Annotated in this window: 52 protein-coding genes, 1 pseudogene and 1 riboswitch (2 of these 54 cut by a window edge); of the genes and pseudogenes, 33 read left to right on the forward strand and 20 right to left on the reverse strand. The window is 63.2% G+C overall.

Features of this window, described 5'->3' with window-relative positions; genetic code table 11:
• Positions 1-483 carry the final stretch of an acetyl-CoA C-acetyltransferase gene (locus NSQ78_RS00670; protein ID WP_005420942.1) on the forward strand. It extends 813 nt beyond the left edge of the window, so 483 of the gene's 1296 nt are visible here — the last part of the coding sequence; the start codon falls outside the window, past its left edge; its stop codon occupies positions 481-483.
• A gap of 108 nt (positions 484-591) precedes the next feature.
• Here the strand turns inward: NSQ78_RS00670 and NSQ78_RS00675 are convergent, their stop codons facing one another.
• The 3 genes from NSQ78_RS00675 to NSQ78_RS00685 all read right to left on the reverse strand — a co-directional run bounded on the left by NSQ78_RS00675 (position 592) and on the right by NSQ78_RS00685 (position 3785).
• On the reverse strand, positions 592-1887 hold the full coding sequence (locus NSQ78_RS00675; RefSeq protein WP_049470806.1) for a heme biosynthesis HemY N-terminal domain-containing protein: 1296 nt from the start codon (positions 1885-1887) through the stop codon (positions 592-594).
• 6 nt (positions 1888-1893) lie between these two features.
• The gene (locus NSQ78_RS00680; RefSeq protein WP_057493691.1) at positions 1894-2871 is read right to left on the reverse strand and encodes a uroporphyrinogen-III C-methyltransferase; all 978 of its coding nucleotides are present in this window, start codon (positions 2869-2871) and stop codon (positions 1894-1896) included.
• A 104-nt stretch (positions 2872-2975) separates the two neighbouring features.
• On the reverse strand, positions 2976-3785 hold the full coding sequence (locus NSQ78_RS00685; protein ID WP_057493690.1) for a uroporphyrinogen-III synthase: 810 nt from the start codon (positions 3783-3785) through the stop codon (positions 2976-2978).
• A 35-nt stretch (positions 3786-3820) separates the two neighbouring features.
• On the opposite strand from NSQ78_RS00685, the gene NSQ78_RS00690 reads away from it, so the two are divergent.
• The 5 genes from NSQ78_RS00690 to NSQ78_RS00710 all read left to right on the forward strand — a co-directional run bounded on the left by NSQ78_RS00690 (position 3821) and on the right by NSQ78_RS00710 (position 6906).
• Positions 3821-4288, forward strand: coding sequence for a YiiD C-terminal domain-containing protein (locus NSQ78_RS00690; RefSeq protein ID WP_049470815.1), 468 nt, complete (start codon positions 3821-3823; stop codon positions 4286-4288).
• A 32-nt stretch (positions 4289-4320) separates the two neighbouring features.
• A complete protein-coding gene (locus NSQ78_RS00695; RefSeq protein ID WP_049470818.1) occupies positions 4321-4746 on the forward strand; it encodes a hypothetical protein in 426 nt (141 codons plus the stop codon).
• 57 nt (positions 4747-4803) lie between these two features.
• Positions 4804-5241: a rhodanese-like domain-containing protein gene (locus tag NSQ78_RS00700; RefSeq protein ID WP_005420930.1), complete on the forward strand. Its 438-nt coding sequence runs from the start codon at positions 4804-4806 to the stop codon at positions 5239-5241.
• 100 nt (positions 5242-5341) lie between these two features.
• On the forward strand, positions 5342-5860 hold the full coding sequence (gene secB / locus NSQ78_RS00705) for a protein-export chaperone SecB (RefSeq protein ID WP_005407596.1): 519 nt from the start codon (positions 5342-5344) through the stop codon (positions 5858-5860).
• 20 nt (positions 5861-5880) lie between these two features.
• Positions 5881-6906, forward strand: coding sequence for an NAD(P)H-dependent glycerol-3-phosphate dehydrogenase (locus NSQ78_RS00710; RefSeq protein WP_021204061.1), 1026 nt, complete (start codon positions 5881-5883; stop codon positions 6904-6906).
• Positions 6907-7006: 100 nt separating this feature from the next.
• On the opposite strand, the gene NSQ78_RS00715 is transcribed toward NSQ78_RS00710, so the two are convergent.
• Entirely contained in the window at positions 7007-7483 is a 477-nt protein-coding gene (locus NSQ78_RS00715; RefSeq protein ID WP_223224801.1) for a nuclear transport factor 2 family protein, read from the reverse strand.
• Between the two features lie 114 nt (positions 7484-7597).
• On the opposite strand from NSQ78_RS00715, the gene NSQ78_RS00720 reads away from it, so the two are divergent.
• On the forward strand, positions 7598-8263 hold the full coding sequence (locus NSQ78_RS00720) for an Ivy family c-type lysozyme inhibitor (RefSeq protein WP_064237397.1): 666 nt from the start codon (positions 7598-7600) through the stop codon (positions 8261-8263).
• Positions 8264-8276: 13 nt separating this feature from the next.
• On the opposite strand, the gene NSQ78_RS00725 is transcribed toward NSQ78_RS00720, so the two are convergent.
• The 6 genes and pseudogenes from NSQ78_RS00725 to NSQ78_RS00750 form a co-directional block, all read right to left on the reverse strand.
• Entirely contained in the window at positions 8277-8651 is a 375-nt protein-coding gene (locus NSQ78_RS00725) for a hypothetical protein (RefSeq protein WP_064237398.1), read from the reverse strand.
• A 514-nt stretch (positions 8652-9165) separates the two neighbouring features.
• Entirely contained in the window at positions 9166-10548 is a 1383-nt protein-coding gene (locus NSQ78_RS00730; RefSeq protein ID WP_080473081.1) for a HipA domain-containing protein, read from the reverse strand.
• The gene (locus tag NSQ78_RS00735; RefSeq protein WP_064237399.1) at positions 10545-10808 is read right to left on the reverse strand and encodes a helix-turn-helix domain-containing protein; all 264 of its coding nucleotides are present in this window, start codon (positions 10806-10808) and stop codon (positions 10545-10547) included. Before NSQ78_RS00735 ends, NSQ78_RS00730 begins: the two co-directional genes overlap by 4 nt.
• 414 nt (positions 10809-11222) lie before the next feature.
• Positions 11223-11915, reverse strand: coding sequence for a hypothetical protein (locus tag NSQ78_RS00740; RefSeq protein WP_064237400.1), 693 nt, complete (start codon positions 11913-11915; stop codon positions 11223-11225).
• A gap of 158 nt (positions 11916-12073) precedes the next feature.
• Positions 12074-12346: a hypothetical protein gene (locus NSQ78_RS00745; protein ID WP_010487149.1), complete on the reverse strand. Its 273-nt coding sequence runs from the start codon at positions 12344-12346 to the stop codon at positions 12074-12076.
• 211 nt (positions 12347-12557) lie between these two features.
• A pseudogene (locus tag NSQ78_RS00750) lies at positions 12558-13473 on the reverse strand (DUF2268 domain-containing putative Zn-dependent protease).
• 1042 nt (positions 13474-14515) lie between these two features.
• On the opposite strand from NSQ78_RS00750, the gene NSQ78_RS00755 reads away from it, so the two are divergent.
• Together NSQ78_RS00755 and NSQ78_RS00760 are read left to right on the forward strand one after the other, a co-directional pair.
• Positions 14516-16906 (forward strand): hypothetical protein, encoded by a 2391-nt coding sequence (locus NSQ78_RS00755; RefSeq protein WP_130768356.1) that lies wholly within the window; start codon positions 14516-14518, stop codon positions 16904-16906.
• Entirely contained in the window at positions 16896-17951 is a 1056-nt protein-coding gene (locus tag NSQ78_RS00760) for a hypothetical protein (protein ID WP_158229108.1), read from the forward strand. Before NSQ78_RS00755 ends, NSQ78_RS00760 begins: the two co-directional genes overlap by 11 nt.
• Before the next feature lie 1487 nt (positions 17952-19438).
• Here NSQ78_RS00760 and NSQ78_RS00765 read toward each other — a convergent pair.
• Positions 19439-20053 (reverse strand): hypothetical protein, encoded by a 615-nt coding sequence (locus tag NSQ78_RS00765; protein ID WP_033836041.1) that lies wholly within the window; start codon positions 20051-20053, stop codon positions 19439-19441.
• A gap of 72 nt (positions 20054-20125) precedes the next feature.
• Here NSQ78_RS00765 and NSQ78_RS00770 point away from each other — a divergent pair, with 72 nt between their 5' ends.
• The 7 genes from NSQ78_RS00770 to NSQ78_RS00800 all read left to right on the forward strand — a co-directional run bounded on the left by NSQ78_RS00770 (position 20126) and on the right by NSQ78_RS00800 (position 29083).
• Entirely contained in the window at positions 20126-20407 is a 282-nt protein-coding gene (locus NSQ78_RS00770; protein WP_033836035.1) for a hypothetical protein, read from the forward strand.
• A 505-nt stretch (positions 20408-20912) separates the two neighbouring features.
• Positions 20913-21341, forward strand: coding sequence for a periplasmic heavy metal sensor (locus NSQ78_RS00775; protein WP_087948687.1), 429 nt, complete (start codon positions 20913-20915; stop codon positions 21339-21341).
• Positions 21342-21355: 14 nt separating this feature from the next.
• On the forward strand, positions 21356-21919 hold the full coding sequence (locus NSQ78_RS00780) for a sigma-70 family RNA polymerase sigma factor (protein ID WP_049429827.1): 564 nt from the start codon (positions 21356-21358) through the stop codon (positions 21917-21919).
• Between the two features lie 87 nt (positions 21920-22006).
• The gene (locus NSQ78_RS00785; protein WP_033836037.1) at positions 22007-23230 is read left to right on the forward strand and encodes a TolC family protein; all 1224 of its coding nucleotides are present in this window, start codon (positions 22007-22009) and stop codon (positions 23228-23230) included.
• Positions 23231-24406, forward strand: a complete 1176-nt coding sequence (locus tag NSQ78_RS00790) for an efflux RND transporter periplasmic adaptor subunit (RefSeq protein ID WP_014645517.1) — start codon at positions 23231-23233, stop codon at positions 24404-24406.
• The gene (locus NSQ78_RS00795) at positions 24406-27651 is read left to right on the forward strand and encodes a CusA/CzcA family heavy metal efflux RND transporter (RefSeq protein ID WP_014645518.1); all 3246 of its coding nucleotides are present in this window, start codon (positions 24406-24408) and stop codon (positions 27649-27651) included. Before NSQ78_RS00790 ends, NSQ78_RS00795 begins: the two co-directional genes overlap by 1 nt.
• 97 nt (positions 27652-27748) lie before the next feature.
• Positions 27749-29083 carry an MFS transporter gene (locus tag NSQ78_RS00800; RefSeq protein WP_033836038.1) on the forward strand — a complete coding sequence of 445 codons (1335 nt, stop codon included), beginning with the start codon at positions 27749-27751 and terminating at the stop codon, positions 29081-29083.
• A gap of 111 nt (positions 29084-29194) precedes the next feature.
• On the opposite strand, the gene NSQ78_RS00805 is transcribed toward NSQ78_RS00800, so the two are convergent.
• On the reverse strand, positions 29195-29518 hold the full coding sequence (locus NSQ78_RS00805) for a hypothetical protein (protein ID WP_008264507.1): 324 nt from the start codon (positions 29516-29518) through the stop codon (positions 29195-29197).
• Between the two features lie 379 nt (positions 29519-29897).
• Here NSQ78_RS00805 and NSQ78_RS00810 point away from each other — a divergent pair, with 379 nt between their 5' ends.
• From NSQ78_RS00810 to NSQ78_RS00850, 9 genes are all read left to right on the forward strand, one after another.
• Positions 29898-30548: a HupE/UreJ family protein gene (locus NSQ78_RS00810; RefSeq protein WP_223224807.1), complete on the forward strand. Its 651-nt coding sequence runs from the start codon at positions 29898-29900 to the stop codon at positions 30546-30548.
• Positions 30549-30567: 19 nt separating this feature from the next.
• The gene (locus NSQ78_RS00815; RefSeq protein ID WP_033835782.1) at positions 30568-31218 is read left to right on the forward strand and encodes a hypothetical protein; all 651 of its coding nucleotides are present in this window, start codon (positions 30568-30570) and stop codon (positions 31216-31218) included.
• Between the two features lie 130 nt (positions 31219-31348).
• Positions 31349-31714, forward strand: coding sequence for a hypothetical protein (locus NSQ78_RS00820; RefSeq protein WP_075075811.1), 366 nt, complete (start codon positions 31349-31351; stop codon positions 31712-31714).
• Between the two features lie 88 nt (positions 31715-31802).
• Complete coding sequence (locus NSQ78_RS00825) at positions 31803-33053, forward strand: TolC family protein (RefSeq protein WP_014645521.1); 1251 nt, start codon at positions 31803-31805, stop codon at positions 33051-33053.
• Positions 33050-34282 carry an efflux RND transporter periplasmic adaptor subunit gene (locus tag NSQ78_RS00830; RefSeq protein ID WP_014645522.1) on the forward strand — a complete coding sequence of 411 codons (1233 nt, stop codon included), beginning with the start codon at positions 33050-33052 and terminating at the stop codon, positions 34280-34282. The genes NSQ78_RS00825 and NSQ78_RS00830 overlap by 4 nt, the downstream gene beginning before the upstream one ends.
• Positions 34283-34291: 9 nt before the next feature.
• A complete protein-coding gene (locus NSQ78_RS00835) occupies positions 34292-37429 on the forward strand; it encodes a CusA/CzcA family heavy metal efflux RND transporter (RefSeq protein ID WP_014645523.1) in 3138 nt (1045 codons plus the stop codon).
• Between the two features lie 29 nt (positions 37430-37458).
• Positions 37459-38157, forward strand: coding sequence for a HupE/UreJ family protein (locus NSQ78_RS00840; protein ID WP_008264906.1), 699 nt, complete (start codon positions 37459-37461; stop codon positions 38155-38157).
• A gap of 16 nt (positions 38158-38173) precedes the next feature.
• Positions 38174-38815 (forward strand): hypothetical protein, encoded by a 642-nt coding sequence (locus NSQ78_RS00845; protein WP_033835097.1) that lies wholly within the window; start codon positions 38174-38176, stop codon positions 38813-38815.
• 39 nt (positions 38816-38854) lie between these two features.
• Positions 38855-39100: a hypothetical protein gene (locus NSQ78_RS00850; RefSeq protein WP_008267212.1), complete on the forward strand. Its 246-nt coding sequence runs from the start codon at positions 38855-38857 to the stop codon at positions 39098-39100.
• An 88-nt stretch (positions 39101-39188) separates the two neighbouring features.
• Here the strand turns inward: NSQ78_RS00850 and NSQ78_RS00855 are convergent, their stop codons facing one another.
• A complete protein-coding gene (locus NSQ78_RS00855) occupies positions 39189-40979 on the reverse strand; it encodes an ATP-binding protein (RefSeq protein ID WP_014645525.1) in 1791 nt (596 codons plus the stop codon).
• Positions 40980-41253: 274 nt separating this feature from the next.
• Between NSQ78_RS00855 and NSQ78_RS00860 the strand changes: the two genes are divergently transcribed.
• The 7 genes from NSQ78_RS00860 (at position 41254) to NSQ78_RS00890 (ending at position 45883) form a co-directional block, all read left to right on the forward strand.
• The gene (locus tag NSQ78_RS00860; protein WP_130768359.1) at positions 41254-41439 is read left to right on the forward strand and encodes a hypothetical protein; all 186 of its coding nucleotides are present in this window, start codon (positions 41254-41256) and stop codon (positions 41437-41439) included.
• Positions 41440-41893: 454 nt separating this feature from the next.
• On the forward strand, positions 41894-42469 hold the full coding sequence (locus tag NSQ78_RS00865; RefSeq protein WP_064237403.1) for an Ax21 family protein: 576 nt from the start codon (positions 41894-41896) through the stop codon (positions 42467-42469).
• Positions 42470-42592: 123 nt separating this feature from the next.
• Positions 42593-43360: a helix-turn-helix domain-containing protein gene (locus tag NSQ78_RS00870; RefSeq protein ID WP_064237404.1), complete on the forward strand. Its 768-nt coding sequence runs from the start codon at positions 42593-42595 to the stop codon at positions 43358-43360.
• A 68-nt stretch (positions 43361-43428) separates the two neighbouring features.
• Positions 43429-43797 carry a VOC family protein gene (locus tag NSQ78_RS00875; protein WP_064237405.1) on the forward strand — a complete coding sequence of 123 codons (369 nt, stop codon included), beginning with the start codon at positions 43429-43431 and terminating at the stop codon, positions 43795-43797.
• A gap of 59 nt (positions 43798-43856) precedes the next feature.
• Positions 43857-44219, forward strand: coding sequence for a hypothetical protein (locus NSQ78_RS00880; protein ID WP_064237406.1), 363 nt, complete (start codon positions 43857-43859; stop codon positions 44217-44219).
• A 91-nt stretch (positions 44220-44310) separates the two neighbouring features.
• Positions 44311-45285, forward strand: coding sequence for a Dyp-type peroxidase (locus NSQ78_RS00885; protein WP_049465993.1), 975 nt, complete (start codon positions 44311-44313; stop codon positions 45283-45285).
• Positions 45286-45466: 181 nt separating this feature from the next.
• A complete protein-coding gene (locus NSQ78_RS00890; protein WP_064237407.1) occupies positions 45467-45883 on the forward strand; it encodes a hypothetical protein in 417 nt (138 codons plus the stop codon).
• 59 nt (positions 45884-45942) lie between these two features.
• Here the strand turns inward: NSQ78_RS00890 and pnuC are convergent, their stop codons facing one another.
• The 5 genes from pnuC to NSQ78_RS00915 all read right to left on the reverse strand — a co-directional run bounded on the left by pnuC (position 45943) and on the right by NSQ78_RS00915 (position 51748).
• Positions 45943-46512: a nicotinamide riboside transporter PnuC gene (gene pnuC / locus NSQ78_RS00895; RefSeq protein ID WP_064239587.1), complete on the reverse strand. Its 570-nt coding sequence runs from the start codon at positions 46510-46512 to the stop codon at positions 45943-45945.
• An 8-nt stretch (positions 46513-46520) separates the two neighbouring features.
• A complete protein-coding gene (locus tag NSQ78_RS00900) occupies positions 46521-48710 on the reverse strand; it encodes a TonB-dependent siderophore receptor (protein ID WP_064237408.1) in 2190 nt (729 codons plus the stop codon).
• A gap of 70 nt (positions 48711-48780) precedes the next feature.
• A riboswitch (TPP riboswitch) is annotated at positions 48781-48876 on the reverse strand.
• A 109-nt stretch (positions 48877-48985) separates the two neighbouring features.
• Entirely contained in the window at positions 48986-50110 is a 1125-nt protein-coding gene (locus NSQ78_RS00905; protein WP_064237409.1) for a phosphotransferase, read from the reverse strand.
• Between the two features lie 125 nt (positions 50111-50235).
• Positions 50236-50643, reverse strand: a complete 408-nt coding sequence (locus tag NSQ78_RS00910) for a glycine zipper 2TM domain-containing protein (RefSeq protein ID WP_049416597.1) — start codon at positions 50641-50643, stop codon at positions 50236-50238.
• A gap of 466 nt (positions 50644-51109) precedes the next feature.
• Complete coding sequence (locus NSQ78_RS00915) at positions 51110-51748, reverse strand: response regulator transcription factor (protein WP_049439268.1); 639 nt, start codon at positions 51746-51748, stop codon at positions 51110-51112.
• A 75-nt stretch (positions 51749-51823) separates the two neighbouring features.
• On the opposite strand from NSQ78_RS00915, the gene NSQ78_RS00920 reads away from it, so the two are divergent.
• The gene (locus NSQ78_RS00920) at positions 51824-55423 is read left to right on the forward strand and encodes a transporter substrate-binding domain-containing protein (protein ID WP_064237410.1); all 3600 of its coding nucleotides are present in this window, start codon (positions 51824-51826) and stop codon (positions 55421-55423) included.
• On the opposite strand, the gene NSQ78_RS00925 is transcribed toward NSQ78_RS00920, so the two are convergent.
• Together NSQ78_RS00925 and NSQ78_RS00930 are read right to left on the reverse strand one after the other, a co-directional pair.
• Positions 55417-55815 carry a c-type cytochrome gene (locus tag NSQ78_RS00925; RefSeq protein WP_053461842.1) on the reverse strand — a complete coding sequence of 133 codons (399 nt, stop codon included), beginning with the start codon at positions 55813-55815 and terminating at the stop codon, positions 55417-55419. The genes NSQ78_RS00920 and NSQ78_RS00925 overlap by 7 nt on opposite strands.
• A 65-nt stretch (positions 55816-55880) precedes the next feature.
• Positions 55881-56470, reverse strand: partial view of an electron transfer flavoprotein-ubiquinone oxidoreductase gene (locus NSQ78_RS00930; protein WP_064237411.1) — the end only. 1087 nt of this gene lie beyond the right edge of the window; the window shows 590 of its 1677 coding nt (coding positions 1088-1677); the start codon falls outside the window, past its right edge; it ends in the stop codon at positions 55881-55883.

The following is a 56470-nucleotide window of genomic DNA, read 5'->3' on the forward strand; positions in this document are numbered from 1 at the left end:
GGTGCCGCTGCGGTACTGCTGGCCAGCGAAGAGTGGGCGCGCGCGCATGGCCATGAGCCGCAGGCCTACCTGCGTGACGCACACGTGGCGGCAGTGGACTTCGTGCATGGCGAAGGCCTGCTGATGGCACCGACCATCGCGGTGCCGGAAATGCTCAAGCGCAATGGCCTGACCCTCCAGGACTTCGACATCTACGAGATCCACGAAGCCTTCGCCGCGCAGGTGCTGTGCACCCTGCGTGCGTGGGAGAGCGAGGATTACTGCCGCAACCGCCTGGGGCTGGACGCACCGCTGGGCCGCATCGACCCGGACAAGATCAACCTGCTGGGTTCGTCGCTGGCCACCGGTCATCCGTTCGCCGCCACCGGTGCCCGCGTCATCGCCACCGCCGCCAAGCAGCTGGCCGAACGCGGCGGTGGCCGCGCGCTGGTGTCGATCTGCACCGCCGGCGGCATGGGCGTGGTGGCGATCGTCGAACGCTGAGCATCACGGTAGTGCCGGCCGCTAGCCGGCAGCGCTGGTACGAAAACGCCGCCCAATGGGCGGCGTTCTTTTTTGCATCGGTGGGTGCCGACCGTTGGTCGGCACGCTTCACGGCAACCGCGGATTACCGAACTCGTCGCGTTCTTCGTTGGCGTCATACACCGGCGGCTGCACCGCGATCGGCTGCTCTTCCACCGTGGCACGCAGTGGCGCCTCGCTGCCGCGCACCAGCGCCACGCTGTCCTCGCCGCGCTGCAGGCGCAGCGCATTGGCCAGGCACTGTGCGGCCAGCGCGTGTTCGCCACGCTGGGCGAACAGCTCACCTAGTGCTTCCCACGCCGGTGCACCGGCGCCCGCGGCGATGGCCTCGTGCAGGAACGCATCGGCGGCCTCCCACTGCTGCTGGGCCAGGGCCACGCGGCCCTGCGCCAGCCGCAGCGCGGCCGAGCCGTCATGCACGTTGCGCCAGCGAGCGAGGTTGGCCTGGCGGGTGGCCAGGCGCTCGGCCGGCAGGCGGCCATACAGCGCCACCAGTTCGTCATCCCAGCGCTGGTCCAGGGCCTGTTCCAGCGCCAGCAGCGCCGGCTCGTCCCAGTCCAGCGCCACGGCGCGGCTGGCATAGGCGCCCACCACGTCCGGGGTCGGGCGCAACGCCTTCGGCGTGGCTTCCCACTGCGCGGCCAGTGCGTTGACGTCGGCCGCTTCCAGCAGCGCCTGCGCAGCCAGCCGCGCTTCCAGTTCGCTGCTGGCCTCGGCCGGCAGCACCTTGCTCTGGCGCAGTGCACCCAGCTGGCCATACGCCTCGTGGGCGCGGCCGGCCTGTGCCAGTGCCTCGGTGCGCAGCCACAGGCCGCGTGGCGGCAGCGGCTGGATCGCCGCCACGTCCAGCGCGTTGATCGCATCCACCGGCAGGTCGCGCGCCAGCAGCTGCTCGGCGCGCAGCAGCGCCTGCAGGGTGGCGTCACTTTCGCCCAGGCGCTGGAGCAGTGCTTCGCCGGCGGGGCCGTCGGCGCGTGCCTGTGCGCTGCGCACCGCATTGGCCAGCGCCACCGCGCTCACCTCCGGGTCCTTGGCCGCACCGTCCAGCAGTTTTTCGGCACGCTGCCACTGGCCATGCTCATAGGCCTGCAGGCCGTCTATCAGGCGCACCCGGCCCTGCTTGCGGCGGTAGCGGCCCCAGGCGCGGAACGGTGCGGCGATCAGGCTCCACAGCAGCCACAGCACCAGGACCGTGATCACTGCCAGCAGCGCCACCTTCGGCAGGTTGCTGTGGTAGTCGTAGCCGCCGTAGCGCAGGGTCACCTCGCCAAAGCGGTTCAGGTCATCGGCGCCGAGCCATTGCGCGGCCACCACGCCGATGGCCACGGCCAGCAACAGCACGACCAGGGATTGCAGGGGTTTCATGCGGGCTTACCTCCGGTCGGTCTGGGTGCGCAGTTGTTGCAGGGTGCTGCCAAGGACAGCGTCGTTGGCCTGCAGCGGCAGTTCGCGCAAGGCCTTCAGTTCAGCACGTTGCGCGCGCAGGGCTGGTGAATCCGGCCAGCGCCGCTGTGCCCAGTGCTCCACGCGGTCCAGGGCGGTATTGCGGCCGGCCCGGTCGCCGCGCTCGATGGCGGCACGGGCCAACGTCAGTTCCAGCTGCAGCGCATCGTCGGCAGTGCGCTGCTCGGCGGCGGTCAGCGGGCCGTTCTGGCGGCTCGGGGTGATGTCCACGAACGGCGCCAGCGTGGCCTGCCACCAGGGCTTGGCTGCGTTGCTGCCGGTCGTGCCGGTGATCTGCGAGGGCAGGCCTTGCAGCGCCTGGGCCACAGCATCCAGGCGCTGCAGCGCCTGCACGCGCGGGCCGCTGCCGAGTGCATCCAGTGCCTCGCGCTCCTGCACCAGCGCCTGGCGCAGGTTCAGTCCCTCAGTGTCGGGCAGTTCGGCCAGTGCGGTGGCCGCCTGCGCATACAGGCGACGTGCGCCGTCTACGTCGTCGGCGTAGTTCAGGCGCTGTGCGGCCTGGGTCAGCAGCAGCTCGGCCTCGTCGCGCTGCACTGCCTGGCGGCCCTGGTTGGCGCTGTCGGCCAGCTTGGCCAGGTTCTCTTCCAGCAACGCGCTGCGCTGGGAGAGGCCCAGCATCTCGTCGCGCAGCACGCGGTTGGTGGTCGCTGCGTCCTGCAGGCGCTGGCTGGTCGCGCGCTGGTCACGACGCATCGCATCCAGCGTGGCCTCCAGGCCCTTCAGCTGGACGGCCGTGGTCTGTGCCTGCGCTTCCTGCTCATGCTGTTGCTGCTGCCAGACGTACCAGCCGGCATAGCCGCCCGCGCCGAGCACGACCACAGCGGCCAGCGGCAGCAGCCAGCGCACGGGTCGATGGGGTGGGGGAGCGGGCGGAGTGTCGTTCATCGGGCTTCCTTGTCGGCAGCGTCGCCGGTGGAAGTCCGGCAGGCCGCGTTGTGCACAGCATCACTGTTGCCGACGACAGCGGCAAGCGTGATCCACGTCCCTGTTCAGGTCGCTGCCGGGACGGTGAGCGTGGCGTGTGCAGCGGCCACCAGCTGCGCAGCGGTGGGGCCGGCGCTGCGCGAGATGTGCCGCAGGCCGAGCGACCGCGCCTGTTCGCCGAGGCGGTCGCTGGCAACCACCACGCGGACCTCTGCCCGCAGGCGCTGCTGCCACGTCGGCGGAAGCTGCTGCCACAAGTGCTGCAGCGCTTCGCCACTGCTCACGGCCAGCACCCACGGCTGGGCTGAATGCGCCAAGCGGGCCAGCGTGCGCCGAGGCAGGCGCAGCAGACGGCGCTGATAGACGTCGGCGCGTTCGATCGTGGCGCCCGCCGCCTGCAACTGCGCGGCGATCAGGCCGCGCCCGCCGGGCGCGGTCACCAGGCCGATGCGCAGGCCGCGGACGTCCGCCAGCACCGGCAGCGCAAGCAGGCCTTCGCTGTCCATCCGCTGCGGCGCATGCACCTCGGCCACGCCGTGCGCCTGCAGCGCGCGCGCGGTGCCTTCGCCCACGGTCAGCCAGGGGCTGCGCTGCGCTTCGGCCAGCGCCAGCAGCGATGCTGCGGCGGTGACGGCGGCAGGGCTGGTGAACACCACCCGGTCGCAGTTCAGCGCGCGTTGCAGCTGGCCCAGCACGGGCGTGCCGTGCAGGCGCTGCAGCCGCCACGGCGGCAGCGCCAGTACCTGTCCGCCCCGCCCGGCAACGGCGCGGCGCAGCGCCGCCTGCTGGCCCTGTGGGCGCAGCGAGATCAGGGTCCAGCGGGCGCCGGAACGGGTGGCGCCAGTGGGTATCGTATGGTCGACCATTGCCTGCATTATGCGGGCCCTTCGTTGTCGTGGTCGCTGCTCCGATGTCCGTTGATGCCCTGACTTCCTCGTTGGCCGCCCTGCAGGACGTGCTGGACTGCATGCCGGCGGTGCGCGCCATGCAGATCCGCCTCGACGGCTATGCTGACGGCGTGCTGCGCATCACCGCGCCGCTGGCCGCCAACGTCAACGACAAGGGCAACGCCTTCGGCGGCAGCCTGGCCTCGGTGCTGACCCTGTCCGGCTGGGCCCTGGTCAGCCTGCGCCTGCGCCTGGCCGGCCACGATGCCGAGGTCTACGTGGCCGACAGCAACCTGCGCTACCTGGCGCCGGTCTACGAGGACCTGCATGCCCACGCCGAAGCGGCCGAAGCCACCGGCTGGGATGCCTTCCTGAACACCTTCCGCCAGCGCCGCAAGGCCCGGATCAGCATCATTGCCACCCAGCCCGGTGCCGATGGCAAGCCTGCGGCCGAGTTCAGCGGTCGCTTTGTTGCCTTCGCCAGAGGGTAGGATGGCAGGCTGACGTCCTGGGGAAACCACCGATGCGCCGCCTCATCCAGTTCCTGATGTATTCCCTGCTGCTGGTCAGCGCCGTGGCTTCGGCCGACGACCTGAGCCGCAAGCAGCGCAAGCTGCTGGAAGAGACCCAGGTCGCCTACGGCGCCACCATCCGCTGGGGCAGCATGGACGATGCCATCGGCTACCTGGACCCGAAGCTGCGCAAGGAAAAGCCGCCGACCGAGTTCGAGCTCAACCGTTACGCGCAGCTGCGCGTGTCGTCCTACCGCGAGCGCAGCAGTGCCGCGCTGGATGGCGGCCTGGTCGAGCGCCGGGTCGAAATCGGGGTGATCAACCAGAACACCCAGGCCGAGCGCACGGTGGTGGTGGTCGAGCGCTGGCGCTGGGACCCGGAGGCCAAGCGCTGGTGGCAGACCGCCGGCCTGCCGGACCTGTGGAAGGGGCAGTGACGGGCCGCGTCCGGCTTGTGCGACAATCGGCGCCCGCTTAATCGACCCGTGACCTGAGTGAATTACGAAGAGTTGCTGGCCTTTGCAGGCCGAAACCCGATGCTGTCCGCGGCCCTGGTCGGCCTGACCGTGGCCATCATCGTCACCGAGATCCGCCGCCTGTTCCGGGGCTTCAAGGGCATCAAGCCCGCCGAACTGACCCAGCTGATGAACGCGGGCGGCACGGTGGTGGTCGACCTGTCGGCCAGCGGTGACTTCGAGAAGGGCCACATTGCCGGCAGCCGCAACGCCCAGGCCAGTGCCTTCGGCCCGGAGCACAAGCTGGTTGCCAACGCCAAGCAGTCGCCGGTGGTGCTGGTGTGCCGCAGCGGCAACGCTTCGGAAACCGCCGCCAAGGCGCTGAAGAAGGCCGGTTTCGAGAAGGTCTACGTGCTCGACGGCGGCATCCCCGCCTGGCAGCAGGCCGAGCTGCCGCTGGTCAAGGGCCGTAACTGATTGTCGCAGGTGGCGGATCCGGCCTTGTCTGGGCCGGATCCCGCCCCCATCGCAGTAGTTCGACCATCGTTTTCATTGCATTCATCTGGAGTTACTGGAAATGTCCGAAGAGATCACCAACGGCGCCGCTGCGCCGGTCGATGCCGCTACCGGCCCCGCTTTCACCGTCGAGAAGATCTACGTCAAGGACGTCTCCTTCGAGTCGCCGAACGCGCCGACCATCTTCAATGACCAGGTGCAGCCGGAGCTGCAGCTGAATCTGAACCAGCAGGTGCAGCGCCTGGGTGAGAACGCCTTCGAAGTCGTGCTGGCCGTGACCCTGACCTGCCAGGCCGGTGAGCGCACCGCCTACGTGGCCGAAGTGAAGCAGGCCGGCGTGTTCGGCCTGGTCGGCCTGGATCCGCAGTCGATCGACGTGCTGCTCGGCACCCAGTGCCCGAACATCCTGTTCCCGTACGTGCGCCAGCTGATCAGCGACCTGATCCAGGCCGGCGGCTTCCCGCCGTTCTTCCTGCAGCCGATCAACTTCGAAGGCCTGTACGCAGAAACCCTGCGCCAGCGCCAGGAGCAGGGCGACGCACCGTCGCTGGCTGACTCCGAGCCGGCCGGCAACGCCTGATTCCTGCCGCGACGTCACGGATGAGCACTCCCGCTGACAAGATCGCCGTGCTTGGCGCCGGTTCCTGGGGAACCGCGCTGGCCAGCCTGCTCGCGCGGCACGGTCACCCGACCGTGCTGTGGGGCCGCGATGCTGCCGTGGTCGACGCCATCGACCAGCGCCACGAGAATCCGCGTTACCTGCCGGGCATCCCGCTGCCGGACAGCCTGCGGGCTACCACCGACCTGGCGTCGGCGGTGGAGGGCGCGGCCTGGATCCTGGTGGTGACGCCGTCGCATGCCTTCGGTGAAACCGTGCGCGCGCTGGCGCCGCTGCGTCCGGCCGGTGCCGGCGTGGCCTGGGCCACCAAGGGCTTCGAACCCGGTTCGGGCCGCTTCCTGCATGAAGTGGCGCGCGAAGTGCTGGGTGAGGACGTGCCGCTGGCCGTCGTCACCGGGCCGTCGTTCGCCAAGGAAGTGACCCAGGGCCTGCCGACCGCGATCACCGTGCATGGCGACGTGCCCGAGTTCGCGCAGACGGTGGCCGAGGCGATGCATGGCCCGGCGTTCCGCGCCTACACCGGCGACGACATGGTCGGTGCCGAGCTGGGCGGCGCGATGAAGAACGTGCTGGCGGTGGCCACCGGCGTGGCCGATGGCATGCAGCTGGGCCTCAACGCCCGTGCCGGCCTGATCACCCGTGGTCTGAACGAGATGCTGCGCCTGGCCGCTGCGATCGGCGCCAAGCCGGAAACGCTGATGGGCCTGGCCGGCCTCGGCGATCTGGTGCTGACCTGCACCGGCGACCTGTCGCGCAACCGTCGCCTGGGCCTGGCCCTGGGCCGCGGCCAGACGCTGCAGGATGCCGTGCGCGAAATCGGCCAGGTGGTCGAGTCGGTGCAGACCGCCGACGAAGTGATGCGACAGGCGCGCCGCCATGGCATCGACCTGCCGATCTCCGACCGCGTGCGTGCCGTGCTGCACGGCGAGCAGACCCCGGAAGAAGGCCTGCGTGCATTGCTGGCGCGGGAACAGAAACCGGAATATCCGGACACGCTGTTCAAGTGAATCGAAAAACCCCGGCCACGTGCCGGGGTTTTTTATGTGCGTGCCCCATCCACGCATGGCGTGGATCTACTGCGGAACCCGCTTCGCCCGGCGGCAGCAATCACCGCGCCCGTGGCGGCGCGCTGGTGTTGTCCATGTCCGAGAAGATCAACCACGGCCCATCGCCCACGCGCTTCAGCGTCAGCGTGAATTTGCCGGTGTCCCCCACGTTGTTGCCGTAGCGGTAGGCACCAATGATGTAGCCCGTGTTCCCGTCCACCGCGTACGCCAACGCACGCAGCCGCAACGGACTGCCGCCCTGGCCGGCGTAGGCGCGTGCAATCGCGTCGCGCCCGCGCACCGGCGGCTGGTTGCTCTGCAGCACAAAGCCATCCTCGGCGAACAACCCGGCCAGCGCCTTGGCGTCGCCCGTGTGCCACGCCTGCTCGTAGTCGCGCAGTACGCGATCCAGCGAAGGGGGCAGGGCTGCGCTCGGGAGAGGCTGCGCAGGCTTCGCGTTTTCTGCATCGTGGGCAATTGCCGGCGATGCCAGCAGCAGGGCACTGCAGAAGATCATGGCGAGTCGTGTACGGCGCATGCGTCCGGCTCCAGGCGATGACGGGAAGCTACGAACGCATCCTTGCACGGTGCTGGTTAGAATCACGCGGCTGCCGATTTGGTGGATGCAGCGCAGATCAGACAAGGACAGGGAATGAAGATTCGAATCACAGGGATGACACTGACGGTCGCATTGCTGGCTGCCTGCGGGCAGGCACCCGCACCGGCCGCAGCACCGGCGGCACCGGCACCGACTGCCGAAGCACCTGCGGCCACGGCCACGGCGGCCGAGAAGGAACCGTCCACCGAAGACGGCGTGGACCCAGCGGTGTGGGACAACGAAGGCGAACCGGAAGACCCGAGCACCGGCGGCGAACTGACCTGCGCGGACAATCCGCTGGCGACCCACTTCTTCACCCTGGTCGGTGGCAACACCGTGGACGACTGCGGTCGCAAGGACCCGAAGGTGCTGGCGGCCTTCAATACCCTGATGAAGGGCACTGCGGCAGCCGAATCCGCTGACAAGGAGATTCCCTCGCTGCGCCAACGGCTGTTGAGCGGCCCCAGCGGGCCCGGCGAGCGGGTGGTGCTGCAGGGCGAGCCATGGTGGTTCTACACCGCCTGCCAGGCCCACGACTGCCCCGGCACCGCGTTGGCGATGCTGTATTCGCCAACGGAAGCGAGGATGGTCGGCCGTCTTACCGCGCGCTGCCGTGTGTGGTGGCTGGGCGAACCGACGGCGGAACAACATGCGCAGATCGAACTGCGCCAGCCACTGCAGGATGCCGCGTTGAAGGAAGACAGCGCGCTTTGCGAGTGAGGTGGCGCCCGCGTCATCCTTCGGGCTGCATGCGCGCGCTGGCCTGTGCGTTCATGGTCAGGCACGCCAGGATCAGCCCTTCCATCACCCGGTCGCCCACGTACTCGGCCTCCGCGCCGTTCTGACGCACGCGCTCGGCCGCCAGCAGCAGCTCCAACGTCACGCGTTGGCCGGCCAGTGCACAGTCCGCATCGGCCAGCGCCATGCAACGGCCCGGCATCTGGTGACGCTCTGGCCAAGGCTGGCCATCGGCGGCCGCGCCTTTGCCGATGTGGTGAAGCGTGGCGATGAAGGCGTTCGGATCGGCCGCAGGCGCGTGCTCTGGCAACTCACCGGCATTGGCGGGCGAGTGATGCGGATGCAGGCGCGGGAAGTCCGGTGATGTCATGGCAGTGCTCCGTGCAGGACAGACGGTAGCCGCCACACAAAGGTGGCGGGCGGAGACGTGGCTCGAAAACCGGGAGATCACGAACAAGACCGGCAGGCGCAAGGCCTCCACGCTCCGCCCGCCATAGCCGGCAGACGGAATGCCAGCCGGCGCCACGCGGGGTGACGCCGGCTGGCAAGCGCAAACAACGTTCGTGATCTAACGGGTTTTCGAGGCCCGGCCACCGATTTTCCGGTGGCCCGCCATCTGTACGCGGGTCGCGGCGCAGTGCCAATCAGAACAGTTGCATTCCACGCTGAAACAAAGACGCTTTCGGCATTCTTGCATGCGGTTAAGCCGTCGCAGACGCAGGCGCCGCAACGGCCGTAGCGGCTTGGGGAATATGCGACAGCCGTCGTGGTTGGCGCCCTCGGACGCCGCACCTGCAATGGGCAAAAGCGACACGATCGCGTCGGCCGGTAGGCAGCGGCGCCGGATGGCCAAGATCAGCAGCAGGAATGGCCGCAGATCCGCATCACGCGGGTGAGAGCTGCCTCACCATGTCGGCGATGATCACGTGGACCAGTGTTCTCAGGAAATGGACCTCGCCTTCCAGGGTTGGGCCGATGGTGAAACGGGTCAGCCATTGCTGGTTTTCCTGCAGCACCTCCGCATAAAGCGACTGGGCTTCGCTCGCGATGCGGTCGATCTGATGGCGCAGCTGCCGGGTGGCGGCTGGCCTTCCCAAACCCAGGGCTTCACCGGCAGAAACCAGATGCTCGAAACGAAGGTCGTGGAAGCGCGCGACACCGAGAATGGGCCACGATAGTTCCGAGCGTTCTGGCCAACGTGCGCCCTCGTCGGCATACGCGCGGGTCTCGTAAGATGCGGTGGACAGCAGGTCGTAGTGGGGGGCCAATTCGATACCGCTGCTGTCGACCAGGAAGCTCAGGTTCTTCAGGTGCGCATCGTTGTTGCCGGTGAGTACATTGAAGATCAGCCAGTCGAACAGGCGGACGCGCGTCTTGAGCTTGCTTCTGCATTGCTCGACGATGACCTTCAGGGTGTCGATGCTCCCGAGCGTGTACTTGAACTGACGGTCGAGGTTGAGCAGCTGGCAGGCGTCGATCGCGTGCCGACGGTGGATGGCGTCGGCGGTGATTTCGCGATCAAAGCGCTCGATGATGAAGACCGGCTCAGGTACGTAGCGGCGCTCGATCCTCGGCACCTGCAGCCCCATGCGCTGTGCAAGGCGCATCACGAACCATTCGTTGATCACGCTGTGCGGGTAACTGCTGCTGGTGCTGTCAGGCTTGAGGATGTGGGTCGAGGGCTCGGCACCCAGAGGCTGGTAGAGTTCCTCCCCCACCTCGATGATGGCCAGCTTGTGCTGGGCACCTGCCAGTGACATGCGCTTGGCGGCGCCGGCGGCGAGCGATGTACGTGGCAGTCCCTGGATACGGGTGGAGAGTTCCCTATCGGGCAGCGGTTCCCTGCCACCGGGGAGCAGGTGCGTCCCGGGCGGGAGCAGCGTCAACGAGCCAGCCGATTCCGCGCCGTAGGCGGCCAGCAAGGCGAACGCATCGGCGCCATCCACCCTGGCATCGGTTGCCATCAACGTGCGTTGTTGCTCTTCCGGCAGCAGGTTGTCGAAATACCACTGCACCGGTCGCTGGCTGGAGCCATCGGCGATGGCGGCTTCCTGCAGTGGCAATGCGGGTGCCAGCGGAAACCGATATGCGTTGCCGAGCCACTCCGGCGCATAGGTGAAGCGCCACAAGTTTGCTGCCTCGGTCAGGTGGCCCACCGGCGCTTCATCGATGCTGACCTGCAGTTCGCGGGGTGGACGCGGATAGTGCAGTCCAGACAGGACGGTCGTTGTAATCACGTCCTTGAGGTCGATACGGGGGGCGCTCATGGCGCCTTCCCGTTGGCACGCCTTGTCAGAAGGGCCATGGCTTCGTCCGGCACGTCGATTTCGACATGCAGCCCCAGCTCGTCAAGCACGTTGAACAACTTGCCCCATTGCACTGTGGTACCGCCGCGTTCGACCTTGGCCAGGAAATTCTCGCTGACCCCGATGCCTTCGGCGGTTGCATCCTGGCGCAGCCCCTGATGCTTGCGGGCGGCTCTCACCAATGGTCCCAAGGCCTCCGCCTTGTCGAGCCTGATCTTCAATGGGAACTCCCCGGCAGAGCCTGATGCTCCGGATTCGACCCATCGTCTATATCATATAATCCTCACTAAATTAAGGATTTTTCGCGCAGGACCGGAGATCCACCGGGAATCCTTGTGCGCTTGAGGATTTCTATGGAAAAGATCTGGATGCCCTGAAATCCTTATCAACACCAGGATTTCTTTGCAAGAATGTCCGGCTGGCCAGAAATCCTCATGAACGAAAGGATTTTCTGGAGTGGTACGGAGTGCCATGCCTCCTCCGTCCATTGGCAGCGCCACGACGGCGGGATGTCCGCGATGCCGTGGGGCCCAGTGGAGCCCGTCAGGAACGTGCCGGGCAACCTCTGCCTGCAGCGCAGGTCAGCTTGGTCGCATGCCGGCCACTACCAACCAGGGCCGCACGCGAAGCGACCGCTACTTGCTCGCGCGCCGCGCGCCCTTCTCGTCGGCGTCCTTCGCATCGCCACGGCTCTGCGCGAACTCCGGGAAGGTCTTCGCGATCGAATCCTTGTCCGGCAGGATGTAGAACACACCGCCCTTTTCGAACGTGGACTGCACGATCTGCTCGTAGAACGTCGGCGAGACGTTGATGCAGCCGTGGGTGACGCGGTTGTCGTCCGGCGTGGGCGATGCCAACCGCTCGGCGCGCTTCTCTTTCGGGCTGCCCGGCGGCAGCGGGTGCAGCGAAACGGCGGAATCATAGTCCACCCACAGCACGCGCCCGGCATCGTCGGAGGGGCCGTAGCCGCCAATGAAGCGGCCGGCAGGCGTGGTGCGGTCGTGGCCGGGAATCGCGCTCAGTGCGAGCTTTGCGACGCCGGGTGCGGAGTGGTCGCCGATGGCCGAACCGAACAGTGCCGGTGCCGCGCCACGCAGCTTGCCCTCGCCGCTGAAGATCAGCACCTGCGCCGCCGCCTTGTCCATGACCGCGAACGGATAGCCCTGGTTGTCCTTGCTGGCAACGACCCAGCCGGCCAGTTCGATCACGGTCTCGGACACGCTCTGGTCGGGCGGCAGTTCATCGATGGCGGCGACGCGTTGGGCCGGTACGTCGTCCTTCGCGTCCTTTGCGTTGGCTACGCCACTGCACGCAACCGCTAGCGCCATGGCTAGAGTGGCGTGCAGGGCGCGGCGTGCAGGGGAGGAGGAAGTACGAATGGCACGGCTCCTTGCAATGCAGATCTGTGGTGGAAGGACGCCAGTGGCCGGCGAAGGCCACTGGTTCCCGGTACAGATGTGGATCAATTCAAACGGTGAGGGAGCGGTTACCCGCGCGGCTTGCGGCCGGCAGGTGCCCTTTCAAGCTGCTGCACGCGGCCTTCGATCTGGTCCAGGCGCTGGTTGGCCTGCTGTGCGGACTGGTTGGCGGACTCAGCGCTCTGTGCGGCGCCCTGCACCTTTACATCGAGCTGGTCGAGGCGCGAGTTGATCGTTGCAAACTCGTTCTTGTAAGAGGCGCAAGCGCCAAGGCTCACGGTGGCGATGAGCGCTACAGCAAGCGCGCGGGCCGTCTTCATGTGTTGCGGGTTCAGGTTCATTGCACTCCCTCCTTCGTCTGGGGAAGCTGGAATATAGCGGCGTTTGTTCCCGGCGCTACCAAGCGCTTTCAGCTGGAATTTGACTACGTGGAAGGGCTGTGAAGTCCGCCTGTGACCCAACATTAACAAGCGGGATCAGGCGAGCTGGTCTGCGTCGGCCGAGCGCCTTGCGCCTATTCAAGATCGCCAATTCATCAGTATGAAGCCGAACTCACGGGCGCTGGGTGTCCGTGCTTGTTGCGGCCGTGCACGCAGGCCGCCATCCACTGGCCTCAAGCAGCGCGTTGGCCGTCGCGGGCCGTACATCCAGCAGCTCCCCAATCGCCTTCGATCTGTCTGGCGCGCGGGAGACATAGTCGCGGGCGATGCGGTAGCCGATCCAGTAGCCGAGATCCCCGCGCCGAGCATCATCGCCAGGACCGTTGTACAGCCACTGCGATAGATCGGTGCCCCTGCTGTCCTGCACGAAGGCGCGCTCCAGTGCGCATTCGCGGCCCTGCGCCCAACGATGCAGATGCGCGTTGGCCGTTTGCCCGGAGATCAGCTCGCCTACGTACTCTGCGCCGCCTTCAAGCAACGTCATAGAGCAGCGTGGGCTGCTCGACCTCCGAGCGTGTGCCGGGCTGTTGCACGTGCACATACTCATGGGCGATCAGGTGCACGAAGCGGTCGCCCACATCGGGCTGCATCCAGTCGGCGTTGCACAGCGCTTCCAGGCCGATCACCACACCTGCTTCGGTGGTGACGCCGCCGCTGTTGCCGCGGCCGACCAGCACGGTGACTGGAGGAAAGCGAGCGGTGGGAAGCAGAGTGCCCAACCGGTCGAGTGCCTCGGCTACCCGCGCGCGCACTCCCGGCAACGCCGCCTCACACGTGCGTGCCTTCGCAAACAGCGCAGGCTTGTCCTGGATCGCGCCTGCAAGACGCTCCATCGAACCGATACGGCTGTCGGTGAAGCTGCGCAATGCATCGGTGCCGACGTCCAGATAGCCGCGTCGCAGGTCTTCGGCACCTGGCGATCCCCCGCTGGCATCCAACACGCTGAAGAAGCGCGTGACATCGTCTGTCCGGACCACAACGCGCCCGTCCGCGCTGGCTGCCTGCAGCGGCACGATGACGAGCAGCAGCACGAGCGCCCTGCAGCGGACGTCGGGCGGAAATAGCAGTGACGCGATGGATGCGCGTAGCCACGTGCCCATAGTTAGAGCGCGTTTTGGCCTCATAGTTGGGTGCAGCCGAGGCTCTACATTCACCGACTATTAGCACTTTGGCCCCATAGTCGGGGCGCTCGTAGCGTAGCTAATTGATATCGAAGGAAATGATTGCATAGTTGGAGACTTCTTTCATAGCTGAACCAACTATGGGTACGCGAATGAATATCCGCTCTCCAGACCGTGCAGTCTGCTGGCGTCTGCCACCTACCTGGATTCCGATGCAAGGTTGTGAAGACGTGGCTGAACCTAGTGAGGCAGCACGGATCTCGGATGGACGCAACGCGCAATGCAAGAAGTCGCTAATCAATGTGGCATGGACCCACAAATGAAAAGCCACTGTTAGTTCCACTCGCGCAATGGGCTCCAATCTAGCATTCGACTCGTCCGGAGAACGCTCGACGTACTAAGGCTTCAAGGATTGTAATGGATTGATTTTAAAGGAGGTATAACCATTTATGGCTTGCGAAATGCAGAGGGACTCAACGAGCTTGCAACGAGCATTGGTTTGCGTATGTTGGAGGAATGAACGCACTTTCCCTGCAAAGAGCGGCACTTGAAGCGTCCTCAGAAGAGGAACTGGCAGACAGGATCGTTGATGAGTCTGGGATCTGTGTTCGCGTGGGGGATGCCAGGCAGCTACTTGGATTCCGTAGCCTAGATGCAGGTAGACGAGCTGCAGTGCAGGGGCGCTTAGGCATCGAAGCGGTGAACTTTCCAGGTCGCCGTGGACGTTTGTCCCTTCGGCAGGCACCTATCAAGGAGCCCGTGCAATGAGCTAAGTAAGAAAGATCTCTGGGGAGAAGAAACAACAAACCCTGGCTGGCAGGCCAGGGCTTGTTCGCAGCTAGCGCTTAGTTCCGCGTAGCTGAATCTACTCCCGACCCGTGCTTCTTTCAAGTGCTCGTCAAAGCGGGAGGGGGCCGTGCAGCCATCTCCCACCATGAGGGAGATGGCAATGACCCCAGATCAGCTGAGGGATCATCTAAGAACGCTAGATCTATCAGTAGAAGATAGGTCCTTCGCACTCGAGCTCTTTGGCCAGGAACCAGGGCGCAGCGTTGGCGCCTATGCACTGGACAATGTGGTCGTCGACTTCTATTCAAGAAAGTGTCGCGATGTTCGCAGGCTGGAAAGCCATACAGTCGAGCAAACATTTGCATATGAGCTAGAAATTGATCCTGACGTCATCTCATATGTTTGCCAGGTCACTTGTCGTGGCATAAGGCGCGGCAATCATGTGTGCACCGCCCATGCAGACTTCTTTGTGGTTCGACGGTCCTCCGTGGAAATCGTGGAATGTAAGCCCATCTCCAAGCTCAGCACTCTTGTGGAGAGAAAGCCCGAAGAGTGGGTGCTGGACGGTGGGAAATATCGCAATCTGGTGTATGAGCGATGGGCAGCATCCCATGGGATCGAGTACAAGATCTGGGCCTCACCCAGCAACATCAGCCGATACCATAGGAACTTGCAGTTCATCTACCAAAACTGGGATGAAGATCTCTCAATGGTGCGCCGAGAGGGCTTTGCTGCGGTGGAAAAGCAGCTTTACATGGGGCCAAAAAGCATCGCGTTTCTTATGGAAGAGATCCCTTGGTTCAACGCTGGGGTCGCAGCAGGACTCTTGGCGGATAGGCTAGTCCACGGGCCCATAGGGCACATACCGATTACCGATACGCGCAACTTTCTCTTAAGCCTAAGTCAAGAGCAGGCGGAGGCGATTGCGGCCGAGTGCTGTAAGAACATCAACAACCTGTATGCCGAAGCTAGCGGCCCAGTTGCGCTCGCAAGTTCAGTTGATGTGGCAAAGGCAGTTGCAAGGCTGAAGAAGCTTGAATGCCTTGCTCGTGAAGGAAAGCGAGCGACACCCAAGATGAGGAAGTTGGAGGAGCGGGTGAGACTAGCGCGCGCAGAGGGTCGCAATCCTCTAGATGATCTCATCACCAACTACGCAAAGTGCGGGAACCGATCCAGTCGTCTCACTCACGCGCAATCAGAACTTGTACGCGGAGTCATTGGCTCACATTGGCTAAAGGGTAAGGTTGCGACGCTAGCCGATCTGTATCGTGAGCTAGCCCTGCAGTGCGAGTGCGCTGGCGTTCCTGTGCCTGGCCGGAAGGCGCTCGTCAGAAGAGTTCGATCCGTTTCAAGGGGGCAACGTGATCTTGCTGTCGGCGGTAAGCGAAACTATCAAGCAAATAGGCCGCGTTCCGACGCTCGGGTTAGATCAGGCCAAGCGCTTGCTGTGCACTCTGTCCTGCACATCGATGCAACCAAGGTTGACAACCGAGTCTTTACACAAGAAGACGAAGGGCAGCAAGACCACTGCCCGGTACTGTACTGCGGCCGTGACGAAGCGTCGTCTAAGGTTATGGCCCATGCCTTTGTCTTCGGTCCCGCTCGGCGCGAAGGGCCACTAATTTTGCTGAGGAACTATGTGCGCGAGCACGCGAAGCTTCCACACGCAATCGTGATCGATCGAGGCACTGATCTGAAGTCAGCCTTAGGTGATCTCTGTCGAACCTATGGCATCTCCATACTCACAGTGCCGACAGGCGCGAGTCGCTTCAACTCACAGTGTGAGACGGTTCAAGGGCTTATCAATTCCATGGTCAGCCACAAATTGATTGGGAGCACAAAGCCAGATAAAGCCGGTAGAAGTGTCGATGGAAAATTCAAAAGCAGATCGACCGCGCGCCTAGATTTCTCGACCGTAGAATCCGAAATTCACCACCTTCTGTACAGCCTGATGCCCGAGATGCCCGTGGATGGCTTCGCAGGTGCGCGAGAGCGATTTGAGAACAGTCAGTTGACTGCTCCAAACTCTGGAATACCAACGGTTGTAGACGATGACTTCCTATTTCAAACTTCAGTGAAATTGAAATCATGCTCTTATGAAAGAACAAGGGGGATCAGACACTGGAGGAGAAGCTACACGAACGCGGATCTCGCGTCGCGCGCGCATGAAGAGAAGATCCTCAGTGCTCGGCGTGATCCTGAGGATATTTCATTCGTTTGGATTCAGACCACGAAGAGACGCTACAAGGCATGGTGCTCGAAGGTCTCGGAGATTGGTCACTACTCCGAGCAGGATCGTCACTTCGAGGCAATGTGGGAGCAGTTCATCACGCCGGATGTTGAGAGCAAGAAGGAGGAGCTGCAGCGTAAGAACTATGAGAGGACGAGCATGGCCAACGCCAGGCAGCGAGCCAATGATATGGGGCTAGCAAGTGGAAAGGAAACGCAAGCCCCGCCAAATGCGAGTCGATCGAAGGTTCAAGCGAGATTGGTCGTCAACTTTGATGAGCTCCCCGATCTCATTGTGGAAGGGGATTCGCATGGACGCTAGCATCCTGCCCCATTTTCCAGCTGATGAGATGAGCTTCCCTTTCATACCACATCAGCGCTTTCTAACTACCCAGCACAGCCTACTGAAATCAGTTTCGAGAGCTCGGCCAGGAGACTTTGTTTGGTTGATAGCGCCCTCCTGGTCAGGAAAGAGCGAGTTGCGTCGGCAGCTGTTGCCTGAGCTCGGAGGAAATCCCCAACTTTGGCCAACAGGCCACTTGCCGCTGATCTCCGTAAGGGCAATCCTGAATCAGGGCGACAAGTTCAATCCGAAAGACTTCGCTTTGCGCCTACATCAGGAAATAACTGAGCCCGACACTAGCTGGACTAATGCTATGGAAACCGGTGGCGATCCTGACCAAACGCACGTGGCCGCAGAGCGGCGAGCCTCTTCAGTGTTCTGGCGTGAAGTGCGCGCGAGAACAGCGGAGAGAGACCTTCGTCTTTCGTTTGAGCGCATGTCTAGAATTCGCGGATTGAGGTACATCGTCATAGAGGAGGCTGCGAACATCTGCAGGGTTCCGAAGAGTCAGAGTTCACGCAACTACATGCTTGGCATCATGGCGCTTGTTGAAGAAATTGGTTGTGTGGCGATCATGATAGGAACCCATGAAGCGTCCACGCTCTATGAGGATTCCCAAGAGGTGTTCAATAGATCTGACGTTCTCTATATGCGTCCGTACGGTCTGAATGACAATGACGACCTGCGATCCTACGCCTCTCTGATCAAGGCGATCGGCAAGGGATTTCCACTTTCAAAAGGTAGCCTTCTCCAGGAAAACCTAGAGCTCATTGCTCTCAATGGAGGAGGAATTTTTGGCCCAACTCTGCGGTACTTGATGCGGGCGAATGAAGAGCGTTGTCGCAATGGTTCCAATACCATCGAGCTCGGGCATCTGCGAGCAGCGTCTGGAACCGAAAGGAATCACAGGCTGCTCTGGGGAGAGATAGACGCGTTCAATAGACTTGCCGATGGCAAGCGTTCTCTACGCCTAGCGGACTTCTTGACCATCAAGGGCTCATTGCCTAGCGAAGGCGATCTGTGAGGATGGAACCACCAAGATGGACGGTACTTCCACCTCTTGAGCTTCGTGATGCAGGTACTCCCTGGACAGAGTCGCTCAATGGATACGCAAATCGCTTGGCTAAGCTCAGCGGAATTTCGTGGTGCAAGATGCTTCAGCTTATCGACACCCACTCGTCGGAGGTGCCGTCTAGATACATTGATCAGCGCAGACTCGATGGGCTCGGGCCTGTGTCAGTACGGCGTGCGCGTTCACTAGAGAAGCTGACTGGGCAGTCACTTGTCGGTGCTACTTTGTATGGACTCTCAGAGATCGTCTCCTCAAGGGCAGCGAGCTGGAGTCGACACGCCGCTTGGTGTCCGATTTGCATCGGAGCTAGCGATATGGACGAGAGCGCCACAGAGAGGCTGATTTGGAGCTTCGATGCTTATTCTCACTGCTCGCTGCACGACGCCAGGATTGAGAACAGCTGTTCCAATTGTGGACTCGGGAAGTTGAAGAGCATTGCATTGAGAAAGTGCCCATCCTGCGGAGATCGCCTAGACAGGCGCACACGCTTTGACTCGGCGAACCCGACTCAGCGCTGGATCAATCAGTGCATAGAGGAACTGATCTCTTGGTGCTCAAATCATCCAAATCAGAGGCTTGAACTCTCGAACTTGGAGGTGTTTATAGAGGCAGTCGTGGCTAGAGGCGAGGGGCGAAAGTTGGATTACCGACCTCCTGCACGCTTGCCTGCAAGCTATTCTGACTACAAGAGCTGGACTAGAGTGAATTGCTTCAGACTCTTTAGAAGGAATGATCCGAGTCGATTAGAGTTCAATGAGCTACTCAATCTATCGGCAAATCAGTGCGTTTCTGTCTTGGACATTCTTCTCCAGCCTATCGAATCTGCGTCCGAACTTCTGCCTGGAATTGGATCGAATCCGGAGCTCCCACTAGGACGCGGTCGAGTGGCAGATGAGCGAAGAGAGTTTGCTCGATTGATTGACGCTCTGCTTGGTGATGACCAGTGCGTCCTTCCATCCTTCCAGGTGCTTGCGCAGCTGAGCGGAAGACGAGGGTCGTTCAAGTCTGGCCTACCGCACCACCACGCTCACTATGCGGTCCGGCTAAGGCGGCAACAGATGATGATTCGCGGTGTTTCGCGAAGAACGATAAACAGAGCATTTCGTCTTGCATGTCAGTTGAAACTTTCGCTACAAGGACAGCTGCTGATATCCGAAGCCGTGGCAAAACGAATCCACATCGAGATGGATGTCGCATCGAACATCGTGCGATCCGCGGAACTTGCCTGTAGCCTTCTTCTCCCAGTGGGAGGGATGAAGGGCGTAGCTCGTATACCCAATCTATGAGCTGAAGCCTTCCTGGTGGTCTTAGAAGTCTCTTGGTCTTAGATGCCCCGTCTGCCTGACGAACACGAGTGCATTCCACGGTTGCGAGGTGTCAGCAATAGTGCCGAAGGGTGGCATAAGTGCTGTTTGCTACGTCGACGGATGCGCAGAGCATCAGAGCTGTCCAAGATCTTGGACGACCGATCGCCCTTGGCGCAGGTCGATTGCCAGCAGGCGACCACCTGCGACCTGCCGGCCAGCGGCGCTGTTTAACCATGCCGCTTGAATCCTGCCCGCCTCAATTACCGCATCCGCCGCAAAGCTGTCAGGCATGGCCCGCAAGGGCTCGCCGGGTGACGCCAGACCTCCGACCAAGGGTTGCACCACCGTTGCTGCGGTGCTGTTGGACTTGGCGTAGGCGGTGGCTATCATTCGTCCGGCGCGTGGGCACCACCCTCCAAGTACCAGTTCGGTGCCTAGGGTTTGCCTCGACAGGCCTGCTTCAAGGGCTGCCTTCTCGTACTCAGGCCAAAGCTGGTCGATCACCAATGTCAGTTCCTTGGCTAGCTGCTCCATTGTGAAGTCCGCCCGAAAGCTGGCCTGCAGCATAAGTGCGTAGATCCGAAGGAAGAATTGAGTGCTACCGCGGCAGGCAAGCACCACGTTGTGTTGTGGAATCAATAAGAACTTCGCGCCGGACGATTTGGCGCCGGTGAGTGCATCCTCGGCGAGAGTGTCAACTGCAACCAGCATCCGTTCAGGGCTAAGCAGGACGTTCAGGATACTCAAGTGCGCGCGCTCCACTGGCTTGCGGCAATATCATGCGGATTGTGACGATTGTCCATCTAGAAGCACATTGGAATGAATTTTGAGATTTCTGACTTAAAGGCTCGCTTAGAGGCGTGCGAGACAGATCTTGCGGCGCACCGTGGCTACTTGAAGGCCCTGGAGTACGGGGTGCGGACGCTAATCATCACGCATCCGTATCCAGACTTGTTATCGAGAGCCTGGGCCTCGATTCTTCCTGGGATCACTGAGGCTCACGGGCCGGAGGGCGGGTGGATTTTCAACGCGGCCTTCCAGCAGCTGCTCTCGGTGTTGACTCAGCAAATTGAGGCGCGGGGCGGCAAGGTCGGTGATTAGGGGAACAGGACCTCGATCTGAGGTGGCATTGCCTCCCAGCCCAGAGCAGGGCTTTCTGGACGGTTCAGGGCGGGACTTGGGGAACTTCAGGGCGGGACTTGGGGAACTCAAGCACGAATGCTGGAGGGAACTGATGTGCAGCTTTGAGGGGAAGGGGGATTGGCGTGCGTATAAAGAAGGGCAGATGAGGAGAACTTCAAATGAGTGACGTAGATGAATGGCTGACAAGGGCCTCGGCTGCCACTCGGCCCTGCGGCAATGAGCAGGCCACTGATGTGCTAGTTCAGCGCTTGTCCCAAGAAGCTTCCCCTTCGCAATGGGCCGGTAAGCGAGAGTTCCGCCGGGCACTCGCATGCGCCGCGCTCGCGGCGGTGCTTACCTGCGGAGGAGTAGGCTCCGCCTTCTTTGTCACCCAGGCACCCTCGCGCCCGACATGGGTCGCGGCCCCAGCTTCCATGTCCCCATACGCTCTACTGGTGGAACGCTGATGGCAATCGGACCCCTCATGAGGCTGCCGCTGGCAACAATCGCTGGCGCCATCATTGGCGTCGTGTGCGCGCTGGCTATCGGCTGGACCTGGCACTCGCTCAATCCTGGGCACAGCGATCTCCATGAACGCCTTCACGCCGTGGTGCCTCTGGACGACTCGGAGAAGCAGATCCTCCAGGCCAAGGAACAGCTGTTCGCAACAAGGCGAGGTGAGATCGAAGCGCGCCTGCGGATTGCCAACCGCCAGCTGGCGGACGCCATCGCGGCTGACCCCAAATGGAACCCCCAGGTGGAACGTGCAAGTCGTGAGGTGGAGCGGGCTGCGGGCGATCTCCAGCGCATCACGCTCGAGCATGTGTTCGAGATGCGCGAGGGCTTGAAACCCGAGCACCGGCCGGCCTACGACAAGGCACTCCTTGAAGCACTTCGCACCGACTCTCCCTGAGCCACACAAACGTTGTGACCATCGAGGACGACAACAACTGGGCAGTTGAAGCTGCGGCAGGTAATGCTGAGGCCTTCGCTCGCCTGGTCCGCCGTCACTCGCCAGCAATCAAGCAGATGGTTCGAGGCATGGGCCTGCCCGAAACCGACGTCGATGATGTCGTGCAGGAGACATTCGTTGCCGCTTGGCGAGGCCTGTCAGAGTACGATCCGACGCGCTCGGTACTTCCCTGGCTGATGCGTATTGGAATCAACAAGGTTCGTGATACGCAACGGTTTCGACGCGTCCGCCATTTCCTGTTCCGGGCCAAGCCTTTGGATGACGAGGAAGGACGCGCCCTGCATTCCGAGCAGGCCGGGCCAGAGCAGGTTGCCGGCTCTCAGCTTGAGCTCGCAGAAGTAAGAAGGGTTCTCAACACGATCGACCCGAGCCTGCGTGAAGCCCTGGTTCTGACTGCCTTCGTCGGCCTTTCCCAGGTTGAAGCAGCTTCCGCCCTGGGTATCAGTCTCAAAACAATAGAGGGTCGCGTACTGAGAGCACGGGCCAAGCTGACAGATGCACTGAGCCGCGGGAAATAAATTTTCGCCGGATTCGAGGGGAAGGCCGCGCAGGCCGCGTAGTGCAGAAAGACGGCCGAGATTGCGGCCCCACTGCACCGGATCCTCATGAAACCATCATTGCTTGCCCTGACGGTGATGCTGGCCCTGACCAGTATCTCTGCGGCCTATGCCTCGGACGCCCCGAACTTCAGCGCGTTGCTCGAGCAGAGCAGGGCCCAATCCCCCTTCCTTCAGGAAAAGGGGTTCGACACAGCTGCCGCTGCGGGCGAAGCCCGCCAAGCGCGAGCGCTACGTAACCCCACCATTGATGCCCTCGCAGAGAATCTCAACGCTCCCCCCAGCAATGGCGCGAGCCAGCGGCAGACGACCTACACCATCAGCCAGCCACTCGAGATCTTTGGCCAACGTGGGGCTCGAATCCAGGCGGGAGAGAAAGGGCTGCAGGCGGCCGAAGCTCGCCAGCACCAGGCACAAGTCGAATTCGCCGCAGCCTTGGCTGTTGCCTACGCGTCTTCCGAGGCTGGGCTGATACGGCGAAACATTGCTGCCGAAGATGTTGATCGCGCCAGAGGCGACCTGAAGGCAGCTCAGGCGCTGGTTGACGCAGGAAAGGAGGCCAGCCTGCGCGTAGCACAAGCCCAGGCCGGCTTGAGCTCAGCAGAAGCGATTGCCGCCTCAAGAGAGGCAGAGGCGGCTGCAGCTCTCGAGCAACTGTCAGTACTGGCGGGAAGAGCTGAACCCTACTCAGGCACGTCCGAGTCACTCCTGGTGCGCGAGTGGGTTGCGCCCGCAATTGCGAACGTCGATTCGGCATCTGTCCTGTCTGCGAAGGCAGACGTCGATGCGAGCGATGCGGTTCTGCGCACTGAACGCTTCAAGCGGGCACCGGACCTTAACCTCACCGCAGGCCGTCGCAACTTCGCCGCCGGTGGGGACGCATTGGTCGTCGGCGTGTCTCTGAGCATCCCATTGTTTGACCGGAACAGCGGCGGGATCAGCGCGGCTCGAGCACGGAGCGACGCCGCCCGTGCTCGATTGGATGCAGCACGCCTCCAGAGCCAGGCGGACCGTGCGACTGCGCTTGCGCGTGTTGACGCCGCCAAGCGAGGACTGATCGCTGCCTCCAAGGGAGAGGAAGCAGCCACGGAAGCCTACCGAATGGCGCGCTTGGGATACGAGGCCGGTAGAACCCCACTGGTTGAGCTGCTGCTTAGCCGTCGCACGCTGACGGACGCGAGGCTGAGCGTGGTGGATGCACGACTCGCACGCGTTGCCGCCTACGCATCGCTCGCCGTGGCCAGCGGTCAGATTGCCTTTGGAGACATGTAGATGAAGAGAAGTATTCCGGCTGTTAACACCCTGACGATGATCGGCGTGGCTACCTTGGCGCTTGGCGCGGGATTTGGCATTGCACGCTTATCCGCCCCTTCAGAGACGGTGGTCGACCCCGCGAAAGACGAAGCCAGCGCCAGTGCGCCGGCGGAGGCGGAGGCAGCTCAGGAAGTCGCGATTCCCAAGGAGTATCTTGCCGCTGCCGGGATCTCGGTGGAGCCCGTCACTTCCGCTCAGGTAGCGGCGAATATCACCGCATCGGGTTCGGTCGTGGCAATCCCCGGTGGTGAGGCCGTCGTGGTGGCACGTGCGGCCGGTAACGTCACCGATGTCATCCGGCAGGTGGGCGACAAGGTGAAGAAGGGCGAAGTGCTGGCACGCGTAGCCAGCCCTGATGGGGCCCGTATTGCGGCTGACCTTCGTGTGGCCAGCGCCAGCCTCTCCCTCGCCGAAAAGAACGTCAAGCGCGATGAGTCGTTGCTCGCACAGGGCGTGCTGGCACGACAAGAGGCTGAGGCGAGTCGCGCCGCCTATCTCACAGCGCAAGCAGAAGCACAACGCGCTGCCCTGGTGGCACGCACCGCCAATGTGGATGGAGGAGGTAGCGTCAACGTCATCAGCCCTATCGATGGAACCATCAGCAGCTCGCAAGTGACTCTGGGCGCTTTCGTCGAGCCGCAGGCCTCCCTTTATAGGGTCACAGGTTCCAATGGCGTGGAGATTCAGGCCTCCGTTCGTGCGGGTGACACCGGTCGGATCAAGGCCGGCGACAGCGTGTCCATTACCCGCTCCGACGGAAGCGTCACCTCAGGAAAGGTCCGTTCAGTTGCTGCCGCCGTAGGTGGGCTGACAAGGGCTGCCACAGTCGTAATCACCCCGAGCGCAGAGGCGAACGGATTGGTTGTGGGTGACGGTGTGCAGGTCCGGCTGGTCACCGCTTCCGGATCGGGTGAGGGGCTGTCTGTCTCGGAAGAGGCGGTCCAGAACATCGACGGAAAAGACGTCCTCTTCGTCAGAACCAGTAAGGGGTTCACTGCACAGCCGGTCTTCATTGGCCTCCGTAGCGGTGGTATGGCGCAGATCCTTTCTGGCGTCACTGCGGGAACCCCGGTTGCTACCCGTAATGCGTTTCTGGTGAAAGCCGAGATGAAAAAGTCGGGCGGAGACGAGTAATGATCGAGCAAGTACTCACGGGTGCCGTACGGCACCGCTGGCTGGTTCTGTTGATCACACTGGTGATTGCGGTGATCGGCGGGTGGCAACTGAACCTGCTACCGATCGACGTGACTCCGGATATCACGAACAAGCAGGTCCAGATCAACACCGTCATCCCGACGCTGAGTCCAGTGGAGGTCGAGAAGCGCGTTACCTACCCGATCGAGACCGCGATGGCAGGACTTCGGGGCGTCGCGAACACCCGGTCGTTCTCGCGCAACGGCTTCAGCCAGGTCACGGTGATCTTCGATGAGAGCGCAGACCTCTACTTCATGCGCCAACAGGTCACCGAGCGTCTGACTCAGGCTCGGCCCCAGTTGCCGGAGGGTGCCGAACCACTGATGGGCCCGGTTTCGACCGGGTTGGGCGAAGTATTCCACTACAGCGTTGAATTCACCCACCCAGATGGCAAAGATGCCCCGCGAAATGATGGTAAGCCTGGCTGGCAAAGCGACGGTTCGTTCCTGACTGATCAAGGGGAACGGCTGACGGACAACATGGCACGTCTGGCCTACTTGCGCACAGTCCAGGACTGGATTGTGCGGCCTCAGCTGCGCACGACGCCAGGCGTAGCAGACGTCGACAGCCTCGGCGGCTACGTCAAGGAGTATGTCGTTGAGCCCAATGCGAGCAAGCTCGCGGAGTACGGGTTCTCCTATACCGACCTGGCCGACGCGTTGCAGGATGCCAATCTGTCGGTCGGAGCAGACTACATCCAGAGGTCGGGCGAGTCCTATCTGGTGCGCGCAGACGCCCGCATCCGCTCCGTGGACGAGATTGCCCGTGCCGTTGTGGGCAATCGCAACGGAGTTCCCGTAACGGTGGGTGACGTCGCACGTGTGGTCGTTGACGGTGAGCTCCGCCGCGGTGCTGCCAGCCGCAATGGATACGAGACTGTCGTCGGCAGTGCACTCATGCTGGTTGGCGCCAACAGCCGAACTGTGGCGGCGGCGGTGGGTGACAAGCTGCAGGAGATCGGCAAGACCATGCCGCCGGGCGTGACGATTGTTCCCACCTTGGACCGATCCCAGCTGGTTGTCGCAACGATCAAGACCGTCGCCAAGAACCTGGCCGAAGGCGCTCTTCTAGTCGTGGTCATCCTGTGTGCATTGCTCGGAAACTGGCGAGCTGCTGTCATTGCTGCATTGGTGATTCCGTTGTCCCTGCTGATCACCGCGATCGGCATGAACAAGCTCGGGATCTCTGGCAACCTGATGAGCCTGGGTGCGCTCGACTTTGGCCTGATCATCGACGGCGCGGTCATCATCGTCGAGAACGCACTGCGCCGCCTGGCAGAGCGACAGCATGCACTTGGGCGCCCGCTCAATCTATCGGAGCGCCTGCATGAAACGATCGCCTCGTCCAAGGAGATGGTCCGCCCGACCGTATATGGGCAGGCGGTCATCTTCCTGGTCTTCGTGCCCTGCCTGACCTTCCAGGGCGTCGAGGGGAAGATGTTCTCTCCGATGGTCATTACCCTGATGCTGGCGCTGGCCTCTGCATTCGTGCTCTCCCTCACTTTCGTTCCGGCGATGGTGGCGGTCATGCTCAAGGGCCACATTTCCGAGAAGGAAGTACGGGTAGTAGCTGCTACCAAGAGCCGCTATCAGCCGATGCTTCGCAGCGCAATCCGCCAACCCATGCCCTACCTGGCCGGTGGTCTTGGCGTCCTGGTGGCCGGCGTTGTGGCCTTTGGCTTTGTGGGTCGGGAGTTCATGCCCACATTGGATGAGCAGAATCTCAACCTGTCCTCCGTTCGCATCCCGTCCACATCGATCGAGCAGTCCGTCGCCATCGACCTTCCTCTTGAGAAGGCACTGATGACGTTGCCGGAGGTACAGACGGTGTACTCCAAGGCCGGTACCGCAAGCCTGGCCGCAGATCCCATGCCGCCCAATGCGTCCGACAACTACGTGATCCTCAAGCCCAAGGACCAATGGCCGGATGGAGTGAAGACCAAAGAGCAGGTGATCGAGAGGATTCGAGAAAAGACAGCCTTTCTTGTTGGTAACAACTATGACGCCACCCAGCCCATCGAGATGCGCTTCAATGAGCTGATCGGCGGCGTTCGTAGCGACGTTGCAGTCAAGATCTATGGCGAAGACCTGACGGCGCTTGCCGGCAGCGCTGACAAGATTGCGGCCGTCCTCAAGAAGATTCCGGGCGCATCGGATGTCCGTGTGGCGCAGACGGGAGGCTTCCCGACCTTTGACATGGCGTTCGACCGGGCCGCGATCGCCCGTTACGGACTCACCGTCAAGGAAGTGGCCGACACAGTGTCTGCTGCTCTGGCAGGTCGCATGGCGGGCCAGATCTTCGAAGGTGATCGGCGCTTCGACGTGGTGGTTCGTCTGCCCCGTGTGGACCGCAGCGATCTCGATGTACTAGGAGCCGTTCCGGTTATGCTGCCGCCAGGCAGTCAGGAAGGCCGTCAGTCTGTTCCGCTTCGTGAATTGGTCAGTTTCCGCTTCACACAGGGTCTGAACGAAGTGAGCCGCGACAATGGCAAACGTCGAATCTATGTGGAAGCGAATGTGGTCGGGCGTGACCTGGGTAGCTTCGTTGACGACGCCAAGGCGGCTATTGCCCAGCAGGTGCAGTTGCCCACGGGTTCCTGGATCGAATGGGGCGGGCAGTTCCAGAATCTGCAGGCAGCAACGAAGCGACTGGCGATTATTGTGCCTCTCTGCTTCATTCTCATTGCAGCCGTCCTCTACATGGCGATTGGCAACGGTTTGCTGACAGGTACGGTACTGACTGCGGTGCCACTTGCTCTGGCCGGTGGATTCTTCGCATTGGCGTTGAGAGGAATCCCCTTCTCGATCTCAGCTGCTGTGGGCTTCATCGCGGTATCTGGTGTCGCGGTGCTCAACGGCCTGGTTCTGATCTCCGCGATCAAGAAACGCCTGCACGAGGGGCTTCCGCCAGATGAGGCGGTCGAACTGGGTGCAATGGAGCGCGTTAGACCGGTTCTTATGACCGCGCTGGTTGCCTCCCTGGGCTTCGTCCCGATGGCGATTGCAACAGGTACGGGCGCCGAAGTGCAGAAGCCACTGGCTACAGTGGTTATCGGGGGTCTTGCCACGGCAACCGTACTGACGCTGTTCGTGCTGCCTGCGCTGTGCGGGCTGGTACTCCGAAGAACTGCGCGCAGGAAGGCCGCGGGCATTGAAGACCCCTTGCCGGTACCCGAAGTCGATTGAGCGCAAGCCCCTTCCACGGCTTCACGTCCTGCCCTGCGGATCGGATTACGATCCGCAGGGCAGCGGCGCTTTCCACTGTTCCATCTAGAGGTGAGCCATGATCGAGGTCCTACGCTTTCCAACATTCAGGAACCTGTTCGCTGCGCAGGTTATCGCGCTGATCGGCACGGGCTTGGCTACCGTGGCGCTCTCTCTTTTGGCCTATGACTTGGCGGGGGCTGAGGCGGGCGCTGTGCTAGGTACGGCTCTGGCAATCAAGATGATTGTCTACGTGCTGTTGGCCCCTCTGTCCGGAGCGATCGTCCCGGCAAATCTACGCAAACCGGTGCTTATTGCCCTCGACCTGGTGCGGGCGGGCGCGGCGCTTTGTCTGCCGTTCGTCAACCAGATCTGGCAGGTGTACCTGCTCATTGCCTTGCTGCAGTCGGCCTCGGCGTGCTTCACCCCTCTGTTCCAGTCGACGATCCCGGAAATCCTGAAGGAGGAACGCGACTACACCCGAGCACTGTCCCTGTCGCGCCTGGCCTATGACCTGGAGAGCCTGCTGAGTCCCGCGTTGGCCGCTGCTCTGCTGACGCTGATCAGCTTCCACGGCCTGTTCGCTGGTACGTCCGTAGGCTTCGTGATATCCGCCATCTTGGTGTTCTCAACTGCATTCCCCTTCGTTGCTCCGTCCCTAAGAAAGGACGGTCCCTACGCCCGCGCGATTCGAGGAATGCGGATCTACCTGAAGACGCCCAGGCTGAAAGGGTTGCTTGCCCTTAATCTGTGTGCGGCCGCCGGCGGCGCCATGGTGTTCGTGAACACCGTCGTTGTGGTGCGCAACGTTCTCGGCGGAGCAGAGTCACAGGTGGCATGGGCGCTGGCAGCTTTCGGTGGCGGCTCGATGCTGACGGCGCTTGTCCTCCCCAAGGTTCTCGATCGGGTGGCTGACAGGCGCGTGATGCTCTCCTCAGCCCTTGCAATGTGCATCGTACTTGTGACCCTCGGGCTTACCTGGCTGCTCTCGCCCTCCTCCATAGGTTGGCCCATCGTGCTCGCCGGCTGGGCATTGTTGGGGATGAGCTATGCGGGGCTGGTGACTCCTGGCGGCAGACTGCTGCGGCGATCAGCGGAATCCACCGATCTGCCATTCCTGTTCGCAGCGCAGTTCTCTCTCTCCCACGTGTGTTGGCTGATTGCCTACCCTCTGGCGGGAGCCGTGGGTGCGAAGTTTGGAATGCCAGTGGCGATCATGGCACTGGCAGTAGTCGGCATCGCCGGATTCGTGTTCGCCTGGAGAATCTGGCCCGCCCATGACCCGGACGAGATCTCCCACGGTCACGACGATCTGGCTGCGGACCATCCCCACTGGGCGGAACACGCTTCTTCCAACGGCAAGCACTCACATCGGTATGTCATCGACGACGTGCACCCTCGTTGGCCTGGATGACGGAAACTTGAACAAGGGGCGCGAGAGGGCACTTTCACCGCTCGCGCCCGACGTTGTCATATCGACTTTGCCAGAACAAGCCTCTAGTCTTTGCCCGTGCGATCCCTTCGTCTACCAACCAGCGTGCTGTTGCGCAGCTGCATCTTCATGATGCTGGTGGCGAGTCTGTTCGTGCGACCCGTCCTGAATCATCTGGGTGAGCTGCACGGCTTGCAGCACATCGTGCAGGCTGCGGTGGAACATGGTCACCCCCATGTTGGGGTGAGTGATGCCGCAGACCGTGATCTTGAACACGCGGTTGGATTGCACAGCCTGTTGCACCAGGCCGATCTGACGGCTTCTGTAGGCATCTTGGCCAGCCTTGCTGGACCCGCTCGAGTTGATCTGAGCGATATCCATCCCTGGCACCAGCCAGCGGCAGAGCTTCAGCATCATCGCTCATCCCTGTTCAGGCCTCCTATCGCCTGAGACCCAGGCCTCGTGCTCGCACTGAGCAGAGGCTTGGCAGCGCCCGTCCAGTCAATCCTTACTGGACGTTCGTCGCTGCAAGAAATTATTCATTCGTTCCCCGCCCGGACCCCGCTTACACGCAGTGATCCGTGTGACGTGCCGTGCGCGCCCTCTGCGCACTCGTAGCACGTTGCGCCGGTTCCCAGTGTCGTAGCGGATAGCTTTGGCGGAGGTCCGCTGACCGCATTCGTAGATCCTCATCATGATCCCCAGTTCTGAATCCGGGGCGCTCTCGCGCGTCCTTCTCCAACCCCCACTACGGTCGCACTGGCCGCGAACTCTACTCGCACTGCTTTCCCTGTTCATGCTGCTACTCACAGCTGACGGGGCGTTGGCTCACGCGATCGCCGAAGGCGACAAGGGCTACATCCAGGAAATATCTGGAGTAAATCTGATCGCATTCGCCTATCTGGGCGCAAAACACATGGCCACCGGCTATGACCACATCCTGTTCCTCCTGGGCGTGGTGTTCTTCCTGTACCGGATGAAGCATGTCGCGCTGTATGTGACGCTGTTCGCGATCGGGCACTCCACAACGATGCTGCTGGGTGTGCTGTTCAACGTGGGCATCAACAGCTACCTGATCGACGCGATCATTGGTCTGTCTGTGGTCTACAAGGCCCTGGACAATCTGGGCGCCTACCAGCGTTGGTTCGGCTTCCAGCCAAACACAAAGGTTGCGACGTTGATCTTCGGCCTGTTCCACGGCTTTGGTCTGTCAACCAAGATCATCGAGTACGACATCTCACCCGATGGTCTGTTGCCCAACCTGCTCGCGTTCAACGTCGGCGTGGAGATCGGCCAGATCCTCTCGCTTGGCGCGATTCTGATCGCAATGGGCTACTGGCGCCGCACGCCCAGCTTCTTCAAGCACGCCTACACCGCCAATGCCGCCATGCTCTGCGCCGGATTCATTCTGATCGGCATGCAGCTCACTGGCTACTTCGTTTCCTGACTTTCAAGAGAACTACATCATGTACAACAGTAAGCCCGCCGAAGGCGACCTCCCCACCAGCCGCCAGTTGGGACGCACCACCGCAATTGCCGCCGGCATCGCCATTGTCCTCCTGGTTGGAGTGGTGATGCCATCTGAGTACGGAATCGATCCCACTGGTGTTGGTCGGGTACTGGGCTTGAAGGAAATGGGGGAGATCAAGGAACAGCTTGCCGAGGAAGCGGCAGCTGACGCTGCGATGGACGCAAAGGCCGCCGAAGACGAGGCAGCCGCCCTGCTGACGCAGGTGTCCACGCAGAACCGTAAGACCGTTGAAGTTGCTCAGAAGCCTGCCGCGAGCAATGCGGCCACCGCTGCTGAATGGCGGGACGAAGAACAGGTTGTCCTGGCGCCGGGCCAAGGCACCGAGATCAAGCTCGTCATGAAGGCGGGCGAGCGCGCCAGCTACCAGTGGTCTGTTGAAGGCGGCGTCGTGAACTTCGACGCCCACGGAGACGGCGGCGGTCGAGCGATCAGCTATGAGAAGGGTCGAGGGGAAGCCACCAAGCAGGGGGTGCTCCTGGCTGCCTTCGACGGCAACCACGGATGGTTCTGGCGCAACAGGGGCGAGGAGCCCGTAACGCTTCTGCTCCGCACCGGAGGGGAGTACGAGTTGATCAAGAAGATGTAAACCGCAGCGGTTAGCGGTGGCCGGGTGCGCTTAAGGCCCGGCCACCGCCCTATGTGCGGTATTTCCGATGGGCTGCGCCCAGTTTCGGCCCCCTCGACAACCCCAGCCAGCCCCGCTTAAGCTAACCTATATGCGTCTTTCCGCCCGCCACGGCCTTGCCCTCAGGATCAGCTTCTTTGCGCTGATGCTGTTGAGTGTCGTTGCGCGGCCGATGGTGATCCAGCTCAGCGAACTGCACGGATTGGAACATGACATCGCAGCAGCGGTGGATCATGGCCATTCACATGCCGGCGGTGCGGGCGACAATCTGGACCCGGATCACGCCACTGGCGCTCATGCGGTACTGCATCAGGCAGATGCGAGTTTCGCTGGAAGCCTGTTCACGCCCCACGTCTACCTGGCTTCACTACCGCTGGCCGGTGAAGTCCATGCTCTGCGACTTCTGAGGGTGCCTGCAGGGCACCCGGCGTCACCCTTCCGACCTCCGATCGTCTGACGACCCTAGCTGCGCTCTAGCAGCCTGAGCGCGCCTCCCGTGTAGCGGAAGGCGGCGCGTCGTTCTGACTTTCTTTCCGGAGGCTTCCGTGAAATTCCGTAGTGTGTGGGCGCTGGCTGTTGCCGGCGCCTGCGGTGTGGCCGTTCCTGGCTACGCCGCCGAAGTGCTGCGCCTGGAGGATGCGGTCGCCCGCGCTCTGGGCACTCACCCAAGCGTGCAGGCAGATGCCGCACAAATAGAGGCGACAAAGAACCGTGCGGCGCGAGAGGGCTTAGCAGCCCCGTTGGTGCTCGGCGGAGAACTGGAGAACGTGGCCGGTAGTGGCAGCGTGCGAGGTATGGACGCTGCCGAGGCAACGTTCCGGGTATCCAAGATTCTGGAACTGGGTGGCAAGCGGGCGGCCCGCCAAGCGCTTGGCGGCGCCGAGGTGGATGCAGCCCTGCGAGAGGCTGATGTGACCCGGGTGGCCATCGCCACACGCACCGCTGGTCGATTCATCGACGTGCTTGCGGCGCAGGAGCATGTCGAGCATGCGGAAGAGCGGATTCGTATGGCCCGCGCGCTTCAGCGAGAGGTGGCCCGCTGGGTCTCTGCGGCACGGAACCCGGATTCAGACCTGAGGGCCGCTGAAATTGCCCTGGCCGATGCAGAGCTCAAGCGTGATCAAGCAGTCCAGCGGTTGGAGGCCTCGCGCATGGCGCTTGCGTCTTCCTGGGGCTCTTTCACCGCTGACTTCGACACCGTCGCCGGCGATACAAACATCCTCCCTCCGCTGGATGACTACCAGACGCTGTCCGAACGCCTTCAGAACGCGCCACAGCAACGTGCCTTCGATGCCCAGTCCAGAGTTCTTGCCGCGCGCCGCGATGTCGCCGTTTCCAGCGCGAAGCCTGACGTGAGTGTTGGATTTGGACTTCGCCGTCTTGAAGCAACGAAGGACAGTGGCTTGGTCATGTCGATCTCGGTTCCCTTGGGAACCCGGCGTCGATCAGCCTACTTGGTATCCGAAGTCGACTACGAACTGAGTGCGCTCAAGTCACGCCGTGAAGCACAAATGTTGGAGCTCAACCAGGAGCTGTTCGGAGTCTATCAACAGCTGCGCCAAGCGCAGTTGGAGGTCACCTCCGTTCGTGAGCGGCAGCTCCCCAAGGCGGAGCAGGCGATGAATCAGAGCCGTCGTGGCTTCGAGGAGGGTCGATTCTCCTATCTCGCATTGAGCCAGGCGCAGAAGACGCTGTTCGACCTTCGTGAGCGCGAAGTCGAGTCCGCCGCACTCTATCTCCGATTGCTGGTCGAGGCAGATCGCCTCACCGCCTCCGCCCAGGATATCCGCCCATGAATCGTTACGCCCTTCTTATGTTGCTTCCGCTGGCACTGGCCGCCTGTGGCGGTGAAAAGCCGGTTGAGAAAGAAGCCGCAGAATCCGCCGCCGCGGCCGGCGACTACGAGCGCGGCCCCAACCGCGGTCGCATGCTCCGCGATGGTGATTTCGCACTTGAAGTCACCGTCTATGAAACCAACACGCCTCCTCAGTTCCGCCTCTACGCCTATCGAAATGACAAGCCGATCTCACCGAATGAGGTGAAGGCAACAATGCAGTTGAAGCGCCTCGACGGTGAGGTCAATGATTTCACTTTCACCGCCGAAAACGACTATCTCGTAGGGAACGGCGAGGTCGTGGAACCTCATTCTTTCGACGTGAAGGCAGACGCAGTGGTAGGAGGAAAGACACACACCTGGTCCTATCAGTCCTATGAAGGCCGTACCACCATCGAGCCAAGCGCTGCCAAGGATGCGGGTGTGGTGGTGGAAGAGGCTACCGCTGGCACTATCCGCGATACGGTCACGCTGATGGGAAACATCGCGGTCAACACTGGCCGCCAGGCCGCCGTCAAAGCACGATTCCCAGGTATTGTCCGCAGCGTGTCGGTCGAGATGGGCCAACGCGTTTCGGCAGGGCAGACGCTGGCGACGGTTGAAGGCAATGACAGCATGCGCACCTACGCGGTGATTGCTCCCTTCAGCGGCATCGTTCTTGCGCGCAACACCAGTGTTGGTGATGTGGCCGGCGACAACACACTGTTCGACGTTGCCGATCTGTCAGAGGTCTGGGTCGATCTACGAGCTCTGGGCACTGACGCCGAGCGTCTCGCTCCAGGTCAAGCAGTGCGGATCCGTTCCGCCACGGGTGCCTTGGAGACTGAAGGTAGGCTCCAAAGCCTGCTTCCGCTGGCAAGCAGCGGCCAAAGCGTGGTTGCGCGCGTGAGTATCCCCAATGGTGACGGCAAGTGGCGTCCAGGAATGGCTGTCTCGGCCGAGGTCATCATTGCCGAGACACCTGTTCCACTGGCCGTCAAAGAGTCAGGGCTCCAGCGATTTCGCGACTTTACCGTCGTATTTGCGCAGGTGGGCGATACCTATGAGGTGCGCATGCTTGAGCTTGGAAAGCGTGATGGCGAGTGGGCAGAGGTTCTTGGCGGACTGAAGCCCGGAACGCGGTACGTCGCCGAGCAGAGCTATCTGATCCGTGCAGACATCGAGAAGTCTGGCGCCAGCCACGACCACTAAGGATCCATCATGCTAGAGCGAATCATTCGCGCGTCCATCGCGCATAGATGGCTTGTGCTGCTTCTGGTCCTGGCGCTGTCAGGCTTGGGCATCTGGAACTACAGCAAGCTGCCAATCGACGCCGTCCCTGACATCACCAATGTCCAGGTCCAGATCAACACCGAAGCACCAGGCTACTCTCCACTGGAGGCAGAGCAGCGGGTAACGTTCCCCGTCGAGACAGCCTTGGCCGGCTTGGCCAAGCTGGAGTACACGCGGTCCATCTCGCGTTATGGTCTCTCCCAGGTCACCGTTGTATTCGAAGACGGTACCGACATCTACTTCGCGCGGCAGCAGGTGGCCGAGCGCTTGCAGCAAGCCGCATCCCAGCTCCCAACTGGGCTGAAGCCAACGCTGGGCCCGGTCGCCACCGGTCTCGGTGAGATCTTCATGTACACCGTGGAAGCCGAGAAGGGTGCTGAAGAGACCTGGACGCCGATGGCGCTTCGTACCCTCCAGGATTGGGTGGTACGCCCCCAGATGCGACATCTGAAAGGTGTGACAGAGGTCAACACCGTCGGTGGCTATGTGCGGCAGTTCCACATCACGCCTGACCCGCGCAAGCTTCAGGCGTACGAGCTGACCATGCAGGATGTGATGGAGGCCGTGGCGCGCAGCAATGCGAACGTGGGTGCCGGCTACATTGAAAAGAGTGGTGAACAGTACCTTGTACGCGTTCCTGGCCAAGTGGCGGACATGGACGGCCTGCGCAAGATCGTGGTCGCCAATCGCGAGGGGCTGCCGCTTCGCGTCGGTGACCTCGCAGACGTTCACGAGGGCACCGAACTTCGAACGGGGGCAGCGACCAAAGATGGCAAGGAAGTGGTACTTGGTACTGCATTCATGCTCATTGGTGAGAACAGCCGCGAAGTCGCTCAGCGAACCGCTGCCAAGCTGAAGGAGATCGACGAGACGCTTCCAGAAGGTGTCCGCGCGCATGCGGTCTATGACCGTACGGAGCTGGTCGACCGCACCATTGAAACCGTCAAGAAGAACCTGCTGGAAGGTGCCCTGCTGGTCATTGCGGTGCTGTTCCTTCTGCTCGGAAATCTTCGCGCCGCACTGATCACGGCCGCGGTCATTCCTTTGACCATGCTGCTGACCATCTCCGGCATGGTCCAGAACCGTGTCTCAGCAAATCTGATGAGCTTGGGTGCGCTGGACTTCGGTCTGATCGTCGACGGCGCGGTCATCATTGTTGAGAACTGTCTGCGCCGCTTCGGCGAGCGTCAGCACGCCCTGGGGCGTCTGTTGACCCGGGATGAGCGCTTTGCTTTGGCCGCCAGCGCCAGTGCCGAGGTGATCAAGCCCAGCTTGTTCGGCTTGTTCATCATTGCCGCCGTCTACATCCCGATCTTTGCGCTCTCCGGCGTGGAAGGAAAGATGTTCCACCCGATGGCCCTGACCGTCGTTATCGCGCTGACTGGTGCGATGGCATTGTCCCTCACGTTCGTTCCCGCTGCGGTTGCTCAGTTTGTCACGGGCAAGGTCTCGGAGAAGGAAACCAAGGCTATGCGGGGCGTGACCAAGCTGTATGGCCCGATGCTGGAACGGGCAGTCAGTGCTCGCAAACTGGTTGTGGGTGGTGCAGCCGTTCTCACCGTACTGGCGGGTCTTCTGGCCAGTCGCATGGGCACTGAGTTCATTCCGAATCTGGACGAAGGTGATATTGCGCTTCACGCGCTGCGCATTCCCGGCACTAGTCTGACGCAAGCCATCGGCATGCAGCGCCAGCTTGAAGCGACCATCAAGAAGTTCCCCGAGGTCGATGAGGTTGTCGCAAAGATCGGCACAGCAGAGGTAGCGACCGACCCCATGCCACCGTCGGTCGCAGACACCTTCATCATGCTCAAGGATCGCGACCAATGGCCTGATCCCCGCAAGCCAAAGGCGCAGCTCATTGCTGAGCTGGAGAAGGCTGTCCGAGCAATTCCCGGCAACAACTACGAGTTCACCCAGCCCGTGCAGATGCGCATGAACGAGCTGATTGCCGGTGTACGCGCCGAGGTGGCGGTGAAGTTGTACGGTGACGACCTGGATCAGCTGGCGCAGATCGGCAGCCAGATCGAGGACGCCGCAGGTTCCATCCCAGGCGCCGCAGACGTGAAGTTAGAGCAGATCAGTGGTCTGCCTCTTATGACCATCACGCCTGACCTGGATGCTTTGGCCCGCTATGGCGTTTCGATCGACGAGGTCCAGAAGACCATCTCTGTTGCGCTGGGCGGTGAGGCGGTCGGTCAGGTCTTTGAGGGTGATCGTCGCTTCGACATCGTCGTTCGTCTGCCCGAGAACCTGCGTCAGGACACCCGGACGCTCGCATCGCTACCGGTAGCCGTCGCCCTCGGGGCCAGTTCCGGCGAACAGAGAGCGTTCGTTCCGCTGGGGCAGCTGGCTAAAGTTGAAGTTGCGCCAGGCCCAAACCAGGTCAGTCGCGAGAACGGCAAGCGTCGCGTCGTCATCACCAGCAATGTACGTGGTCGCGACCTTGGTTCGTTCGTAGAGGAGCTGCGAGAGAAGGTTGGTCAGGAGGTGCAGTTGCCGGAAGGCTACTGGATTGAGTATGGCGGTACCTTCGAGCAGCTCATCTCTGCCAGCAAGCGGCTGTCCGTGGTCGTGCCGGTCGTCCTGGTGATGATCTTCGGCTTGCTCTTCATGGCGTTCGGCTCGGGCAAGGATGCTGCCATCGTGTTCAGCGGCGTTCCACTTGCGTTGACCGGTGGCGTGGTGGCTCTGTGGATGCGTGACATACCCCTGTCCATTTCTGCAGGCGTGGGGTTCATCGCGCTGTCGGGCGTCGCCGTGCTCAACGGCCTGGTCATGATCAGCTTCATCAAGAGCCTTAGGGAACAGGGCACTCCCCTGCACCAAGCGGTAACCGAAGGTGCACTGACCCGGCTGCGCCCCGTGCTGATGACGGCCCTGGTTGCCAGCCTGGGCTTCCTGCCAATGGCCCTAAACGTTGGGGCTGGCGCGGAAGTTCAGCGCCCGCTGGCGACGGTCGTTATCGGCGGAATCATCTCCTCCACGCTGCTGACCTTGCTGGTGTTGCCGGCGCTCTATCGCCTCATCCACCGCGAAGGGGATGAGCGGAAGGAGGACGCAGCGTGAACCCGTCCATCTCAACCCCTCCCAGGAACATGCAGTTGACCATTTCCAAACGAACCCAAGCGTGGCTCTACCTGCTTGCAGCCATCCTTCTGCCTTGCGTTGCTTGGGCGCATGGCGTCAGTGAAGGCGACCAGGCCTTCCTGGAAGACAGTACCGGCCTGCAGCTCATCGCGTTCACGTACCTCGGCGCCAAGCACATGGTGACTGGATACGACCACCTCCTGTTTCTGTTCGGGGTGATCTTCTTCTTGTACCGGATGCGTGATGTCAGCATCTACGTGACGTTGTTCGCGATCGGCCACAGCACCACCTTGTTGCTAGGTGTCCTGGGCGGATTGCATGTGAATGCGTACCTGGTCGACGCAATCATTGGCCTGTCGGTTGTCTACAAGGCGCTGGACAACATGGGCGCGTTCAAGCGCTGGTTTGGGGTACAGCCCAACACCAAAGCCGCCGTGCTGATCTTTGGCTTCTTCCATGGCTTTGGTCTAGCGACAAAGCTGCAGGATTTCTCGCTCTCACCTGACGGGCTTGTCCCAAACATGCTCGCCTTCAACGTGGGGGTCGAGATCGGACAGCTGCTCGCGCTCGCAGGCATCTTGATCGTGATGGGCTTCTGGCGCCGCTTGCCGTCATTCCATCGACAGGCGTACAGCATCAACACCGCCCTTATGTGCGCCGGCTTCGTGCTTGTTGGCATGCAGCTCACCGGCTACTTCGTTTCCTGAATCTACAGAGGTACTCATGTCCATCACGCTTTCCAATCAGCTGCCCAGCACTCGCAAGCTGCTGAAATCCACCGCCCTGGCCGCTGCCGTTGCAGGGGTGATTCTGCTCACCACCGTGCTTCCCGCGGAGTACGGAATCGACCCTACGGGCGTAGGCAAGGTTCTGGGTCTGGACGCCCTAGCCTCCACTGACCAGGTAGAGGCCGTAGCTCCCCCAGTTCCGGCATCTGCTGGCAGCGCCGAAGCCGTCTCGGCGCTGTTCGAGAAGGCCAAGGTTGCCTTCGGGAGCAATGGCAAGCAGACCTTCGAACCCGCCGCTGTCTCTCTCGCCAGCACTCCTTTACGGCAGGACTCACTGACGATCGAGCTTGCCCCTGGTAAGGGCCAGGAGGTGAAGGCCCATATGGCTCAGGGCGCTGGGATGGTTTTCAGCTGGAAGGCCACGTCTGATGTTGCCGTGGACATGCACGGCGAGCGTCCCGACGTGAAGGGCCCCTGGACCAGCTACGCCGTTGAAGGCGCCCAGCGTCAGGCTGAGGGAACGTTCATTGCTCCCTTTGAAGGTACCCATGGGTGGTACTGGCAGAACCGCGGCAGCACCCCCGTGATCATCGAGGTGCAAATTACCGGCTACCAAGCCGACCTCTACCAGCCGTGACACCCGGCATAACGCCGAAATCAACCTAGGAGAAGCAACATGAAGAATCGTTTTGCCCTCATCAGCGTCCTTTTCGCTTCCATTGCAGCGTCCGCATCGGCCTTCGCACATGATCCGGCGCTTCATGCCGAGTCGGAAGTGAAGGAGGCGCCTAAGGCAAAGCCTGCTACGTGTGAACAGCTGGCTGACCGGACGAAGTTCAAGGTGGATCTTGCCGATCCTCAGACCAAGGCGCTGAAGGACAGGTGCGACGCTCAGGCGCAGTCTGCAGCCAAGAAGAAGTAGTAGGCTGCAAAGGATGGTCCGGATTGTGAGGGGCCGGACCATCCTTCCCCTTCTAACCTATATGCATACGTTGAGCTGACGCGTGGATTCAGGGCTGTGCAAGCTGACTCAATTCGGCAAAGAAGGTATGCATATCTTGGGGTACCTCTCCATAGGTTAGATTCCTGGCGACGTCTTCTCTGCTTACGCGGAATTTTTTAAGAACGGAGTTTCCGCTTATGAATATTTCTTTCCCATGCGCATCACGGATTGGTAGTGCGATATCGCTAGCTGTTGGATCAGCAGGGATAACAAGAGCGTGCTCGGCGAAGAAGGCGGTTACATCGCCTTGAGGTGATCCAGCTGCGCGAGCTATGGCGCTCGTGCAGAGGAGATGGTTCTCAATGTGCCTACGCCGCCATTTCATGGCTTTGAAATGGGGTTGTTTGGAAGTGAAAGACTTGTCGATAAGATCATTACCGACCGTCGCATGTGGCTCATCGTCGCGATCCCGAATGCTGATTGCCCGAAGACCAGGAATCTCCGCCAACAGCTGGAGGTAGAGTTGCTGCCTCTCGCCGGCAGATCCCGTCCAGTACCAAGGGACAACGTTCTTGGGCCACGCAAAGTTTGCTTGTTTAGCGATTAGCTGGAGGAAGCGCCAATCGCTCTCGGCTTCCAAGATCAGCATACGTCTGTGCTCCATCAAGGAGTGCAGGGTAGGGGTCTGGATCGTCCCAATCCCGCCAAGAACCTTGACTTTGCCCACTTCCTCTTGGAGGTACTTTGCCTTTCTTTCTGCGACAGCCAGAATTTTCCCATGATCGTAAAAGCGAATCAGTTCAGGAGAGTGTGTGGCCATCAGTACTTGCTTGTTGCGGAGGCTTGCAACGTGCCCGAGGGACATAAGCAGCTCCCTCTGCAGGGTCGCGTTCAGATGTGCATCCGGCTCATCGAGAAGAACGACGTCGACATCGGGTGAGAGTGCGAGGGCGTACACGCTCAGCCATTGGAGGAAGCCACTTCCCTCCACCATAAGGTCTCTTGGAGTGTATTTGGGGTGTCGCTTGAATGTGTCACCCTTCAGTTCACCCTTGGCGCTCTCTACACGAAGGTAGCTGTGAAATCTCTCGTTGAAAGGAACGACCCTCAAATCAGTGGCAAAGATGGACTGCATCGTGCGTAGCAGGATCTCCCAAGGGTCGTTCGAGCGCAGCCATTTCAGCGAGGAATCCTTCAACTTTCTGCTGTTTCCACGCAGGCGTTCACGTTCCCTCCTGTTGTGTTCGTGCAGATCGAATAGGACGTTGCGAATGACTCCACCCGATAGGCCTTGGCCTATCAGACGTTCTCTCATGGCAGGAGTCAGTCTGCCTTCACGATCAGTGATGCCAGCGAATGGCGGTAGATATCCCACTCGCGGGACGTTGCCATCGATCGGCTCGCCCTTTGCGTTGACGATCTCAGCAGCTACCAGATTCGTTGAAGTGGTTCGCACAAAGAGACGATCATTGGCCTGTGACAGACCTATCTCCAAGTGCCGCTCCTGTTTGTCGGGCAGGTCCCAATAGACGCCAATCTTCAGTGTATAGCCGTCGGGCTCGTCGTCCTTGCTAGTCTTCAGATTGGTCCAGAGATGGCTGAGCGATGGAATTTGCATCGGCGTGAAATCCGCAATACCCATGCCCAGGCCAGTTTTGTTCTTGGTTTGCAGCCAGCTGGATCGCCCTTTCTCGATCTCTAGCATAGTCTTGCAGAACTGCCAGATAGCGAGAGCTTGCAGAATCGAGGACTTGCCGGAGTTGTTTCCTCCAACAACAAGCGAAAGGCCTTGATCAATCTCTATCTCTGTGTCCCGAAACTGCTTAAAGCGATGTAGCGTGATCTTCTTTATATGCATGTATCCCCCCTAGAAATTTTTCATTTCCATTTGCGACGAAGTCAATGCTCAGCCGATTTCGTTCGGCGAATTCTCCGTACCCGCTACCGTAGCAGGAGGCGGAATGGAATTGGAGTGACCTAGGAGCTGGAGAGAAGATGCGCTCCCTTCAGTCTGACGGAGTAGGACAACTGCGCAGCAGGGGTAGCTGGCTAGAATTGTGTCCAATGTTCCACCACGATTGCCAGATTCTAGTTGGCGGCGCTCTATCGGGCAGACGAAGAGAGATCCTTGCATGCTGCGCAGTGTTGAGGGCAGCACATTGATTGATTTGGTTGACGGATTCGTCTGCATCGCCGCCATCTCTCAAAAGCAATGGGCCGATGTGCTTGAGGTCGTTCGCAGAGCCAAACCAATTTCGATATCATCAGATAGTCAAGAAAATCACCTCAAACGGTGGCGAGGACATGAACGCAATTGATCGAGATATCCTGATCGTCGGCTTGTTTATCGCTTCTTTTGCCGTCTTCTTTGTCGGGTGGGCCTGCTGGCTCGCTGCGCGTCGGCGGCCTTGCCGGCGATCTGAGCGGAAGGTCTGAGTGAGCCTCAGGGCTATTCACGCCTAGATCTTCTTGGTCTCAGTGCCGCTCGCCCAGGCTACTCGGGGCGTACCCCTAGTCGGTGCCCGAGAGTGTTCCCATAGTTGGGACGCCGATGTGTTCCCATAGTTGGCGTTCAAGTGCCCAACTATGGGCACGTGGCTACGCGCTGCATGGCGAGTTCCCTGAACGGCAGCCTTATTTATACACCAGTCAGTTCAATATTCAGGGTCGATTGGCCCCCCTAACGGATAATTCACACCTGTCGACCGCCTCTTCTCTCTCCCCCTCCCGGGAGGCGGCCGACGAAACCAAAATAATGAAAGGTGTGTCCCGATGAACAAGAATTCGCTGCTCGCCCTGGGTCTTCTGGCTGCCCTGCCGTTCGCTGCATCGGCAACCGACGGCCTGTCGTACAACTACGTTGATGGCGGCTACGTGAACACCGATGCCAAGGGCGGCGACGCCGATGGCTGGAAGGTGAAGGGTTCGGTGGCGGTGCACCCGAACTTCCACATCTTCGGCGACTACAGCGCGCAGGAGACCGACACGTTCAAGAATGACGTCGACCAGTGGCGCATCGGTGCCGGCTACAACTACGGCATCGCACCGAACACCGACCTGGTCGCCCGCGTCGCGTACCAGAAGTTCGACATGAAGCACGGCCTGGACTTCAACGGCTACTCGACCGAAGTCGGCGTGCGCACCGCGTTCAACCCGTACGTGGAAGGCTACGTGATGGCCGGCTACGAGGACTACACCAAGAAGCACGGCATCAACCCGGACGGCGAGTTCTACGGCCGCGTCGGCGCCACCGCCAAGTTCAACGAGAACTGGGGCCTGAGTGGCGAAGTGAAGCTGGCCAAGGCCGGCGACCGCGAGTGGTTCGTGGGCCCGCGCTTCACCTGGTAACAAACGCCTGTCGTTAGTGCGTGTTGTGCTGGCGTGTGACTCTCTCTCTCTCCCACACGCCAACCGAAGCCCGGCCTCGCGCCGGGCTTCACTTTTATGGGCTCCGGGGCGCCACAATGTCGCATGGGCGATTCCCCCTCTCTCGCAGGTACCGGCACGGCCTATCAGGAGCATCTGCCACCTGGCTCGCTGCGTGGCCACTTCGGCCAGCTTTGGCAGAGCCAGCTTCCTGCCGATGCCGATGGGCACATCACCGTATTGCCCGATGGCTGCGTGGATATCCTCTGGCGCGACGGTGCGTTGTTCGTGGTCGGCCCGGACCGCGTGGCCGCGCACCCGGCGCTGGCACCCGGTGCACAGGTGCTGGGCGCACGCTTCCGTCCCGGCCAGGCATTGGCCGCGCTGGGCCTGCCTTTGGCCGGGATCATCGGCCAGGCCGTGCCACTGGCTGATCTGAAGGGCACGTGGGTGAACAAGGCGGCGGCCTCCATCGGCGACACCGCGCCAGCACTGCGCCTGCAGCGGATGGCGCACTGCCTGCAGCAGCATATGGGTGCGTCCGCGCTCGATATTTCGGCGCAGCGTGCACATGTCCTGTTCCGGGCGCTCGTCGCGGGTGACGCCACGCTGGATACGCTGGCGGCGCACTTGAGCCTGAGCCCGCGCAGCCTGCGCCGCTTCAGCCAGTCGCAGTTCGGCTACGGCGCCAAGACACTGGAGCGGATCCTGCGGCTGCAACGTTTCCTTCGCCAGAGTCGCGCGCTGCCACAGCATTCGTTGGCGATGCTGGCCGCTGATGCCGGCTATGCCGACCAGGCCCATCTCAGCCGCGAGGCGCGCGAGCTGGCTGGCATGACCGCCAGCGAGCTGCGCCTGGAGTGGGGGCAATGATGGCCGTTTTGTTCAAGACCCGCCGGCTGCACTGAGCGACGCTGGGGCTCCCTCAACGGAGCCATGCCATGAGCCATGCTGCTACCCACGATGCCGAACGCCGCATCGACAACATTGAATTCAACGTCGCTGACATCGCCCGCAGCAAGCGCTTCTATGGCGAGGTGTTCGGCTGGCAGTTCACCGACTACGGCGTGGCCTATACCGAGTTCGACGACGGCCGCCTGAAAGGTGGCTTCGTGGCCGACGCGCAGGTGCGTGCCCATGGGGGACCGCTGGTGATCCTTTACTGCGCGGACCTGGCCGATGCAGAGCGGCGCGTGGTTGCCGCCGGTGGTGAGGTGGTGCAGGCCGTGTTCGCCTTCCCCGGCGGCCGCCGCTTCCACTTCCGCGATCTGGACGGCTACGAGCTGGCGGTCTGGAGTGATATGGATTGATCCTGCCTATGCCCGTCGTGGAGCGGGCATACTAGGACCGAGCCAGGCAGAGTTCCCGCATGCAGATCCCCATTTCCGCATATGTGCAGCAGGCCGACGGCAGCACCGTGCAGGTAGCGGTTCTGGACGCTGGCGTGCTTGCGGCGCTGCATGCCCTCGGCTTCCAGGGGCAGGCCCCCACCTTGCGTGCTGAAGTGGGCGACGACATCAGCAAAGCTCGTTTGTTCGCTGCCCTGCGTGATCTTGGTGTAGCGTTCGCGGCCGGTCGCGAATGGAGTCCGGTCGAGGTATTTGGCTGGCTCTGCGACCATGGCTTGCTCGAAGGCCCGTATCTGCGCCTCGCCTGGACCGATCCACAACGCTACGTAGTCTGCAGCGTCATGGCGCTCTCTCAAGCACAAGCGGCATCGACCGCGAACTGAGAACCGCTCCGTCCCCGGTCTGGCGGTTCCGCTATGATCGCCCGCACATCGCCACGCGCGATGCGCCCGCCTCAAGCCCGCAGGAACCACCGTGAACTCCCAGCCCGCACCGATCACCGCCCTCAACCACACGCTCGACAACGAGCCGCAGCAGATCACCGCGCCACTGACCCATTCGGCGGCGTTCCTGGTGTTGAAGGTGAAGGATGACGAGGCGTCGATCGCCAGGGCACGCGAGGTGCTGGCGAGCACCGATGACCTGATCAAGAACACCGCAATCCGCGAGATCGAGCGTACCTTCACCTGCAACGTGGCCATCGGCCACCGCGTGTGGCAGCCGCTGGTGGGCTCCACGCCGCCGCGCGAGCTGAAGCCGTTCCGCGAGATCAAGGGCGCCACCCACACCGCCGTGTCCACGCCCGGTGACCTGCTGTACCACATCCGGGCGCGCACCATGGACCTGATCGTGGCGTTCGAGCGCAACCTGCTGATGGCCTTCGGCGATGCCGTTGAAGCGGTCGATGACGTGGCCGGGTTCCGCTATTTCGATGGCCGCGACCTGCTCGATTTCGTCGACGGCACCGCCAACCCGGAAGGGCTGTCGCTGCCGGAAGCCACGATCGTAGGTGACGAGGATCCGGACCACGCAGGCGGCAGCTACGTGGTGGTGCAGAAGTACCTGCACAACCTCGATGCCTGGCGCGCGCAGAAGACCGAGGCGCAGGAGGCGATCATCGGCCGCACCAAGCACGACAACATCGAGCTGGACGACGCGCCGGCCGATGCGCAGAAGTCGCACAAGACGCTGTGCACCATCGAGGATGCCGACGGCGAGCACGAGATCCTGCGCGACAACATGCCGTTCGCCAACCCGGGCCGCGGCGAGTACGGCACCTACTTCATCGGCTACACCCGCCGCCTGTGGGTGATCGAGAAGATGCTCGAGCGCATGTTCATCGGCAATCCCGCGCCGCTGCACGACCGCATCCTCGACTTCTCCACCGCCACCACCGGCGTGACCTTCTTCGCGCCCTCGCGCAAGGTGCTGGCCGACCTGGGCGAGTGATCGCGCCTCTCGTCCTTGCGCATGCTACTGGCCGCTCTGTTCCAGTAGATCCACGCCATGCGTGGATGGTGCACACGTTGCCCGCAGCAGCCACGCATGGCGTGGCTCTACTGTGCCGCCATCTGCCTGTCATCTACCGCGCTGACCATGTCGTGCTGGATGGGAGTGCAGGAGGCGGGCGATGACCATGACCGGAAACAGGAGCGGCGCACGCCGCGGGTGGAAGCGGCTGGCAGCATTGTTCGCCGCGCTGGCACTGGGCAGTTCGGCGGTGTCCGCGCAAGAAGCCCCTGCGCACTGGATGGCCTACGCCGCCTCCGTGGGAGGCCAGCTGCAGCAGCGCCTGCAGCAGGAGCACGATCCGCAGGCGCAGCGTGTACTGGAATGGCTGCAGGCACACCCGGACACGCCGATGCCACTGCCGGTAAGCCTGTGGATCGCCGCGGACGGCCGCATTTCGAAACTGGAATTCGACAGCCTGGGTGATGCCCAGGTCGATGCCGACCTGCGCGCGACGCTGCAGGCTGCGCCGTTGCAGGCGGCCCCACCGGCCGACATGCGCCAGCCGCTGCGCCTGGGTTTGGCACTGAGCCCGTAGATCCACGCCATGCGTGGATGGCGCGCCGATTGCCCGCAACAGCCACGCATGGCGTGGCTCTACTGCGTTGCCACCTGTGGCTCGCGCGCGGCCGCGCTCCACGCGCGCAGGCCGAACACGGCCAGGCCGAGGAAGAACACATACAGCGCGGCGGTCACGTGCAGCGACTTGAACAGGTACGCGCCGACGTAGACCACGTCCACCGCGATCCACACCCACCAGCAGGCCACGTGGCGGCGCGCCTGCCACCACTGGCCGACCAGGCTCAGCGCGGTCAGCATCGCATCCAGCCAGGGCAGCGCGGCATCGGTGAAGGTGTGCATGGCCGCGCCCAGCGCCACGCCACCACACAGGCCGATGGCGAGGTCGCGCAGCAGCGTGCTACGCGCCAGCGGCACGATGCGGATGCTGCCCTCGTCGGCCGCGTGCTGGCGCCAGTTCAGCCAGCCGTAGACCAGGAAGCCACCAAAGGCGACCTGCAGCAGCGTGTCCGAGTACAGCTTGGCCTCGGCGAACACCAGGCCATACAGCGCCACCGACAGCAGGCCCACCGGCCACGCCGACAACCGGCGGCGGGCCATCAGCCAGACGCCGAAGATGCTGCACAGCGCGGCGCTCCACTCGAGCATCACGCTGCTCACAACGCGAACGTCACCGACAGGCGGGCCTGTCGCGGTGCGCCGGGGAACAGGTAGTAGTCACCGCCGCTGCTGCCGGTATCACGCCAGTAGAAGCGGTTGAACACGTTGTCCACCGACAGGTTCCAGGTCACCGCACGCTCGTGCAGGCGATGCTGGAAGCGCAGGCCCGCATCGAATACCGAGTAGTCCGGTGCGCGCACGCCGCCGTCGGCACGCGCCACGTTGGCACCGGCATAGCGCCAGCCGCCGGTGACATCCAGGCCCTGCACGAACGGCAGCGCGTAGGCCAGGTGCACGCTGGCGCGCAGCTTCGGCACGTTCACCAGCTGATGGCCTTCATAGGCCGGCGTGCCGGTGTCGCGCGCGCGCGCCTGCAGCACGCTGGCGCTGGCCACGATCTGCAGTGCATCGGTCAGCTGCCCGTTGGCGGTCAGCTCCAGGCCAGTGTGGGTTTGCGTGCCTTCCTCGACGAAGGTGTAGCCGACGTCGCTGCTGTCCGGCTTGGCGTACTGGTACGGCTGCGAAATGCGGAACACGGCCGCGCCCAGCGTCAGCGCCTCGACCGGCACGTACTTCACGCCCACTTCCAGCTGCCGCGACTGCACCGACGGCAGGAAGGTGTCGGCATTGCTGGTCCAGAACGGCGCTTCCTGGCCCAGAGAAATGCCGCGCACGTAGCTGGCATAGGCATTGAGCTGGTCGGTGGCCTTCCAAACCACTGCGGTCTGCGGCAGGAAACGCGACAGGCGGCTGTGCCGCTGCGGCGTACCACGCTTGTCGTAGGCACGCTCGTCCAGGCGCACGAAGCGACCGCCGGCCAACCACTGCCAGTCATCACCGAAGCTGATCCGGTCCAGCGCGAAGAACGCGGTCTGGCGGCTGTCCAGGCGTCGTGCGGACGGGCCCGGCATCTTCGGCGACGGCTCGAATACCGGCACCGGCGCATCGTGGATGTTGGTGGTGCCGACGTACTCGTTGACGCTCGGGCGCCTGTCCACGGTGCGGCGGAAGTAGTCGGCACCGACGGTCAGCTGGTGGCCGACGCTACCGGTCTGGAAGCGCCCGCGCAGCTCGGCACGGGCCTGCTGGTTGCGGCGGGTGTCGTCCGGGCTGCGGTAGTCGTAGACGTCATAGTCGCCGTTCGGCGCGAAGTAATTGCCCGGCACGCTGCCATCGGCGCACTGCGTGGCGTAGTAGCAGCCGTAGGCGAAGGCGACGTTGTCATCGATCACCGAGCGGCTGTGGCCGACCGAGACGCGCGACTGCCAGGCGTCATTGAAATCGTAGGTGTGCAGGGCGGTGATGTTGGTGCTGGCGATGTCCACCGGGCGCTGCCACGGCTGGTAACCCAGCAGGTGTTCGCGGTCGACACCGCGCGGCAGGTCGCGCGCGCCCAGCAGCTGGTAGCCGGACACCGAACGCTGCGCGCTGGTCTGGTAGTTCGCATCCACCTCCAGCTTGCCGCGTTCGCCGATCAGCCAGTCGGCGGCCAGCGCGTAGAAGTTGCGGCGGCCATCGGCGTGCTCGACATAGGAATTGCTGGAATCCCACGCGGCATTCAGGCGCAGGCCGAAGCGCGGGGTGATCCAGTGACCGACGTCGACAGCGGCGTAGCGCGATCCTTCCGAATCGGTGCCGAGCGTGGCGGTGCGCACCTCGGCCGGGCGCTTGCCGATGTAGTTGATGATTCCGCCCGGCGCCATCACGCCTGCCGCCAGCCCGGCTTCACCCTTGAGGATCTCCACCGACTGCACGTTCTCCAGCGCCAGGCGTTGTTCGCCGGCGATGGACAGCCCGTTGAAGCGGTAGCCGGTGGCCGCGTCCAGTGCGAAGCCGCGGATGGCGATGTTCTGGTAGTAGCCCACCGGCGCGTAGGCATCACCCAGCGAGGCATCGTTGCTGGCCAGCTCGGACAGCGAGCGCACCTGGCGGCGGTCGAGGTAATCGCGCTCGAGCACGTTCACCGACGCCGGCGTGTCCTTCCACGAACCGCCGCCGAAGGCATTCACGCGCGAGGTATCGGCCTTCGCTTTGCCCGCCTGCACGCGCACCGCCGCCAGTTCGGTCGGCGAGCGTTCGGCACCAGCGGCAGCCGCATCGGTGGTGGACTCGGCCTCGCTGGCATGCAGCGGCAGCGCGGCGCAGAGGGCGAGGGAGAGCAGGGTGGGGCGCAGGCAGTGGTTCATTCGATTCGTCTTCGGACAACAAGGGAGACGAAGCGACGGCGCGCAGGTGCACCGGCCCATGATGGGGGTGTGGCTGCGGCTCAAAGCTCCCTACGCCGGTGCAAACCGGATCAGGTTCCAAGGGACTCTCTCAGCCTGGCAGATCCAGGCACCCCCGCTTCAGGTGACCATTTCACTACAAATGGTACGGATTTGCGAGCCGGCGTCCTTCAGGCTGCGGGGTCAGATCCCTTTCCGCACGAAAGGGATCTGACCCCAACGGTGTCCCAACCGGATCACGCGGCGGCGTGCAGGGCCTGCAGCAGTGCCTGCCCCGGGGCGGTATGGAACCACGCCGGATGGCCCAGCATGAAAGGCTGCCAAGCCACGTCGGCATTCGCGGTCGAGCCGGTGATGCCCTCGAAGTACTCCACTTCGGACAGTGCGAAGTCGAAATGGACCATGGGCAGCAGGTCGGCCAGCAGGTGCACGCGTGCCGCCGACAGCGGCAGTACCTGGCGATAGCCCTCGAGCAGCGCCAGCGCGATGTCGAGGCGCACGGCCTCGCTGCCGCGTTCCAGTTCCAGCCACGCCACCGCGTTGCGCTCGATCGCGGTGGCGAGGTCGAACAGTGCGCTGGTGGGCGAAGCCAGGCCGAAATCCAGCACGGTGCTGACCTGCCCGTCGCGCCACAGCAGGTTGGAGACATGCCAGTCGTTATGCGCCCAGAGCCGTGGCTGGGCGCGCAGGCGCTCGGCCAGCCCGGCGTGCCACGGCAGTACGTCGCGCTGCAGCTGCGCCTCCCAGGGAATGCGCGCGAGATAGCGGGCCAGCCCGGGACGCTCATGCAGTCCTGCCTTGATCGCCGCGATCGGATCGTCGGCGCGGATCAGATCATCGCGCGCGACCAGCACATGGGTGCTGCGCTGGGGCGCATGGTAGCTGGCGGCGGCACGGTGCAGCTGTGCGAGTGCGCGCCCGGCTTCGCGGGCCTGGGCGACATCGGTCAGCAGCGACCACGACACCGCGTCGCGGTACAGGTCATCGCCCACGCCGACGGCGTGCAGTTCAAAGGTCCACTCGCCGTGCTCGACGGCGGTGCGGCCATCGGCCGCTGGCAGCACCTGCACCACCGGTACGCCCGCCGCAGCGAGATGGGCGATGAAACGGTGTTCTTCTTCCAGGCACGTCGCGCTGCGCACGCTGTGGTGATGGCGCTTGACGAACACCGCCCCGTTCGCGCCGCTGACAATGGCGGCAGCCGACAGCGGCCGCGGGCTGTGCCAGCGCGCATGGCTGCCGCTGTCCAGCTGTGGGTAGCGCTGGCGCAGCCACGCGATGTCCGCCGCGCTGATCGGTGGCCAGTCGGCAGCCACCTCGTCGTTGTTGAGGCCCTGCACGCGGTGGGAGGGAGACGTCATGCCGCAGCCCGAGAGGGGAAAGTCACATCCAAGGCTGCGCATTCAACGCCATGAGCGCGGACAACGCAAACGGGCGGGTCACCGACCCGCCCGTCCATGCAGCGGCGTGGAGGATGCCGCGCTGCTTACCAGCCGCGATGGCGGCCGCGGTCGTGGTAGTAGCGGTTGTCGTAGTAGCGCTCGCGCTGCCAGCGGCGGTCGTCGCCGCGGTCGTAGTAACCGCTGCGGTAGTAGCCACGATCGTAGCGGCGGTCGTAGCGGTTGTCGTAGTAGCGATTGTCGTAATAACGACGGTCGCGGCGGTCGGAGGTGGTCAGATTGCCGATCGCGCCGCCGGCCACGGCACCACCGACGGTGGCGGCAGGATCACCGTTGGAGAGCAGGTTGCCGGCCACGCCACCGACCACGGCGCCGACCAGGGTGCGCTTGTCCTTCCTCGACATCGCGCTGGCATCGCTGACCACGGCGACACCGGCCACCAGTGCCAGCGCCATCGCCAGACCACGGAAGCTGAGTGTGGAAGTACTGAGCATGATTCGTTCTCCTGTGAGGTGCATGCCACGCTGGGCAGGGAGGGCGCGGGGCGCCCCGGCTGCCGTGATGTCCACGCTGGCGTTCCAACATTGCCGGAACATTGCCTGGGCCACCGTGCGGCTTGCGCATTCATCTAGCGGCAGGTGGCATGAAGCAAGGCTGAAAGCGGCCTCGGCCGCTCAGCTGGCAGAAAGGGAAAAGGCCACGCGGAGGTGGCCCCTCCCTTCTCTGCCAAGGCGTTGGCATGTCAGACGCCCATCGCCTCTGGGCCTGCCGCGCCGGCTCCCGCGGGGTCTCCTGCTGCGGCTGCAGCACGTCAGGCGCGCCCTGCACCGCATCGCTGCCGAGCGCCAGGCCCTGCCCGCTGGCGGCCCGCGTCCACGGCGACGCGGCTGGCGGCCGGACATGCGCCGGTCGATTCCTTCGACCTCGCATTGTTGCCGGGGCGATTATGTGAATCGCGTCTCAGATTTTCCCGTCACGCAGGTAGTCGAACAATTCGGCATCGCCCTTCAACCCCAGCTTGAGCATCGCATCGCCCTTCTGCCGGCTGATGGTGCTGACGCTCTTGTGCAGCAGCAGCGAGATCTCCTTCACTGTCATGCCGGTGCCGAGCAGGCGCAGCACCTCCACCTCGCGCGGGGACAGCGGCTTGCCGTCGCCCTCGCGCATGCGCCAGCTGCCGGCTGCCTCCACCCGCTCGCGCAGGCTGCGGCTGATGTAGGGCTGGCCGCGGTAGACCGCCTGGATCGCCTGCGGCAGCTCGTCCATCGACGAACTCTTGTCGACCAGGCCGAGCACCCCACTGTCGAGCACCATGCGCAGGATCGCCAGGTTGCTGGAAACGCTGAGCATCAGCACCGGCAGGTCCGGGTGGCGGCGCCGGATCATGCCGATCATGGCGAAGCCATCGGCCTGCGGGCTGCCCGGCATGGAGTAGTCGGTGACCAGCAGGTCGCAGGGCTGGTTGGCGAGCAGGGTCATCAGCGCCTGCGCGCTGTCGGCCTCGCCGACCACGCGGCCCACGCCACTGGACTCGATGACGGCGCGGGTACCGATGCGGACTACCGGGTGATCGTCTGCGATGATGATGCGCAAGCTCATGCTCTAGTATGGCCATCGGGCACGCCGGACCGCGACCATCGCGGTCCCTGGCAGGATTCTAGGAGATCGACGCAGATGCGTAGGTGGGCTGTTCGCGGGCTGCTCCTGCTGCTGGCGGTGCTGGCCCTGCCCGTGGCCCAGGCACAGCCGGTCCCTGGGCTGCTGCCGCTCGGCCCGTTGCAGCGCGAATACCTGGTGGCGCATCCGACCATCGTTGTCGGGCAGTATGACAGCGGTTGGCCGCCCTTCGAGTCCCTCCGTGACGGCCAGCAGGTCGGTCTGGGACCGGACTACCTGTCGCATCTTGCACGCCAGCTCGGCATGAAGGTCGAGGCGCGCCGCTATCCCGACTGGACATCCGTGCTGGATGCGGCATGCCGTGGCGAGATCGACGTGGTGATGAATGTCGGTCTCAGTGCCGACCGCACCCGCTGCATGGTCTATACCGCGGCCTACAGTGAGGCGCCGCTCGCCCTGGTGGGCCGGCCCGATGACCTGCGTGCCTCCGACATGCCGGACCTGGATGGGCTGAGGGTCGTGATCGAGCAGGATTTCCTGACCGGTCCGCAGGTGCGCGCCCGATTCCCGCGTGCCCGCCAGCTTGTCGCAAGCGACACGTTGAGCGCGTTGCAGATGGTCATAGACGACAAGGCCGACGTCTACATCGGCAATGCATTTGTCGCCACCGAGCTGATTGCCAGCCGGCGCCTGCAGGGCGTGGCGCTGCTGCGGCCGAGCGACCTGCCCCCTGAGCGGCTGCACTTCGGCATTCCCAACAGCAAGCAACCCCTGGCCGAAGCCCTGGACCTGGCGCTGGCGGCCACCAGCCAGGCCCAGCGCGATGCCCTGGCACAACGCTGGTTGTCACCGCCGCACTGGTCGGCATCGGCGCAGCTGGCGCTGAGCCAGGCCGAGAAGCGCGTGCTGGAGCAGCCGCTGAAGATCGGTTTCGCCCCGAATGCCGCGCCGCTGTCGTTCACCGGCGAGGATGGCCGGCCCAGCGGCCTGGCCAGCGAATACCTGCAGCGCCTGATGCAGGCCGGTGCCAACCTGCAGGTCGAGGACAGCCACGACTGGTACGAGGTACGCGAGAAGGCCCGCCGCGGTGAGCTGCAGGCGGTGATGGGCATTCCTGTCGATTCACGTTACCTGGGCCCGGACTGGGTGTTCAGCCAGCCCTTCATCAGCGTGCCGAACGTGATTGTGGTCAGGAGCGATGGCGAGTCGCTGCTGGACCTGGCCGACCTGCAGGGCAAGCGCGTGCTGCTGTCCGACCCGGAGCGTGTGCGTGGCTACGTGCTGCAGCAGGCACCGCAGGCGCGGATCATCGCTGCACGCAGCGCCGAACAGTCGCTGCAGCGCCTGCTCGATGGCGAAGCCGATGCGTACATCGGCAACCTTGCCGTGGTGGATCACCTGCTGCGCAGCCGTTTCCCGGGGCGGCTGCAGGTGGCGGCACCGGCCGGCTTCAACGACCAGCTGGTGCTGGCCGTGGATCGCCGCCACGCGGCGCTGGCTACCACCTTCGATCGCCTGCTGCTGCAGATGACCCCACGCAAGCGCGAGGCCCTGCGCAACGCCTGGCTGGGGGTGGAGTACCGCAACGGTGTCGACTGGAGCAACGTGCTGCGGTGGGGCGTGCCGGTGCTGCTGGTGCTGCTGACTGCGCTGCTGGTGCATGGCGTCGGCCATTGGCGCCTGCGCCGTGAAGTGGCAGGACGCCGCCAGCTGGAGCAGCGCCTGGCCGAGGTGACCGACAACCTGCCGGCGGTGGTCTACCAGGCACGTCGCGATGCCGATGGCACGCTCAGTTTCCCGTTCATTGCCGGCGACCTGCCGGCGTTGTTCGGTATCACCCGGCAGCAGGCCGAACAGGATGCGAAGCTGCTGCTGGAACGCATCGAGCAGGACGACCGCGCGCACATCCTGCATTCCATCGAACAGGCCGCGCGGCAGTTCGCACCCTTGGTCCTGGAATTCCGCCTGCGCAGCGATGAGGAAGGCACGCGCTGGGTGCGCAGCCAGGCCCACCCCTATGCCGCCGAAGAGGGCGCGGTGATCTGGAGCGGCTACTGGGTGGATGTGACCGAAGCGCGGATGCAGGCCGATGCGCTGGCGGCGGCGAAGGCAGAGGCCGAGCAGGCTGCGGAAGCCAAATCGCGTTTCCTGGCCACGATGAGCCACGAGATCCGCACGCCCATGAGTGGCGTGCTGGGCATGCTGGAGGTGCTGGCGCATTCGCCGCTGGACAGCGAGCAGCAGCGCATCCTCGGCGTGATCGAGGATTCGGCGCAGATGCTGCGACAGATCCTCGACGACATCCTCGACTACTCGCGGCTGGAAGCAGGTGCATTGCGCCTGGAGCCGGTGCCGCAACCGCTGCGGCCCCTGCTGGAAAGCGTGTGCCGCCTGCTGTCCGCGCAGGCCAGCGCGCGTGGCCTGGCGCTGCACGTGCAGATCGATCCCGAGCTGGCGCCGGCCCACGAAGTGGACGGCGTACGGCTGCGCCAGATCGTGTTCAACCTGCTCAGCAATGCCATCAAGTTCACCAGCCAGGGCGAGGTGCGCCTGCAGCTGGACGTCCTGGGGCCGACCAGCGAGGACGGTGTGCAGCCGCTGTGCCTGAGCGTGACCGACACCGGCATGGGCATCGCACCGGAACAACTGCAGCACCTGTTCGCGCCATTCACCCAGGCCGGCGCCTACATCCAGCGTGACCACGGCGGCACCGGCCTGGGCCTGAGCATCTGCCAGCGCCTGGTGCAGATGATGCAGGGCGAACTGACCCTGCACAGCACGCTGGGCGAAGGCACGCGCGCCGAAGTGCGGGTCTCGCTGGTCGAGGCCGGCAGCGAGGACGCGGCGGCGCTGTTGGCCGAGCAGGACCAGACCGCGCTGCTGCCCGCCGCGTTGCGCCAGGCGCGGGTGCTGGTGATCGAGGATCATCCGACCAACCAGGCGATGATGGCGTGGCGGCTGCAGCAACTGGGCGTGCCCTATGTGCTGCTGGGCGACGGCCAGCAGGCGCTGGACCGCTTGTCATCGGAGTCCTTCGACCTGGTCATTACCGACTGCCGCATGCCGGTACTCGACGGGTTTGGGTTCACCCGCCTGCTGCGCGAACGCGAGGGTCGCACCGGGCAGCCGCGACTGACGGTGCTGGCATTGACCGCCAGCGTGCTGGACGACGATGCGCGCCGCTGCCGCGAGGCAGGCATGGACGAGGTGCTGGCCAAGCCGCTGTCGCTGGCCACGCTGCGCACCGCGCTGCTGCGCTGGCTGCCGCAGGCGCAGGGCCAGTCGTTCGACGCGGCCGTACAGGAGGATGCCGCCGACGACGGTGATGCGCTGCCTGACCTGGCCACCCTGCAGCAGCGCTACGGTTCGCGTGCGGTGGCCGAACAGCTGCGCGACAGCCTGCTGCAGGCCAGTGAGGGCGACCTCGCGGCCGTGCTGCGCGCCGTGCAGGCCGGTGACCGCGAGGCCGCGGCGCGGCACCTGCATCGCCAGGCCGGCGGCCTCGGGGCGATTGGAGCGACGGCACTGGCCGGGCAGGCCAACGCGCTGGTCGAGCGCCTGCATGATGCGGGCGAGACCGACCCGGCACCGTTGTTCGCCGCCGTCACGGCGTTCGTGGCCCGGCTGCAGCATCAGCTGCAGCGACTGGCTCACTGAGCCGACTGCTGTTGCAGGTAGGCGATCACCAGCGCGCGGCGTTCGGGGCTGGGGAAGGCGTTGTACATGCGGGTGCCGGGCACCACGTGGGTGGGCGACTGCAGGAAGGCATCCAGGGTCTGCGCGGTCCAGGTGATGTCGGCGCGGCGCATGCCCTCGGAATAGCCGTAGTCGGGCAGGCTGCCGGCGCGGCGGCCGATCACGCCGTGCAGGTTCGGCCCGAAGCGGTGGATGCCGCCGGGCTGCACGGTGTGGCAGCCGGCGCACAGTTCGAACGCGCGCTGCATGGCCTGCTGCCGGGCCTGTTCGGGCGTGGCCGCTGGCGCAGGCGGGCGCTGGCAGGCCGTGGCAAGCAGGGCCCAGGCAAGGGCGGTGAGCAGGGAGACACGCATGGCCGGGCAGGATAGCGGTGCGCTGCAGTGGCCGGGCTGCGACACGCAGTCGCAGCCCGGGGCGATCACATGCCCGAGTAGTTCGGGCCGCCGCCGCCCTGCGGGGTCACCCAGACGATGTTCTGGGTCGGGTCCTTGATGTCGCAGGTCTTGCAGTGCACGCAGTTCTGCGCGTTGATCTGCAGGCGTGCGTTGTCGGCTTCGCCAACGAACTCGTACACGCCGGCCGGGCAGTAGCGCGCTTCCGGGCCGGCGTACTCGGCCAGGTTCACCTTCACCGGAATGCTCGGGTCCTTCAGGGTCAGGTGGCTGGGCTGGTTCTCGTCGTGGTTGGTGCTGCTCAGGAACACCGAGCTGAGACGGTCGAAGGTCAGCACCCCGTCCGGCTTCGGGTAGGTAATGCGGGTGTGCTGGGCCGCCGGCTCCAGGCAGGCATGGTCCGGCTGGGTGCGGTGCAGCGTCCACGGCGGGTTGCGCACGCCCAGCTTCGGCAGCAGCCACTGCTCCACGCCGGTCATCAGCGTGGCCACGGTCTGGCCCTTCTTGAACCACTGCTTGAAGTTCTTGGCCTGCTGCAGTTCGGTGAACAGCCAGCTGGCTTCGAAGGCCTTCGGATAGGCGCTCAGCTCATCTTGCTGGCGGTTGGCGGCCAGCG

Source organism: Stenotrophomonas sp. FSL W7-1447 (genome assembly GCF_037966425.1).
GTDB classification, from domain to species: domain Bacteria; phylum Pseudomonadota; class Gammaproteobacteria; order Xanthomonadales; family Xanthomonadaceae; genus Stenotrophomonas; species Stenotrophomonas pavanii.

What these genes read in the sequence shown, in the direction of transcription:
- NSQ78_RS00675 (WP_049470806.1), bottom strand. Translation starts at nt 1,887, where the DNA reads ATGAAACCCCTGCAATCCCTGGTCGTGCTGTTGCTGGCCGTGGCCATC.
- NSQ78_RS00680 (WP_057493691.1), bottom strand. Translation starts at nt 2,871, where the DNA reads ATGAACGACACTCCGCCCGCTCCCCCACCCCATCGACCCGTGCGCTGG.
- NSQ78_RS00685 (WP_057493690.1), bottom strand. Translation starts at nt 3,785, where the DNA reads ATGCAGGCAATGGTCGACCATACGATACCCACTGGCGCCACCCGTTCC.
- NSQ78_RS00690 (WP_049470815.1), top strand. Translation starts at nt 3,821, where the DNA reads ATGTCCGTTGATGCCCTGACTTCCTCGTTGGCCGCCCTGCAGGACGTG.
- NSQ78_RS00695 (WP_049470818.1), top strand. Translation starts at nt 4,321, where the DNA reads ATGCGCCGCCTCATCCAGTTCCTGATGTATTCCCTGCTGCTGGTCAGC.
- secB (WP_005407596.1), top strand. Translation starts at nt 5,342, where the DNA reads ATGTCCGAAGAGATCACCAACGGCGCCGCTGCGCCGGTCGATGCCGCT.
- NSQ78_RS00710 (WP_021204061.1), top strand. Translation starts at nt 5,881, where the DNA reads ATGAGCACTCCCGCTGACAAGATCGCCGTGCTTGGCGCCGGTTCCTGG.
- NSQ78_RS00715 (WP_223224801.1), bottom strand. Translation starts at nt 7,483, where the DNA reads ATGCGCCGTACACGACTCGCCATGATCTTCTGCAGTGCCCTGCTGCTG.
- NSQ78_RS00720 (WP_064237397.1), top strand. Translation starts at nt 7,598, where the DNA reads ATGAAGATTCGAATCACAGGGATGACACTGACGGTCGCATTGCTGGCT.
- NSQ78_RS00725 (WP_064237398.1), bottom strand. Translation starts at nt 8,651, where the DNA reads ATGACATCACCGGACTTCCCGCGCCTGCATCCGCATCACTCGCCCGCC.
- NSQ78_RS00730 (WP_080473081.1), bottom strand. Translation starts at nt 10,548, where the DNA reads ATGAGCGCCCCCCGTATCGACCTCAAGGACGTGATTACAACGACCGTC.
- NSQ78_RS00740 (WP_064237400.1), bottom strand. Translation starts at nt 11,915, where the DNA reads ATGGCGCTAGCGGTTGCGTGCAGTGGCGTAGCCAACGCAAAGGACGCG.
- NSQ78_RS00745 (WP_010487149.1), bottom strand. Translation starts at nt 12,346, where the DNA reads ATGAACCTGAACCCGCAACACATGAAGACGGCCCGCGCGCTTGCTGTA.
- NSQ78_RS00755 (WP_130768356.1), top strand. Translation starts at nt 14,516, where the DNA reads ATGACCCCAGATCAGCTGAGGGATCATCTAAGAACGCTAGATCTATCA.
- NSQ78_RS00760 (WP_158229108.1), top strand. Translation starts at nt 16,896, where the DNA reads ATGGACGCTAGCATCCTGCCCCATTTTCCAGCTGATGAGATGAGCTTC.
- NSQ78_RS00770 (WP_033836035.1), top strand. Translation starts at nt 20,126, where the DNA reads ATGAATTTTGAGATTTCTGACTTAAAGGCTCGCTTAGAGGCGTGCGAG.
- NSQ78_RS00775 (WP_087948687.1), top strand. Translation starts at nt 20,913, where the DNA reads ATGAGGCTGCCGCTGGCAACAATCGCTGGCGCCATCATTGGCGTCGTG.
- NSQ78_RS00785 (WP_033836037.1), top strand. Translation starts at nt 22,007, where the DNA reads ATGAAACCATCATTGCTTGCCCTGACGGTGATGCTGGCCCTGACCAGT.
- NSQ78_RS00790 (WP_014645517.1), top strand. Translation starts at nt 23,231, where the DNA reads ATGAAGAGAAGTATTCCGGCTGTTAACACCCTGACGATGATCGGCGTG.
- NSQ78_RS00795 (WP_014645518.1), top strand. Translation starts at nt 24,406, where the DNA reads ATGATCGAGCAAGTACTCACGGGTGCCGTACGGCACCGCTGGCTGGTT.
- NSQ78_RS00800 (WP_033836038.1), top strand. Translation starts at nt 27,749, where the DNA reads ATGATCGAGGTCCTACGCTTTCCAACATTCAGGAACCTGTTCGCTGCG.
- NSQ78_RS00805 (WP_008264507.1), bottom strand. Translation starts at nt 29,518, where the DNA reads ATGATGCTGAAGCTCTGCCGCTGGCTGGTGCCAGGGATGGATATCGCT.
- NSQ78_RS00810 (WP_223224807.1), top strand. Translation starts at nt 29,898, where the DNA reads ATGCTGCTACTCACAGCTGACGGGGCGTTGGCTCACGCGATCGCCGAA.
- NSQ78_RS00815 (WP_033835782.1), top strand. Translation starts at nt 30,568, where the DNA reads ATGTACAACAGTAAGCCCGCCGAAGGCGACCTCCCCACCAGCCGCCAG.
- NSQ78_RS00820 (WP_075075811.1), top strand. Translation starts at nt 31,349, where the DNA reads ATGCGTCTTTCCGCCCGCCACGGCCTTGCCCTCAGGATCAGCTTCTTT.
- NSQ78_RS00830 (WP_014645522.1), top strand. Translation starts at nt 33,050, where the DNA reads ATGAATCGTTACGCCCTTCTTATGTTGCTTCCGCTGGCACTGGCCGCC.
- NSQ78_RS00835 (WP_014645523.1), top strand. Translation starts at nt 34,292, where the DNA reads ATGCTAGAGCGAATCATTCGCGCGTCCATCGCGCATAGATGGCTTGTG.
- NSQ78_RS00840 (WP_008264906.1), top strand. Translation starts at nt 37,459, where the DNA reads ATGCAGTTGACCATTTCCAAACGAACCCAAGCGTGGCTCTACCTGCTT.
- NSQ78_RS00845 (WP_033835097.1), top strand. Translation starts at nt 38,174, where the DNA reads ATGTCCATCACGCTTTCCAATCAGCTGCCCAGCACTCGCAAGCTGCTG.
- NSQ78_RS00850 (WP_008267212.1), top strand. Translation starts at nt 38,855, where the DNA reads ATGAAGAATCGTTTTGCCCTCATCAGCGTCCTTTTCGCTTCCATTGCA.
- NSQ78_RS00855 (WP_014645525.1), bottom strand. Translation starts at nt 40,979, where the DNA reads ATGCATATAAAGAAGATCACGCTACATCGCTTTAAGCAGTTTCGGGAC.
- NSQ78_RS00860 (WP_130768359.1), top strand. Translation starts at nt 41,254, where the DNA reads ATGCTGCGCAGTGTTGAGGGCAGCACATTGATTGATTTGGTTGACGGA.
- NSQ78_RS00865 (WP_064237403.1), top strand. Translation starts at nt 41,894, where the DNA reads ATGAACAAGAATTCGCTGCTCGCCCTGGGTCTTCTGGCTGCCCTGCCG.
- NSQ78_RS00870 (WP_064237404.1), top strand. Translation starts at nt 42,593, where the DNA reads ATGGGCGATTCCCCCTCTCTCGCAGGTACCGGCACGGCCTATCAGGAG.
- NSQ78_RS00875 (WP_064237405.1), top strand. Translation starts at nt 43,429, where the DNA reads ATGAGCCATGCTGCTACCCACGATGCCGAACGCCGCATCGACAACATT.
- NSQ78_RS00880 (WP_064237406.1), top strand. Translation starts at nt 43,857, where the DNA reads ATGCAGATCCCCATTTCCGCATATGTGCAGCAGGCCGACGGCAGCACC.
- NSQ78_RS00890 (WP_064237407.1), top strand. Translation starts at nt 45,467, where the DNA reads ATGACCATGACCGGAAACAGGAGCGGCGCACGCCGCGGGTGGAAGCGG.
- pnuC (WP_064239587.1), bottom strand. Translation starts at nt 46,512, where the DNA reads ATGCTCGAGTGGAGCGCCGCGCTGTGCAGCATCTTCGGCGTCTGGCTG.
- NSQ78_RS00900 (WP_064237408.1), bottom strand. Translation starts at nt 48,710, where the DNA reads ATGAACCACTGCCTGCGCCCCACCCTGCTCTCCCTCGCCCTCTGCGCC.
- NSQ78_RS00905 (WP_064237409.1), bottom strand. Translation starts at nt 50,110, where the DNA reads ATGACGTCTCCCTCCCACCGCGTGCAGGGCCTCAACAACGACGAGGTG.
- NSQ78_RS00910 (WP_049416597.1), bottom strand. Translation starts at nt 50,643, where the DNA reads ATGCTCAGTACTTCCACACTCAGCTTCCGTGGTCTGGCGATGGCGCTG.
- NSQ78_RS00915 (WP_049439268.1), bottom strand. Translation starts at nt 51,748, where the DNA reads ATGAGCTTGCGCATCATCATCGCAGACGATCACCCGGTAGTCCGCATC.
- NSQ78_RS00920 (WP_064237410.1), top strand. Translation starts at nt 51,824, where the DNA reads ATGCGTAGGTGGGCTGTTCGCGGGCTGCTCCTGCTGCTGGCGGTGCTG.
- NSQ78_RS00925 (WP_053461842.1), bottom strand. Translation starts at nt 55,815, where the DNA reads ATGCGTGTCTCCCTGCTCACCGCCCTTGCCTGGGCCCTGCTTGCCACG.